This window comes from Butyrivibrio hungatei, from assembly GCF_001858005.1.
In the GTDB taxonomy this organism is placed as follows: domain Bacteria; phylum Bacillota; class Clostridia; order Lachnospirales; family Lachnospiraceae; genus Butyrivibrio; species Butyrivibrio hungatei.
Genome location: NZ_CP017831.1, coordinates 2,648,499 through 2,706,169 on the forward strand (window position 1 = coordinate 2,648,499; position 57,671 = coordinate 2,706,169).

Sequence of the window (57,671 nt, forward strand, 5' to 3'; positions counted from 1 at the left end):
CAATGTTTTGCAAGAGACTGCTTATTAGCCGAGAAGTGAAAGAACACCCTGATTTGTCTGGTTAGCCTGTGCCAGCATTGACTGTCCAGCCTGTGCAAGGATGTTGTTGTTTGAATACTTAACCATCTCGGTAGCCATATCTGTATCACGGATAAGTGATTCAGCAGCCTGAGTATTCTCTACTACGTTATCAAGGTTCTTGATTGTGTGCTCAAGTCTGTTCTGGATAGCACCGAGGTCAGATCTCTGCTTAGATACTGACTCAAGAGCTGACTTGATTGAAGAGATAGAACTCTTAGCTACGTCATGTGAGCTAACAAGAAGTGCGTTAACACCAACCTTTGTAGCGCTCATATCCTGGATGCAGATGTTGATCTGGTTCTTAGAGCCAGTCTCAGATCCAACCTGAAGATTCTTGTTAGTAAATGTACCATCAAGAAGATTCTGATTGTTGAACTGAGTTGCAGCTGATGTACGTGAAATCTCAGATGAAAGAGCATCAAGCTCTGACTTGATATATCCACGATCTGCTGATGTCAAAGTGTCGTTAGCAGCCTTTGTTGCCAGCTCATTCATTCTCTGAAGCATATCATGTACTTCGTTGAGGGCACCTTCAGCTGTCTGTACTGCAGAAATACCATCCTGAGCATTTGCAGAAGCCTGTGTGATACCTCTGATCTGACGTCTCATCTTCTCAGAAATTGAAAGACCTGCTGCATCATCTGCTGCTCTGTTAATCTTGTAACCAGATGATAACTTCTCACTTGACTTTGACTGGATACCAGTTGTGATACCAAGCTGTCTGTTTGCGTTCATCGCTGTGACGTTGTGTTGTACTACCATAATATAATTCCTCCTTGAATTTGTACGGCAGCTTCCATGCTGCTCGTTTGCTTTGTTTTGAAATGATCTTAGTGCTGGCCTAAAATCATCTCTGTTTTATTTTACACTCTTATTATCGACTATAAATATAAAAACTTTAGGGGCATTTTTAAAAAAATTATATTAATTATTTTTTTCCATCTGAAAAAGGCTCCAGCACTGGGCTGAAGCCTTGAAATTTTTTCTGAATTACTGAAGAAGTGAGAGAACACCCTGGTTTGTCTGATTTGCCTGTGCAAGCATTGACTGTCCAGCCTGTGCAAGGATGTTATTGTTAGAATATCTAACCATCTCTTCAGCCATATCTGTATCACGGATAAGTGACTCAGCTGCCTGTGTATTCTCTACTACGTTATCCAAGTTCTTAATTGTATGCTCAAGTCTGTTCTGGATAGCACCAAGATCTGATCTCTGCTTTGAAACTGACTCAAGAGCTGCCTTGATTGATCCAAGAGCTGACTTAGCAACATCATGTGTGCTAACTTCAAGTTCATTTACACCGATGTGTGTAGCTGACATTTCTTCGATGCAGATATTGATCTGGCTCATAGGGCTTGTTTCAGCACCAACCTGAAGATTCTTGTTTGTGAATGTTCCATCAAGAAGGTTCTGGTTGTTGAACTGTGTAGCTGATGCTGTTCTTGTGATCTCAGATGCAAGTGCGTTGATCTCTGATTTGATGTATCCACGATCTGATGACTGTAATGTGTCGTTTGCTGCCTTTACTGCAAGTTCGTTCATACGCTGAAGCATATCGTGTACTTCGATAAGAGCACCTTCAGCTGTCTGTACTGCAGAGATACCATCCTGTGCGTTATCAGATGCCTGTGTAAGACCTCTAACCTGTCTTCTCATCTTTTCTGAAATTGCAAGACCTGCTGCATCATCTGCTGCTCTGTTGACTCTGTAACCTGATGAAAGTTTCTCACTTGACTTTGCCTGTACGTTTGTTGTTATACCCAGCTGTCTGTTCGCATTCATCGCAGTTAAGTTGTGTTGTACTACCATATCTTATCCTCCATGAACGGGGCCCGCTTCCATGCTGCCTTTCCATCTCTGTTTTTATGTGCAGCTTACGCGGAGTCCCTTCCATGGCTGCTAAGTTTTTTGTTTTACACTAGTAATATCGACCATGAAATTTAATTCTTAACCCTTTTTGAAATATTTTTTTATTTTTTTTGCACAATTTGAATTTTTTTTGTTTTCTTATTAAGTTTTTGACACAATTTGCCGATATATAGGCCCAATGCCCATTTTATGCGCTTGTGACGATTTTGATCATATTGATCACTCGCATTAAAATTGAATGTTTATTACAAACCTCTTCATATCCATTCTGGGAAATTGTTTCTCTTTTTGAATCATTTTTAAGATAATAACTTATTTTGTCATTCATTTCTTCTATAGAAGTAAATGTTTCTAAGTGGGTACCTATTTCAAAATATTCTTCAAGCTCTGGCTGATAATTTGTCAAAACAAATCCTCTGCAGGCCATAATGTCCCAAATCCTCTGTGGAATACCCGTTTGTATGGATCTCATAGTGATATTTAGGTTGATCTTACTCTGTCTAAATACAAAAGGCATCTCTGTCAGAGTCTTTACTCCTCCATGGCAGATAATAGATTTATCAAGATCCTTTGTATTACTTCTGGTAAATAAGTGGATTCCATTTATATCTTTATTTTCTGCCAGGCTGTTTAGCATTCTGATTCTTTCCATATATGCCATATGATATGAAAGATAATTGTTGCTCACTATAAAGTTATCTAGGTCGCAGACATATTCTGTGCTTCCCATTAAACTATCGGTAGCCTTTATTTCTTTTACCGACTCCTCATCGAGATTATCCTCTATCCATTCCATGCCAAATGAAGCCTTATCTACCTGCTCATTCATAAGGCTCATTAACTTATCTTTGCTTTTTTCGGATATCTTAAGCTCTGTGAATGGATCTTTTTCACTATAAAGTGATCCGATAAAAGAAACATCATATAGATATCTGCTCTCATCTCCAAGAAGTTTACTAACTCTTTCAGTAGGAGATCCCAGAGGCAGATAAAAGATATTTTCAGGATTGTAGTCCTTTACTGACAAATACTGACCGTAATCAAAAAGAAATGTCCTATTTGTCTTATTCTTTATACTGTTGTGATATATTTCAAAGACAGGGCAATCAACAGTTTCCGACATATATAATATTCCCAGCCTGTCACATACTATAGAAAGAAACGGAAAATAATTAATAGAAAAAATAAATAGCGGAGAATATTCTGCAATAAGATCACCTAGTCTGTCGATCTTGGTAGAAATATCAAGATTCCCCTTCATTCCATCATCATCTTCAACAACATTTACTCCCATCTGTTTAAAGGCATCAATAAAATCAGGCTCACAAACACTGTTATACCTGTAAAAAATTATATTCATAGAAGGACTCCCTACTTAAGATATGCTTCTAAAATTCTGCCAACATTTTCCAGAACGCCATTCTTTTTGGCACTTACAAGAAGGCTCTCAACAGCTTTATCAAAAAGATTTCTCTCAAGAAGTATCTGCCTGTTCTTGGCAATGATATAGCATCTTGAGTCATAGTACTTACCTATATCTGAGGACATCCCTTCACTTATAAGGTCAACCTGCATAAGCGACTTAGGAACAACTCGGATCTTATATTTAGAAGCAAATCTAACCAGGAATTCCCAATCTTCAAGAGCTGTTATGTTCTCATCAAGTCCTCCAACATCCATAAAGGCATCCTTGTCCACAAAGAAAGTTGGAGATCCAATAAAGTTCCTTACTGCAAGCTCCTCAAGATAATCTTCTCTTTCATCAATGCCTACTTCCACAGCTTCATCTTCGGCAGTTAATGCTGTATACCAATGGGAATAGAGCTGAGCATCCGGGTGCTTTTCTATATAAAGGCACATTTCTTTGAGCTTATCTTTATTCCAAACATCATCGCTATCCTGAAACGCAACCCACTTCTCGCTTACAACTTCTCTCATAGCTCTGTTTCTTGCCTTTGCAGAGCCGCCATTTTTGTCCTGCCTATAATATAGCAGGTTCTCATACTTTTTCTGCAGCTCTTCTATGAGCTCTTTGGTATTATCAGTTGAACAATCATCCATTATGATGATCTGACTAATTTCAAAAAGATCCCCTTTTCCTTCCTGAAAATACACGCTTTCTATAGATTTTTCTATTTTATCTGCTCGATTGTAGGTTGGAATGATAACACTGATTTTCATGAAGAAGCCCCCTTTTCTATAATTCTACCAAAAAAGAGAGCCCTTGGGCTCTCTTTTTAATTTTTATTATCCAAAAACTGAGGTGGAATATTCTGGAAATTATTCATCGTCTTGTAATAATTAAACGCCGCAGCAGATTTCTGTTTGCCTAGATTCATCTTCTGCCTGGCCTGATTGAAGTAGTCTTCTGCAAGCTTTTTGTTTCTATGCTCAGCTGCTTCAATAGATGCGCTCTTAGCGGTAATCTCCTGAATTAGTCCTTGCATACGTTTGATCTGGTCTTTATAGAGTTCCTTATTATCTCCAACTTCTTTTTTGACCTTATCAAATAAAGTCTGGAATCCATCATCCAACTTAAGAAGTTGATCAATAAGCTCACCCTTTACATCCAAGATCTTATCAAAAGCTTCTTCATCGACATTATCAGGGTTCTTGAGGAGCTCTTTTTGCTTCTCATTCTCCTCCTGAATCTTGTCCATGACTCCAATCTTCTTGATCAGACTCTCTTCCAACATATCAAGACTTGCTGACACCATTGGGTAATCTCCTTAATTAAGTATTAAGCATCCTTTACATATACATGATTAGCCTTCATAACTTCTACCCAGTTATCTCTGATAGCATGCATATGTTTGTTGACTTCGGCAACTATTTCTCTGTCTTTTCCCATATTTGCTTCGATAAGTCTTCTAGCAATATAAGAATACATGTTTTCAAAGTCCTGTGCAACCGGATACTTCATATCAAGAGTGTTTCGAAGATAATCAATGATCTTCTCTGTCTTGATTATATTTATATGTGCTTTCTCGACATCATTTTTTTCCAATGCATAGTCTGCAACATTTAAGAACTTGATTGCTCCATCATAGAGCATAAGTGTAAGTTCTGGGCCAGAAGCTCCCATTACCTTATTATTTTTATACTGTGCATATGCATTCTGTTGAGCTGATAATATTGCCATTGGCGCTCCCTCGCAATCTTTTTTGAATTTTTAATATTTCATTAGCTACCTGATCCAAAGAAATTGGACAAGGATCCGCTTGAACTATTGACCTTAGCTAATGCTGTCTCCATCCTGGAGAACTTGGAATACAGCTTATCCTGAGCTGCTTCCAGTGCGCTCTGCGCATCAGAAATCTTAGTATTATATGCACTATATTGTGAAGCCATGAGTTTGTCTTCATAAATAGTAAATGAGCTACTATATTCTGTGCCCTTCATCAGATCTGAAAGTCTGCTGTAAAGATTCTTGGATAATTCAGAGAAGAAGTTCTGTACTGCAGTAGGATCTGAGGCAATGAATCCCTTTAAAAGATCAGCGTTGCCACTTGTTGATGAGTCATCAGGATCTCCATCGATATGAAGAACGTCTCTCTCATTTTCTTCTGTTGTGAAATAGCTTCCTGTTCCAATGCCAAAGTATCCGAGAGAAAGGCTCTTTACTGTTCCATCCTTCATGGTAATATCAAAAGAGCTGTTCATAACCTCTCTAAGCGCCTGCTTAACAGTTCCAATTGTCTCATCTTTGCTAAGAAGTCCATCTTTGATCTTCTTTTCCCACTCTTCAACTTCTGTATCAGACATTTCTTTCTTCTGATCATCAGTAAGCATCTTGTACTTAGTAGCTTTATCTGCGTTATAAAGAGTAGCAAATTCCTTCATGAGATCATTGTACTCTTTGAGCATATTCTTGATATTATCGTAGATACCGCTTGTATCCTGCTTGGTTGTAAGAGTGATACCCTTAGCTTCTTCATTAGCTGTAATAGTAAGGCCATTTATTTCAAATGTATTACTATCTGATGTATACTTCTCACCGTTTAATACGATCTCAGCACTTGAACCAGCTATATAATTGGAATTATCAGCCTTCTTTGTAAGTCCCAGTGCGTTCATTGCTTTAGTTGACTCACTATCGATCAAGAGGTCAAAGGATTTAGCCTCACCAGCTTCCTTAGATGAAACGAAAAATCTTCCGTTCTTTTCATCGTAGTTGAAGTTAAGGCCTGTTCCTGTCTCAGAAGATGTAGCATTCTTAAGTTTGCCAAGGATACTTTCTACTGTATCTCCGGCTTCAACAGTTACAGAAAGAACATCTGAAGCCTTGCCTCCGATACTGAACTTGATCTTATCACCTGCTGATAATCCTAATTCTTCTGCTGTTGTCTCTTTTGTAGCCTTTGAAGTTCCAACTGTAACTTCCTGACCAGTTAAATAAGCAGATTTAGCAAGCTTATTGATATCAAGTGTCTGTGTTGCATCCATAGCTGCTTCACCAGTAACTACAGTTGCTGCACTTTCATTTGATGATGTAGTTGTCTTCTTGGTATAAGCAGTTGAGAATCTCATGTTGCTAAGTGCACCGTTATAGAACTTGGTCACTTTCTTATTGAGTTCTTTCCACTTATCCTGTTTCCAAGTAAGTTTTTTCTGATCGCCCTTGGCTGTTTCTAATCTATCTTTCTTGGTCTGTGTGAGCGCTGTTATGATACTTTCTGTATCCAGCCCTGAATTCATTCCTGTTATTCTGATAGGCATAGGCTTTCTCCTTTCTCAATCCGTGAGTGTACTAATTTGACATCCATGTCAAACAACATATGTTACATACCGGAAATGTTAGCGTTTCTCGTCTACCATGATTCCAGCTATTTCCCAAACCTTGGCAATCATATCAAGAGTCTCATCTGGTGGAAATTCCTTGATGACTTTCTTGGTCTCTTTATCAACCATCTTGATTGTTACTCTGTTGGTCTTCTCATGAATACCAAATACTGCCTCAGCGCTTGACTTAGCATTCTGAGTCATTTCAGAGATTGCCTTCTTGACCTTTGCATTATCAGCCTGGATCTGCTCTTCAGTAGCCTCAATAAACTCCTGCTCGCTAGCATAGTTCTGAGGGCCACTCTGAGTATTAGTATTGTTTGAGCTATCAGCAGCTTCTACCTTGAATTCAACATTCTGCATGCTGCCGTCAGCTTCACGATTAACTACTTCAGAATTAGCCTGACTCTGCTCCTGTACCTGTGTTTTTACCTGTGGCTGCGCCTGCTGTATAAGTGGCGAAAAGCCGTTAATTGCTTCCATTCCCATAATCCTATACCTCCATGGTTTCGAGAACATCCTTGTTATTGACCATTTATAATCTTATAAGTTCAAATGAGATTGTTATAGCATTTCTTATCCTCTATATCGGATACAAGAATTAAAACATTAGTCTTTTGAGGAAAAAAAATCCTAAAATTAATAAAAATTTTAGGATTTCAAAATATCCTGCAGAAGTTTTGTGTAGGCGAAATTTTCAAATACCTTTTTCTGACCATTAAAAGCAATTTCTTTGCGCTCATCTTCATGCTGGAGGTAATAAGCTGTCTTTTGTATCATATCCTCAGGCGTATAAGCCATTACAAGATCAACTCCGTCTTCAAAATATTCCGCGATCTCAGCCTGATAATTTGTAATAAGGAATCCCCCTGCTGCCAGAATATCTATTACACGAAGTGATACTCCTGAAAGAATAGATCTAAGGGTTATGTTCAGATTTACCTTACTTCTATGGAAAACTCTTGGCATCTTTTCGTTGTAGCTGGCAAGCCCTAAGTCGCACACGCCTTCAATAGGCTTTGTCCCTGGAGAAGTATAAAGAACTGTATTAAATCTTTTACCCATTTCAGTCAGAATATTTCTTCTTTCATTTACAGTGACTTTTTTCCTAAGGATATCCAGCATAACGCCGTCGTAATCTATCTCATATTTGCCGGTCTGTTCGAACTGTATGTACTGTCTTAGCTCTTTTACCTTCTCATATGGGTATATCTCTTCCTCTGTAAAAAAGTCCGCCCCAAATACACGTTCCTGGGCTTTGATAACCGCATCTGTATAGCCTTTAAGTACTGGTGGCAAGAAATTAACCTGATCATAGAAGTTATATTCATTGTCATAAAGATTTCCAAGAAAACTTACGTCATGCTCATATGCAATTTCGCCGCCAGTTTCCTTGTCAAGCTTCTGACATAGTTCTCCAAGTCTCTTTTCATTAACTCCAAGTGGTGAGTAATTTATGGTCTTAACACCCTTATTAACCATATTTTGGTAAAGTACTTTATCAAAGACAAATATTCTGTTTACAGGATTATTGGTCACATGTGAGTCCAGCGTATAATGAGGGCAATCAAATACCCAGCTCACATAAGGAATATCGTATTTCTGGCAGGCTTCCGAAATATTGGGGAAGAAATCAAAGCTATACAGAAGATCATAGTATCTCTTTCCTGCTTCATCTGTTTTGGTCACCAGTTCTTTTATCTTTCCTTCTATTTCAGGTGTCAGATCAAAGCCATTCATATTGAGCTTAAAAACATCGACCTGATGTCCCAGCCTTTTCATGGCATCTCTGCAATCCTCACCATTAAATTCATCCCAGTCGTAATAAAGTATGCGCATATTTATCCTCTAGCAAAAAATAGGCCGCTGCCCCTATGGACAGCAGCCTTAATCTCAAATGATATGAACTGATCAAAGAAGCTTTTTGAGTTCTTCGATTCCGGAAACATCAGTAGCTTCCTTATTCTCGTTCTGAATCTGGATATAAACTTCTTTTCTATAGATCGGAACATCCTTTGGCGCAGAAATACCGAGCTTGATCTGATCACCCCTGATGTCCAAAACTGTTACTTCTATATTGTTATTAATAACGATAGACTCGTTCTTTTTTCTTGATAATGCTAACATATGGTTCTCCCTCCGCGGCTAATGTTTTTGCTGGTTACTCAGATCATCCCTTTGCTTCTTTATTCTTCTGAAGGATGTCATAAATAGGGAACTTCACCGGATATTCATCATTATCAATAATTGTCTGGGAAGCCTTCATATCTTTGGTGTTGATGATAAATGGTCCCTTAAGATTAACTGTCATGAGTTTTAAGTCATGAGGTACTGTGACTGTTACAAGAACAAGCATTTCTTCCTCACTAAGATTTCCAATATACTCAACTTCAGCTTTATCAACAACAGGTTTATAATCTGGGCAAACTACTAATGGATCCATTACTGGCATAGCAAAATTAGGCTCATCAATAGACTGAAGCCACTTAATTGTGTTAGACCCCTGGTCCTCATCATGCATAAGTGTAAATCTTGTCATATCAGGGAATCCAATTATTCCATTTGGAAAAGTAATGATCTTACTCTCCTCAATTTCTACTTCGCCAAATACTCTAGTTGTAAGTTTCATGCTGTAACCTCCATTGTCTTTGGGACATCGCTACATTCTAATTATAAACGTTATTTCGTAACTATGCCACATTTTATTTTATCTGATGACAAGTCATCAAATATAATTCATTAAACTGGACTGGCTGATCTTACCAGTTGCCATAAGACTTGCTTCATAAGTGGTCTGAGCTGATGTGAGCTGAGTTATAGTCTCAGCAAGGTCAATATCCTCATTTTCAGACTGAAGAGTCTTGAATGTTGTAGTCTGGCTCATAAGTCTTGTGTTGATAAGATCAAGTCTCTTGGACTTAGTACCATTCTCGGTAACTGCAAGGTTTGCAGTATCAAGAGCCTTCTGCATAGATGTAATCTTGTGCTCAAACTCTTTCTGAATCTGCTCTCTCTGGAAATCATATGATTTCTGGGCTGCTTCAATCTCGATTGAGAGCTTATTTTTCTCTGTATCCGATTTAGCTGCGTCCAACTTATCATTAAGGATCTTAAGTGTACTCTTCATCTGAGTAAGCTGGTTGAGCTTATCCTTCAGATCATCCACATCTCTTTTAACACTTGTTGTGAATACTGCGTCAGCTGTAGTGTTAACAACTACTGACTGTGCAAAACCTACATCATAAGCGATGTCGTGAGCTGCTGAACCTCTGTTATATAGTACTGTACCATTTTCATCGGTGAATTGGCAATTAAATAAATTCTCAGGTCTGATGTCGCCTGTATTCCATTCCTTTTTGTCATAAATTACATCGATGGTATTGGCATTTATAAGATCTGGAAGTGTTGAAAGCTTGTTTGTAAGCTCCTTGTTCAGAAGGATTTCACCTGTAGCTGCGTTAAATACTGCAATGGATCCCTCTTTTCTTGCAACTAGGTCATTATAAAACTCGTCAATATCATCATCTGATGTTGTTGAATAAATGATCTTGTCCTTGGTGATATTTAAAGTAGTCTCTTTGTATGAAGAATGGATACTGCCGTTTCCTGTTACATTTACTACGTTCTGAGTAGAAGTTCCATCAGCATTGTCAGTTACATTCTTGTCTCTGATGGTATATGTTCCATCACTGTTAACTACGCAAGTTGCTGCATTGCCGTTGTACTCCATCTCCATTGAGTAGGTCTGTCCAATAGCCTGAAGGAGAGGAAGTCCAAAATGGATCTGCTCGCCGTCATCGTTAGTATATGTGATAGTTGCCTTCTGAACAGAATCAAGGTTTGTCTGACCTGAAGCAATATTGCTGCTCTGCTTTGCAGGATCATAGATTCCATTAGAGTCGATTCCAAATGTATATGTCTGAGTATCGCTGTTAGCAGTGATATCATAAGTTCCATCGTAATGAGAAACTACTGTATAAGTAATTCCTTCGTTGGTAACTGTATAGCTTTCTCTTGATCCGCCAGGCTCAATTGCAGGAAGCATAGCATAATAGCTCTCACCTTCATTATTAGTAAAGTTGAGCTTAATGACATCCATCTTTTCCTCAACTGTACTTGTAGCTGGCTGCATCAGTTGCTCTCTCCACTTTAGAGATGGAGTATTGAAGCTGTCTGTAGTGTAGCTTAATATATCATAAGAAAGTCTGAGTCTTCCGACTGTCTGCTCCACGATGTCGCTCTCATATACAGCATCAGAAGAAGAATCAAGGATCTTTTCAGAATCAAGCTTGCTAAGGCCTGTTACTCTGCTGGATGTACTGATATCAGCAGCTTTGAATTCATCATTGATATCCTCGTAATCTGCTGTTGTTGTCTTATCAAATGTAAGGGATGTATCTGTTCTGTAACCTGTAAATACGTATCTTCCGGCGTAGTCTACATTACCTGTAGAATAATACTCTTTTGAAAGAGCCTCCATCTGAGTAATGATCGTTCCAAGGTCGTCGATAGTGAGGTCTTTATTGGCACCCTTAGTAGCCTGCTTAACACAGTCAGTAAGAACAGACGTAACTGTAGAAAGAGCGTCGGCTGTTACATCAAGCCAGCTCTCTGCATCCTTAGCATTCTTTTCATAATACTGGGAAATCTGAGTGACGTTGCTTCTAAGACGAAGTGCTCTTATGGCTATAACAGGATCATCGGAAGGACGTGTGATCTTTTTGCCTGTAGACATCATAGTGTTGAGCTGGTCCTCGCTGATCTTGTTATTGTTAATATTATAAAGGGAATTGTTCTGCATTATTTTGTTAGTGATACGCATAGTACAACCTCCAGATAAACTTCCATGTCAAAAAATGCGCATCCATGCAGTCATTTTTGTCATCTACAATACATATCGGCAGATTATACTCCTGTCTGAAGTATCAATCTGTCATAAATTTCAGTCAGAGTCTGGATCATCTTGGATGAAAGTGTGTATGCGTTCTGATACTTAACAAGGTTTGAAGCTTCTTCATCTTCATCTACACCTGCATCTGACAGGCGCTGATTCTTGATAGTTACTTCAAGAGCCTCATAGGTCTTTTCCAATGTTCCAGCATTACTTGAATTAAGGGCCACGTCTGCAAGAACCTTTGTAAGGTATTCTCCAGAAGTTGCTCCTCTGAATATCTTTTTGGTCTCAAACATCTCTTTTAATCTTGAAAGGTTACCATACTCTGATTCACCTTCTGTTACGTCAGCCTTTGTAGCAAATCTCTCTGCGTTCTCGACTATTACGCTGTTAACCTCGAAGTTGCCGCCTCTAAGCTTGTAGTATCCCTTATTCTGAGAAAGAGAAGTGAGCTGCTCGTAGCTATACTGCGCTACAGAGTTGGTATCCATTGCTCCTGTCAAAAGAGCTACACCTTCCAGTGAGTCTGATGTATAACCTGTTACCATGATCTCATTTACTGCAGATGAGAACTGTCTTACCCACTCGTTCATCTGCTCGAGATAATATGGAATTCCCTGATAATCATTACCGTAACCGATAGTAACTAATCTGTTAGTATCAGGTGTACTTGAAAGTGTTGAATTGTCTATAGTAAATGTAAAAGTCTTGTCTCCGTCATAAGCCCATGAATCATACTTATAGGTCTTGTCGCCGATGTGTATAGTTCCATCCTCAGGAAGAGTACACTTATTCATATCCTTAAGATATGCGGCATCAACTTCAACCTGCACCGTAACTGGTCTTGCAAGGGGATCAATTATCGTGCTCTTTCCATTAAAGTACTGATTGTTATTACCATCACGCATAGCAAGAAGTCCCTGGAGCTCGCCGCCGATGAGCTTTGACTCAATAGAGAAATCTGCAAGCTCTTTGATGTCATCGCCATCCTTGTAGCTGGCTGTTCCCCACTTGATATCATAAAGCCCTGATACATCGTTCTGATTAACAGATCCATCTTCATCTCTTGCTACACAGATCATCTTTCTGTATTCGTAGGTATCAACAAGCTCGTATCCACCTGCAACCCAGATCTGAAATCTTGTTGCGCCTGTTACTCTGTCTGGATTATTCTCGTCTACTACAGGAGTTTCCTTGGTTTCAACTGAAACCATCTTAGAAAGCTCATCGACGAGTACATCTCTTTTATCTCTAAGTTCATTGGCTGTTGTGCCAGTCATTTCAATAATGTTGATCTGCTTGTTTATCGAAGCAACTTCCTGAGAGATTGAGCTGATTCTGTCAGCACAGAGCTTGATCTCTGAGTTGATGTCGCTCTGAAGTCCCTGAAGCTGGTTATAAACGTTGTTAAAGTATTCTGTAATACTTCTTACTGATGATACGTATGTAGTCTTGGCTTCCGTTGTACCTGCTGCGGTCTTGACTGACTGAAGTGCAGCTTCCATCTTTGTGAAAAGAGATGAGAAGCCGGTTGTTCCGTCATCATCAAGATACTGTTCAACAAGCTTTGTATAGTAGTTCTTCTGTTCTACATTTCCAAGGAGCTGCTCATTATTTCTGTACTTGACATCATAAAAGCTATCGCGGACTCTCTCAATCGCGATAGTCTCAACGCCTGCACCGGCGCATCCATATTTTGCAAATACTCTTAGGGCATCTGCAGCTTCCTGATTGACCTTCTGCCTGCTGTAGCCCTTAGTCTCTACGTTGGATATGTTGTTTGCTGTCGTGTTAAGGGCTGCATTAGCAGCGCGAAGACCTGATGCAGCGATGTTAAGTCCAAAAAATTGTGATACCATAGCATTCTCCTTACATTAACTACCAAGTGTAGTAACCAAATGTTCCAGCATCTCACTTACTACGTTTATGTATCTACTTGATGCGTTGTATGCATTCTGGAACTGGATCATATACTCAAGCTCTTCATCACTTGATACGCCAACGATCTGTTCTCTGCCGTAATCAACTGCTGTAACTGTCTGTTCCTGGGCAGCTGCGATGCTGTTATATACATCTCCTGAGTTAGCTACCTGTGAAACTAGTGCGTTGTAATAAGAAATAAAGTTATTCCTACTTGCAACGTTAGGATTTAATGTGTACTGCTCTTTATTAAATGCTTCCTTAAGAGCTGTCATTGTTGCAGTGTCTTCACTTCCGTCTACATTTCTGAAGGTGAAGGTTGTTGGGTCTTTTAACAAAATAGGATTGACCTGGGAATTCATGATAGTAAATCCAGTATCGATAGTTCCTGCAGGGTGCTCCTCATCAATATCATAAGTGAGCTTGTCACTGTCATTTGCTACAACAAAGAGCACGTAATCTGACTTTAGTCCTATTGTGTTATCAAGAGTAGCTGGATTACTCTCAGCGTCCTCCATTACCTTGTTGATGGCTGTCATGATGTTGTGGATCATCTGATCAAACTCAGCTTCAACGTTCATGATGACTGATTGTGCGATGTTTGTATTGTAGTAATCTTCACTCTCAGTAATGTCGTGGTATGTTGCGTTGTGATCACCTCTTGCCAAAAGAACTGATTTAAGCTTTCCAATATCGGTATCTGTAGTTGAGGATACTGTCTGCTCTAAGTTGTAAACATGTCCTCCATCGATCGATGCAATGTACTCTATACCATATTCGTCGTATTCTCTTCTTGCTGCGTACTCCCAGTATGGTGTTGCATAACCAACTGAACTTACTAAGGTCCTGTCGATTCCGATATGATTTACATGATCGGTAGTTACAAATGAAGATCCTTCAAAAAGAACTGTTACATTTCCAAGGGTATCTTCGTAGTAATCTATTTTTCCAAGCTCACCAAGTTTATCAAGGAGCTTATTTCTTTCATCTCTAAGATCGTTTGCTTTTTCTTCTTTACCAGACTCGATATTTACGATATCTTCGTTGAGCTGTCTGATCCTGTCACCGTAGTCATTTATATTATCTACAATGCCCTCGATTGTTGCATCAAGGTTATCCTGATATGAAACAAGACCGTCATATACGCTCTTTGCTCTTGTAAGGAACTCATTTGCTCTTGTTACGAGAGCACTCTGTGCTACTGCTGAGCAAGGATCCTTAGCAAGTTCTTGAACTGCTGTCCAGAGGTTATTGATAGAAGTTGCAAACTCTGATCCGTTCATTTCCTGAAGCTGATCTTCTACTTCTTCTAGACACTTCCTGGAAACATCATAAAAAGCGTATCTTCCTGATTCTTTCCTATAAGAGCTATCAAGAAATTCGCTTCTGACCTGCTTACAATTATTATATTGAACGCCTGTACCAATCTGTTTCCAGGCAATGCATTCATTCTTCTTTTCAAGAGTCTGATATGCTCTTGTGCCCTGAGACACCTGCTGTCTTGTATAGCCTTCGGTATCTATATTGGCCATGTTATGTGCAGTTGTATTTAATGCATTCTGTGATGTCTGTAATCCCGACTGACCCACATATAGATTTGCCATTAGAGACATATCTGTTTCCTCCTGTTATTGATATTTGTCTTTTTTGCGGCCTATTTTAGGGCGCAAAAAAGACACTACTGAAATATTCAGTGTTCCCTTGGGCTATCCAATGCGCTGTACCACCCCTTTATTATGAGTGGTACTTACTGCTTTGCATCGAACCCGCCCGAAGTGTAACCTAAACATTCGCCTGTAGTGTCTAAAGCTCTGGAATAATTCGCCGTCTGTGGAGCGCTTTTTGACGCTTGGATGATGTTCATTTCGAATTGTACCATTTCCAAAGAACTTAAAAGTAGCTCCTGGTTCTGGCCGTTTACACGTCTAACATTGTCTGCTACAGATACTAATCTGTCTCGCTGCAATGCAAGATTTTTCTGATCTTCTGGTCTCTTCTCGAGAACAGTTATCAGGTCGGTCAGTTTCAATGAATCAACATCCTTGTTGAGTACATTGGCAATATCCTTCATAGCTGTCATTCTTTTTTTCTCGAGGGACTGGATATTACCTATTATGCACTGCTCCTCATCCGTGATTTCCGCAAGTTTCAGAAGATCACCTGAAACGATAATTGTGGTCTTCTTACTAGATAACCCCAGCAATTTCTCGTACATTCCGCATTCCTGATCAAGCACGTCGACCAGGTTTTCCATTAGACTTGCCACTGGAATCATCCTCCTGATTATTATTATTTATTCAATTAAGAAAGCTCACTTGCTTCTTCGTATTTAGCCAGTAATTTGTCGGCAAAAGCCTCTCCACTTACGTTATAAGTACCGTTTTTGATAGCAGCCTTGAGCGAAGCCACAACGTCTTCTCTAACGTCTGGCGTAGCGCTAACAGCCTGTTTAGCAACCTGGATATCTTTTCCAATTGAAGAAAATGATACAGTATCTCTAATATCATTAGTCTTCTTGGCCGCCTGGGTCTTATTAACTTTGTTGTTAGAGTAAATCTGCTGAACCTGACTGTATGCTTCTATTCGCATATCTCATCCTCCTTCCCTGGAGTATTTTTTTACTTCTACAACATTTATCGGTAGAAGTCGCCATTACTTTAGCTTTTTAAAAAAAATATTTTCATGGCGTAAACACCCAAGGTTTACTCACTCTTTCCGCTTTTCAATACTATTATCGTCCAATTCGAAAAAAACTTTAGATTAATTTTATAATTAATTACAAATTTTGTAAAAAAGTTTCGCGTAATACCTCGTCAAGTGCTCTACACTACCTGCTTCACTAGGCTCGAAATAACCTCGCCAAGTGAACATGTATAGTTCGCACTAGACTCGACAAAACCTCGTCAAGTGCTCTACACAAAGAAAAACAGGTGCATTGGCAAGATGCACCTGTTCAGGTAGGAGATTTCTTATGACTATTGTATGTCACGTGTAAATAACGCCTTGGCATTGACGTTTTTACTTGTTAGCTTCTGCTAACAAAATGTATATTAGCATATGCTAACAAGAAATGCAAGTGTTTATCAGAAGTTTTTTTACTTTTTATCCAAGTTCTTTTGTTTTTAAGCCTTTCGGCTAAACTTTTTTGTCCCTGTTTCAAACTAATTCTAGCTCTCCTTAGCCTATTATCTTCTTTTCCAACCAATTAGGCTAAAAAATAATTGCTGCTTTCGAAGTCAAAATTCAAAAACTTGCAAAAAAATTAGCCGAAATGATCATTTCTATGATCATTCGGCTAATATCACTATTCCAACGCCATATTATTCTTATTTTTTCTTTAGCCTAAAATCTTGTATTATTACATATCAGGCTAAATATCGCTAAATTCAGCCATTCTATAGCTGACCAATATTATTTTTCCTTGTAAGCTTGATCACAAAGGTATGTAATCCAAGCAAATATACCAATGTAACTAGTGATACAAGCTCCGCAAGTCTCCAGAACCATGGTTCTCTGAAATAGATCTTAAACAAGCCACTGTAACCGGCAGGGATCTCAACTGCAAGCTTCTTATCTTCAGCCATGTAACACGCTATCTTGGTTCCCTTGGCTTTAGCTGCATAGTGTCTGTAACCCCAAAGAGGTGCTTCTGCTATCACCACCTCTCCTGTAGGATTATCAGCCTGCACATAAAGCGTTGTGCCATTCTTTTTAGTAACAACAGCTGTAGCTTCTGTCCCTTCAGGAAGAACCATGTCCTGATACATGGAAGTAAGGCCTGTGTTGATATCCTTAATACTAAACTCCACATAGAATGGCTCTCTAAGATAATTGCTGTCAAAGGATGTTATTGGGTTACCTTCCTTTATAACATCTCCCAAAAGTTCCTCACTCTGTACAACACACAGCAGTACAAGTGAAGCCATTGCAATATAGCCCTTTATGCTCTTATCTTCATATCTAAGAAGTTCACCCATTGTAACAGCAAACCAGAAAACTACCATTCCACAAGACACATCAAGGAAGTGCCATGGGAACTGCATATTTCCAAGGAGTTTGTACATAAGTGGCATCTTGTCACTAAGGAAGAAATAAAAAGTAGAATTCAAGCTAAGTGCTATAAGCAAGATGCTAAGCGCAAATAATCTTAAATAAACTCCTGTCTTTTCCTTAAATCTTCCTGTAAGCACAAATCCTGCGGCAAGCGCAAGTACTGCGATAGATACTACTCCAAGTCCTACAAATCCTCCAGTATCGAGGAATGCTGCCTTTTGAAGATTAAAGAGATGAACAAGCTCCTGACCTCTATTCCACAAAATGTCATTTACAGTATTTCCTCTCATATTCTGGAATAACATGTAATCCGCAAGAGGTACTATAAAGTGAAGATTTAATAGAACTATAGCAAGTAATGCCTTAAGTAGTGGCAACAGTACCTCTTTTTGCAAAGTCTTCTCGATCATAAGGATGCAGAAAAGAGGAATAACCAGTGCCAGAATAAATGTTGAAAGCACATGGCATGAAAGAGTAAGTGTTACTCCAAGAGCCAGAGTAATATATGCTTTCTTTGACTTCTTTGAATATATTTCCCAAAGTCCAAGGATTACCAGTGGAAGAAACGTAAATGCTCCAAACTCACCAACTGTAGCTCCTGAATAGATACTGTGTAGTCTAAACCCGATCAGTGTAAACAAAACTGACGAAAAAAGGCCAACTCTCTCATTACCAGATATCTTTTTAAATGCAAAATATGAAATAAACACAGACAGCACATTTGTAAGGAAAATGTAGAACTTATATGCCATCTGAAGTGTAAATCCAAGGATAATAAGTATTGCTGAAGGGTAAATTAGCAGATCTCCATAGCCTACACCAGCAGCATAGCCATAACCGTTGTCCCATCCAGGAAGGATGTGCACCGGAAACTGACCGCTTCTAAGCCCCTCCGCCGTAAATGCTATTCTTCTCAAATGATAGTAAATGTCATCGCCAAAATATAATTTCCTATAAAAGAGAGGATAGCTTGAGAAAAACAGAGTAAATAACATCACTCCAATAGTCAGCTCTTTTCCCTTAAGGAAACTAACTGTTTCTTTTCTCTTAAGCAGGAAAAGAAATACCAAAACATCGATCAAAGCAAAAAATAAAAACAGTTTGGTTGTCTCATTGGCTATGGTCTTGCCCTTCATGTATGTGATATTCACACTATTTACAAGAACATATATATTGTCACCTGAAGCATCTGTTTCAGGTCCCATGCGGACTTCAAACTCTGTCCCATATTTAACCCAAGAAAGAGCTGAAACACTGGTGAACTTACCTGGCATTGCAGTATGGTCGCTGCAAACTAGATCTGCAGTCTTGCCTTCAGAAGTATCTCCCACTGCATCAAGCACCATATAGCAGGTGTGCCAGTTATCCTCTGCATTAGAGCTATAATCTACAGTCACGGAATAAATGCCTTTTTTGAGGAACGTAGGTTTCGTGACAACGTAAGCCCCTTCCACATTGCTGTGATCAGCATAGAATCCGCTCTCATATTCGATAGTATTAGTTTCAAGATTTTTATGCGCAAGGAGCAGATCATCTGATGAATAGCTTATGTTCTCTTCTCTATTGAATCTAAGAGCATTTACTATCAAAAGAACTACTTCAACCGCCACCAGAACTAATATAAGGAGTTTTTTATTTTCCCAAAACTTCTTCATTCGAAAATATCCTCACCAAATCTTACTTTGAGCTGGGCCTTGATAGCTTCAACGCACTTATCAAAGCCAAGCTTACTGCTATCGATACACAGGTCATAGTTCATGGCATCAGTCCAGAGATTTCCTGTGTGATGCATATAGTATTCAGCGCGGTATTTATCCTCTCTTGCGCAGAACTTCTCAAGTTCTTTTCCCCTAAGAGGCTGCACCTTGGCAGCTTCCTGCATAAGGAAGTCATGAGGTGCGTGAACAAATACACTAAGAACGTTGTCATAATCCTTAAGAACAAAATTTGCAGCACGACCTATGATAACGCAGCTTGTGGTGTCAGCAAGCTTTTTGATGACCTTTGCCTGATAGTTAAAAAGATTATCAGTAGAAGTAAAGTCCTTGCTGTCAGGACCGATAAGCTCTCCGTTATAGACATTTATTGGTGCCTTGAAAAAGCCATTATTTCTAAGCTTCTCATCAGCCTCCAAGAATAAAGACTCATTTATTCCGCTTTCTTCGGAAGCGAGCTTAATGAGTTCCTTGTTGTAATAGTGGATTCCAAGCTCATTTGCAAGTTTTTCGCCTACAGTTCTGCCGCCACTTCCATACTGTCTTGCGATTGTAATGACAATGTTTCTTTTCATACCATTTCCCCCGCTATTATTCGCCAAGATATGCTTTCTTTATTGTTTCATCATCCAAAAGCTCGCTGGCAATACCCTCTTTTACGATCTTACCCGTCTCAAGAACATAAGCCCTGTTAGCTATTGAGAGCGCCTTCTTGGCATTCTGCTCAACCAAAAGAACTGTAACTCCGTCCTTGTTGATCTTCTCGATAATATCAAAGATCTCATTTACAAAGATTGGTGAAAGACCCATGGATGGCTCATCGAGAAGGATGATCTCAGGATGAGACATAAGGGCTCTACCCATAGCAAGCATCTGCTGCTCACCACCGCTAAGTGTCCCAGCTAGCTGGCTCTTTCTCTCTTCAAGTCTTGGAAAGCGCTGATAGATAGTCTTAAGTGTCTCGTCCATCTCAGCCTTATCTTTTCTGGTATATGCGCCCATCTTGAGGTTCTGTAAAACGGTCATTTCAGCAAATACACGCCTTCCCTCTGGAACCTGCGCCATTCCAAGATTTACGATCTTGTGACCTGGAACTGTTGTGATATTCTGATCTTTGTAGATGATCTCTCCTTTATCAGCCTGAATGAGACCTGATAAAGTATGAAGTGTTGTGGTCTTACCTGCTCCGTTAGCACCTATGAGGGCTACGATCTCTCCTTTGTCCACATGAAAAGAGACACCTTTAAGAGCCTGGATAACACCATAATATACGCTTAAATCTTTTACACTTAAAAATTCGCTCATAATATATTCTCCAAGTAATTTAGTCCTCTCAGCCTAAGTAAGCCTTGATTACTTCTGGATTGGCCAAAACCTCTTTAGTCTCGCCCTGACAGAGAACTCTTCCAAAGTTAAGCACTGTAAGCTTCTCACAGATTCCGGATACAAGCTTCATATCATGCTCGATCAAAAGAATCGTCATTCCAAACTCTTTACGAACTAATGAAATGGTATCCATCAGCTCTTTTGTCTCATTTGGATTCATGCCTGCTGCCGGCTCATCAAGTAAAAGAAGTTTAGGATCTGTAGCCATAGCTCTAGCTATCTCAAGCTTTCTCTGTTTACCATAAGGAAGATTAGAAGCCAATGTGTCTTTTTCACCATCAAGGTCAAAGACCTTAAGAAGCTTCATAGCCTCTTCGTTCATTTCCTTCTCAACTTTTCTATATTTACCAACATGAAGGATTCCCTCAATAGCACTGTATTTAAAGCGCTCAGAAAGTCCAACCTTAACATTATCAATAACAGACATCTGCTTGAACAATCTGATATTCTGGAAAGTTCTTGCGATACCTGCCTGATTGATCTGAACAGTATTCTTTCTGGTGATATCCTCGCCATCAAGTTTGATGATACCTTCGTTTGGCTTGTACACACCTGTAAGAAGGTTAAATACAGTTGTTTTACCAGCTCCATTTGGTCCGATGAGTCCGTAGAGCTCGCCTTTTTCAATCTGAAGGTTAAAGTCATCAACAGCTCTAAGACCGCCAAAGGATATACTAAGCTTATTTACATCTAAAAGTGTCATGCCTTTGCCCCCTTTCTAACTGTGAAGTGGCCAAAGGTCTTCTTTCTCCAGTCGATTACCTTAGGTGACCAGTTAACGATCATCATTACTATAAGAATAATTGAATAGATCAGCATACGATATGTGTTGAGTCCTCTAAGAAGCTCAGGTAGTACATACAAAATGCAGGCAGCAATGACGCTTCCTCTGATGTTTCCGATTCCGCCAAGTACCACATACACAAGTATCATAATGGATGCGTTAAATCCAAAGTACTGAGATGAAGCTGTAAGTGATGTGATATTGTGTGAATAAAGAACTCCTGCTGCTCCAGCAATGGCTGCAGAAATAACAAATGCAAGCATCTTGTACTTGGTAATATTGATTCCTGTTGCCTCAGCTGCGATTGCATTGTCTCTGATAGCCATGATCGCACGGCCATCTCTTGAATTAATAAGGTTTTGAACCACGAAAAGAGCTAAGAGAAGCACCACAATACTGATAGTAAAATTAGCATCGTGTGGAGTTCCTGTAATACCCATAGCTCCGTTAACAATAACTTCTCCATCAGGCTCCATGCCAAGCTCCATAGCATTCTTTAATGAAAAATGAAGTCCATGCTTATCGATTCCAATATAGAATGCGTTGATTACAGTTTTGATGATCTCTCCAAAGGCCAGTGTGACGATGGCAAGATAATCGCCCTTAAGTCTAAGTACTGGAATTCCAATAAGAAATCCGAATAAGGCTGCAAAAGCTATTCCCACAACAAATGCCAGGATAAATCTTGGCGCAGTTGGAAGAACGTTCTGGGTAACCTTTGAAAAGAATGCGCTGGTAAAAGCTCCTACGCACATAAATCCGCAATGTCCAATACTAAGCTCTCCTAAAATACCTACACAGAGGTTAAGAGCGACAGCTATTACTGCGTAATATGTCATTGGGACCAAAAGCCCTCTCATATGACTTGAAAGATGTCCGGTAGCTGCAAGTACCTGGAAGATTATAAATGCTAAGATCACAATTCCATAGGTGATCAAGTTATCTCTTTTTTTCATTTTTAGCCTCCATTTTCAATGTAGTTCTGCTCATACCTTTTCCTGGATTTTCTTACCAAGAATGCCGGTAGGTTTGACTAGCAATACGATTACAAGGATACCGAACACAATGGCATCTGAAAGCTGTGATGAAATGTAGGTTTTACTAAGGATCTCTACTATTCCAAGTACAAGTCCACCGATCATAGCTCCTGGAATTGATCCGATTCCGCCAAGGACCGCTGCTACGAAAGCCTTGATACCAGGCATTGCTCCTGTATATGGAGAAAGAGATGGATATGCTGAACAAAGAAGTGCACCAGCAATAGCTGCAAGAGCTGAACCGATAGCAAATGTCAGCATGATGGTCTTGTTAACATCTATACCCATAAGAGTTGCTGCTCCCTTATCCTCGGCAACTGCAAGCATTGCCTGACCTTGCTTGGTCTTTTTGATAAAGAGCTGTAAAACCACAAGTACCAATACGCTGATGAGAATGGTGACTATTGTTACACCCTGAATTCGAAGCTGACCATCAGCAAAAGACAAGCCTTCCCAGCTGATAACTGATGAAAAAGACTTGATGTCTGCGCCAAATATAAGAAGGGCCACGTTCTCAAGGAAGTAGCTGACACCTATAGCTGTAATAAGTACAGCCAAAGGAGATGCTGCTCCACGAAGTGGTCTATAAGCCACAAATTCTGTTGTAATTCCAAGGATTGTACAGAGGACGACTGCCACTAAAATTCCTAAAAGTGGATTACCTCCGAGAGATGCTGTCACTGAAAAGATTATATAACAGCCTACCATGATAAAATCACCGTGGGCGAAATTAAGCATCTTAGCAATACCGTAAACCATCGTATAGCCTAAAGCGATGATAGCATATATGCTTCCTAAGCTAAGCCCACTAATAAGATATGTTAAAAAACTCATATCTACCTCCAACTCTTGATACTTTTTATCCTTTTTTCACATAAATATATGATAGCACAACAACTAGAAAATTAATTACAAATATAACAAACGAGGGCACTAATTTTTCAGCGCCCTCGCTAAAGAATAGTCGATTAAATTATTTTTTTAAAGAGACGATCACTGAGCTGATACGTAAGCTCCGTCTTTGATAACTACAGCCTTAGGTTCCTTATTTGGCTCGCCGCTTGCATCCCAAGTCATCTTAGCAGATGTAAGACCAGAAGCCTCGATCTCAACCATAGCAGCCTTAAGCTTGTCACCGATCTCAGAAACGCTCATATCAGGAGTTACGCCTGCCTTTTCGATAGCTTCCTTGATGATGTAAACAGCATCATAAGCATCTGCTGCAAACTGGTTAGGAACTTCACCGTATTTTTCCTTGTACTTAGTTACAAAGTTAACTGTAAGATCATCTGTAGCATCAGCTGCGAAAGGTGTAAGAAGCATTACGCCCTCAGCAAGTGATGTATCAAAGTTATCAACTGTAAGAAGTCCATCAAGACCATCTACGCCAAAGAAGATTGGTGAATATCCCATTGTGTTAGCCTGTGTAAGGATAAGTGATGCATCCTTGTAGTAGATAGGAAGGAATACAAGATCTGCTCCTGCATCCTTAGCCTTCTGAAGCTGAACTGAGAAATCAGTGTTGTTATCCTGAGTAAATGCCTCAGCTGAAACAATCTCAAAGTTCTTGCCCTCAGCCTCTTCTACAAACTTCTGATAGATTCCATTTGAATAAACGTCTGAGCTGTCGTAGATGATGCCGACCTTTTTAGCAAGGTTATTGTCAGAAATGTACTGAGCAGAAGCAATACCCTGGTTAGGATCTGAGAAGCATACACGGAAAGCATTGTCATACTTTACGCAATCAACTGCTGATCCTGATGGTGTAAGCTGGAACATATTGTCTGCCTTTGTATACTCTGAAACTGCGATTGAGCATGCACTTGTAGTGGATCCAACAAGAACCTGCATTCCCCAATCCTTAAGTGTATTATATGCATTTACAGATTTCTCAGCGTTGAGCTCATCATCCTCTTTGCTGTACTCAACTTTAAATCCGTTGATTCCGCCTGCTGCATTGATCTCCTCAACTGCAAGCTCTGCTGCGTTACAAACTGCATTACCATATGCTGCAGCTCCACCTGTAAGTGGTCCAATAGCACCAATCTTGAATGTGGCCTCTCCACTAGCTGAACCTTCTGCTGGAGCAGAACCTTCAGTAGCATCAGCACAACCAACGATCATAGATGCAGCCATTGCTGTAGCCACCATTGCGCTCAATACCTTTTTAAATCTCTTCATAATAATATCCTCCTAATCAAGTGCTCCAAGTTGTATATTTGTATACAATTTCTTGTTACTTTTAAAGATTAAAGCATTGTAGTGTAAAAGTCAATTGCAAAATTGCTTTTTTCTTTTATGATTGTTACAATTAAAAAAAGGGGGATGAATCCTATGCTTAAATTATGTAATTTGGGGATAGCTTTCGCTTTCGTCTTCTATTTCGTTTTTGGAATAGCGGTCCGGCTTATGGCACTTACCGAAGCCAAGCGAAACTCTGCTCGACTGGCAATAGTAATTTCTTCCGTTTCAATCGTAATGATCTCCAGTTTTTTTGCTGGAATACTTAATCTCAGGGTTGGTATCTGTCTTACTGGTATACTAAGTCTTATCCTTTCTGCGGTCGCTTTTTTCGTACTGACATCCATTGTTATTGAACTTTACAATATACATATCCGCATCAAAATGAGAAGATTCATGGTTCTTTTTGATATTGTGGACAAGCTCATAAATGAAGGCAAGACTACTGAAGAAATCTTGAATTATCTGACAGGGATTCAAAAGCTTACCAAAAAAGAAGCTTCCGATTTTCTTGATTTTATAACTGATCCAGATAATCATCAGTTCCTGGCAGAAGTAAATGAAAAGATACAGGAAGCCAAATTACTTGGTCATCTTCCTAATAATATTTGATAAAAGCCCAAACAAAGACGGCGCCTACATTAAATGTAGACACCGTCTTTTTATATTTCCATCCTACCTGAAATATCATCATGCAAAAAGATCTACTGAATTACCTTCCATTCCGTATGATAATCCAACGGAATCACTTCCATATCCTACTGTCATGCCCTGAAACTTCTCTGCCACCTCGTTGTACATCTTGTTTGCCTTCTGAGCATTTGGATAAATTACTGGAGGAACATTCTCAATTTCTCCCTTTAATCCTGTCTCCTTAAAGGCATCTGAAACATCCGAGTTATTCTTTATAGAATAATTAAGAGGCTGAACGAAGCTCATTCCATATGTAGTTCCAATTCCACCTACAGACAATCCCATATGCACATATCCTCTCATAAACGCACATTACTCATCATGGATATATTATTCTTTTTGCCCCAAATATGCAATTACGCCCTTTGAAATTTTATATAAATAAAAAGTAGTAATTTATGAAATTTTGTTAAAAACTATGTTATTATTATGAAGTAGGGTAAAACAGAAGAGAAAGGAGCACTGTTATGAGTAACAACCAGCTGCGATATTCTCCGTTCAAACCTAATCTGAAGACAGCCGAAGTATTTGCTTGGGGCGATCCGGAGTATAATCTATTTGATCAGCTAAACGACAAGTACGCGCAAAGTCATCCAGAGTATTCTTCACTATCATCTTATGAAAAAATGGTCATCCGTGAGCAGATTCATCATGAAGCCATTGGCCTGACTCCATTAAATCTTATTTCTGACTTCATAGAAGATCCACAGTTCGATGAATTCCGTTTCCTTTAACTTGCTATGGTTATTTTGTATCCCTGTTCACATATTTGTTGTGGAACTTGGAATATACGATCTTTTGACTGCTATACAAACTTGAATAGCCTGAGAAAGTGTAGCTTAGAGCTACTGCCAAAAGATAATAGGGCATTCCTTTAAAGCCAAATAGCTCAAAGCATATGAAAAGAGATGAGATAGGGCAATTGGTGACGCCGCAGAACAAGGCACCCATACCTATTGCCGCACAAAGAGCTGGATCAAATCCCAATAGCTGTGAATACAAACAGCCAAAGGTAGCACCGATATAAAGGGCCGGTACAATCTCACCGCCCTTATATCCTGCACCTAAAGTAAGAGCTGTAAATACCATCTTTAAAAGGAACGCTATATAAGGCGCATCTCCTTTAACAGCCATTTCTATCACATTTATTCCTGCACCATTATAAAGCCTTGTCCCAGAAGCAAAAGTCAGGGCTGAAACTATGCATCCACCTACAAATATCCTAAGGTATGCATTTTTGATCAATTTCTTGTAGATACGTCCTGATAATTTCAGTACATTGCAAAAAAGCACGCTAACTATCGCGCACAATATCGCAAGTATCCCTGTAAATACCGCATTATACAGAGAAAACTCAGGTACAACGGTTACGGCAAAAGTCTCTTCCACTACACCAAAATATTTAGATACACCAGAAGCAACCAGTGCTGATATAACGCAAGGCACAAGAGCGGAGTAGTACATTATTCCGACATTTTCAATTTCCATGGCCATAAAGGCCGCTGTCATAGGAGTTCCAAAAAGAGCTGAGAATGCAGCACTCATGCCGCACATGGTAATGATCTTAACATTGCCTTCCTTGAGTCTGAATAATTTGCCAAGGTTATAGCCAATGCTACCGCCCATCTGAAGAGCAGCGCTTTCTCGACCGGTAGATCCACCGAAAAGATGCGTAAGTATTGTAGAAATAAAAATCAGGGGAGCCTTGGTGATAGGAAGGTTCTCCCCTGCTTGAATCGATTTGATGACAAGGTTAGTCCCCTTGTCTTCATAGTCCTTGCATAATCTGTATAAGAAAACAATCAATAGGCCGGCAAATGGCAAGCCTAGTATGATGTAGTCATGCTCTGTTCTAAAATCTGTAGCCCATATTATCCCGTGATAGAACATTGCGCCTATTACACCAACTACTACGCCGGTAATGGATCCCAAAAGCACCCATCTGAGTAATACCCTTAGCTGTCCTAAAAGGTTAGCTTCCTGAATCTGTTCCATAATCTGCTTTACAGTACTCGACTCAGAATTGTTTTCTTTCATTTTTCTTTTTATTGATCACCTATAGTTGCTAACATTGCTAGCATCAACTGGTTCAAAAGGAACAAAGATATACTTGCAGTCCTCTGTCGCATATTCGATGTTCTTGATAGATCCGCCCTTACTTAAGGTGATTGCCGCATCTACTGCTGCAGCGCCCTGTCCCTTGGCATTTTGAAGAACCGAAAAAGAGATCTCACCCTTTTGAATAGAAGCGCATCCATTAGATGTAGCATCTACACCGCATACAGGAATATCCTTGTAGTTATAGCCGTTCTTTTTCATAGCTTCGATAACACCAAGTGCCATGGTATCATTGTTACAGAATACTGCATCAACATCCTGCCCTGTAAGAGTAAATATGTTAAAGAGGTCCTCTGCCTTTGAATCTGACCAGTTAGCATAGTCAACAAACACATAATTGGCATTGCAGCCATTATCTTTAAGTGTTTTTTTAACTGCGCTTGTTCTTCCGATCGTTCCGGAATGGCCAGGTTCTCCTTCAATTATTATAACATTCATTGATGACGGATTGCCAAGTTTATTTAAAACATACTCAGCCTGAAGCTGTCCAGCCTCTTCCTCATTAGAAGCTACGTAAATATATTTATCAGCCTCCAAATGCTCATCCTTTGGCTTATTGTTAACATATACGATAGGAAGTCCATTAGAAGCGACATCCATCTGAAGAGCCGTGCTTGCATCAGCAAGTTTTAAGATGATTGCTGAATAGCCCTGTGATTTGGCACTCTCCACAAGAGAATACTGTGCTTCTACACTTTTTCCTGACTGAACCAGATCTACTGTAATACCTTTAGCCTCACATTCACTCATAATGGCATTGGACAAAGAGATCCTAAATACATCATTTAGATCTGGCATAATGAAAAGGATCTTAGTGTCTCCGCTATGTTCTGCAGCAGAAACAGTACTAGCCTGTCCGCAACCCACAAGAGCTGTCACCATCAGTATCCCCGCCAATAGACATGTTATAATTTTTTTCATCTACGCTGCCTCCTTAAATTTTAAACCTCTGCACATAGGAAGTAAGTGTCTGTGAAGTACCTGCAAGTTCTTCTGAATTGTCAGCCACATCCTGGCTGCTCTTTGTAATGTCGTTCGCCATCTGAACCATATTTTCTGAAGTTGTGAGAATCTCATCCGCACTGGCCGCCTGTTCCTCAGAAATAGCAGCAACAGTAGTTGCAACTTCATCAACCTTGGACACGTTCTCGATCATAGCTTCCATAAGTTCATTTGACTGCTGAATGTTTGTATAGATCTTATCAAAAGTTCCAACTGCAACATCGATAAGTTCACTGTTCTCTCTGATGCTCTCAGCAGATGCATTAGCTTGTCCAACAGCTTTTTCTATAAGTCCACGGACCTCTTCGATAAGTTTTGAAATATTCTGTGCACTCTCAGCAGATGTCTGCGCAAGTTTGCCTATCTGAGTGGCAACTACAGCGAATCCTCTACCGGATTCTCCGGCTCTTGCAGCCTCAATGCTGGCATTAAGTGAAAGAAGATTTGTCTCTTCTGCGATCGCACTGATCATTCCAACAATATTTGTGATCTCTTCTGACGCAGCACCAACCTGGTTGATGGATTCAACAAGTTCATTGTTGGCTCCCTCGATTCCAGTCATAGCCTCGCTGAGCTTCTCCATGTCACTACGGCCCTTCTGAGACATCTCGACTGTTTCCTTCATGCTGATACTTGCTTTATCACTGTTATCTCTTGTATCAGACACTACAGTTGCAAGTGTTGTAGCATTCTGTGCGATATCATTAACTGCCTGGGCAAGCTGATCAACGGTCTCGTTGAGCTGTTCCATAGCAGCTGCCTGTGACTGCGATGCTGAAAACATTGTCTTAGAAACCTTGTCACTGCTGTCAGATTCATTTCTTAACTTCTCTGATTCATTGCTGATGCTAGCCAGCATGTTTCTCATAGAATCAACGAACTCAGTAACCTGTCTTCCCATGACACCGATCTCATCATTACTGTTAACATCAACATTGATAGTGAAATCGCCCTCTGTCATAGCCGTGATATTGCTGGTAATAACTGTAAGTGGAGCAATAACCTTTCTAACAACAAGAAGTATAGCCACAATGATAAGAAAAACTGCAATAACTCCAATGATCACCAGATACCATGACATCTGATAGATTGGACCAAGGATCTCGCTCTTTGGAATATAAGAAACAAGGATCCAGTCTGTTCCTTCAACCTGCTTGAATGCTGCAACATATGAGCCGATCTCACATGTGTCATAGTCTGCTGCAGCTATCTTCTTAGCTGCCCCCTTCAAAAGTGCATCACTGCTTGTATCTGAAAGAGTTGTAGATACAAGGCTTGCATCTCTATGTGCAAGGATAGTTCCATCTGTTGTATCTACCAGGAATGAGCTTGCGCCCTTCATCTTAACTCCGGAATTAACGATTACAGTGATAGAATCAAGTGGTACGTCCGCACCGATAACCTTCAGATCAACGCGGTCCATATCAAGAATACCTGTAGCACTTATTACCATATCGCCGTTGTAATTCTGGTGTGCTGAGCCATAGGCCATTCCCACTCTGGTAATGCCCTGCTTGAACCAGATACTCTCTGTTACATTCTGTTCAGTAAAAGCTGACTCTCTTGCTGTATAGAGCTTGCCAGATGATGTTCCGATGTACATGCCATCAGGATTACTCTTGTTGTAACCATAGAATGCATCAAGAATCTTAACAAGTTCAAAATCTGCAGGATGTTCAGTTTCAATTACAAGTTTAACTGTACTGAAAAATTCAAGATTGTTATCAAGCCATGATTCAATATTGTCGGCCTGATTTGAAATTGATGATTCCAGTGTCTCATTTGCCATTTCCTTCATTCTTGCTTTGGAAAGTTCCCCCGCAACGGCCACTAAAACCACGACAGTGAAAGTTACAAGTGGTACGATGTACCACAGAAGTTTGGTACTGATCTTTCTGACCCTTCTTTTTTTTGCTGCCTTTGCTGCCTTTGTCTTTGATGTCTGTTCTCCCATATACTTTTTGTTCCTCGCTGCCTTTAAATTTTAGCCATAAAAAAGCGCTATGCTTGAGTTGATTATAGCATTAGCGCCCCTGAAAATATATGAATTTTTAAAAATTTTATAAACTATTCAATAGTCCATTTATGCCCTGTTTTTTGTAAATTTCTTTGTAATATAATACTTCATCCTTAATAATTGCATCGATCTGTTTCATTCCCAATAATTCAACAGGCGCCTTGTCATCTGTCATGATATGATTGCCTGCATCGTAGGCCAGTGCTGAGCTGTACGCACCCTTCATCATATCACTTAAGTCGGTCTCGTCTTCTTTACTAGCTCCATCCTTTAACTTCTCAAGAAAATTATCGGAATCACATGCAAAGAGTTCTTTGTTTGTCGAACCCGCCACATCAATTGTTACAACATTATTAAACACTGAAGAAATGGTATCTGCCAGATAAGTATTAATTGTGGCATCATTTTTGGCTCCGATGACATTGTCGCTGTACATATTCATGTTTACAACCATTACTCCACCATCATTCAGATGCTCTTTTACCATAGTAAAGAACTCTACTGATGACATCTGAAAAGGAATAGTAATGTCCTGATAGGCATCAACCATGATCACATCATACTTCTTGTCAACTGCAGCAAGATAAGCTCTGCCATCGTAGGTTGTCACCTTTGTAGTTTCAGGAAGTTCAAAGTACTTGTGGGCAAGATCAGTTATCTTTTCGTCGATCTCTACACCCTCGATATTGATGTTATCAAAGTGTCTTGTAAGCTGAGTTGCGTAGGTTCCAGAACCCATTCCAAGGATCAGGACATCAAGATCTTCGCCCTTTTCTTCCTTATCCTTGATGCCAGCCATGTAAGGCGCTGCCATTGCCACGTCATAATACATGCCTGTAAGTGCTCCGTCTTTAACAAGAACTGACTGAACACCAAATAAAACGTTAGTTGAAAGGATTACCGTGTTTGGAGTTTCTTTTACCTGAAGATAGTTATAAACTGACTCTCCCTCATAGGTTAAGTTATTCTCCCAAAAGGCAAAGCTTGTGTTGTAGCAAAGGCCACAGGATATAACAAATATGAGGATTCCGGAAACGATCCTTGCTACATTACTGTTTTTTTTTGAGCCTTTTGTATCTTGGTCAGTACCTTCAGATGGGCTTACAAAGTAAGCAATAGAAAGAACTATGAGGATTCCTGCAAAGATAAGGAATGTGATGGCTGTTCCTACAGCAGGTATCGTAACAAAGGTTGGTACGAAGGTACCGATGATACTGCCTACTGTATTGAACGCTCCAAGAGTTCCAATGATCTTGCCGTTATCTTCAAGAGAATCCGTTGTATACTTGGCAAGACTTGGAGTTACCGTTCCTAGAAGGAATAATGGAAATACAAAAACCACCATGCACGCCGCAAAGGCAGCGATCACAAGGAAGTTACTGTTAACTGTAAAGATGAGAAGTGCAGAAATACCAAGAATCACATATTTACCAATGGCTGGAATAAGTGCTATCCAGATAGCTGACACAAGGATCCTGCCGTAGAGCTTACCTGGGTCCTTGTCCTTGTCTGCCTTGCGTCCGCCATAGATATTACCAAGAGCCATGGCGATCATGATAGTTCCGATGATGATAGTCCACACAATCTGTGATGAACTGAAATATGGTGCAAGAAGTCTGCTGGCACCGAGCTCTACCGCCATTACTGACATTCCCGCAAAGAATTCTGTAAGATACAGAAATAGTTTATTCTTTAAGATCTTTTTATTCATACCGTTCCTCTTTGATAGTAATAATGCCTAATTTCACTTATACCACATATATCCTGATAACTTCAATGATTGAATAAACGATAACTGGGAAAAGTGCCGTAATGTACATCAACCTGCAAGCTCTGACTATATCATCAGCCTCGATTTTTCTTTTTTCATCCCCGATATATGGTTTAGAATGCATTTCACCAAAGTAAACCGCTGGCCCTGCAAGGCGAAGGCCAAGTGCTCCTGCACATACGCTCTCACACTGTGCAGAATTTGGGCTTGCATGATTGAATCTGTCTCTTTTAAAGATTCTGACTGAATCCTTGAAGCTATAATGAGCTTTATCAGTTAGTTCTAGTAAAAAAGCTGCTGCCATCATAAGTACTGCGCTGATCCTGGCTGGAACAAAAGCAAAGATATCATCAAGCTTGGCTGCGCTTCTTCCAAAGAACATATACTTGTCATTCTTGTAGCCGATCATGGAATCCATGGTACTGACAGCCTTGTAGATAAAGGCAAGGACAGGACCGCCAATAGCCAGATAAAACATAGGGCAGATAACGCCGTCATTGGTATTCTCTGCTACTGTCTCAACTGCTGCCCTTGTAATGCCGTCTTTATCAAGAAGAGCGGTATCTCTTCCAACTATCATGCTAACTGCAGTTCTAGCTCCTTCAATATTCCCATCCTTTAGAGGCTCGTGCACATCCATTGCCGCCTGGCATAGACTCTTTGCAGCAATACTCTGCCAGCTCATTACGGTCATCACTATAAGTCCGACCTCTTTATCCACTAGGAAAGCGCAGTATAGTATAAATATCCCCCAAAAAGCTGTGGATAAAACCACAAGAAATGTCAGTAACATGCCTTTTTTATATTTCTTGTCATCACTATCTTCTTTAACTAATAATCTCTTTTCCAAAAAAGTTATGAGACGCCCTATTAGCTGAACAGGATGTGGGATATTCCTTGGATCTCCCACAACGGCATCCACGATAAAGCCCAAAATAAATGTAATTGGAATGTATTTAAAATATTGGATCATGTCACTCCCTTAGAGCCAGCGATAAAAATATGCCATAGCGCCGATAACAAGCACCATGCAGGTCTCACATATGCACACAAACCAGCCTGCTACATCACCAGTTATGCCGCCAAACTCATTTTCTGACCTTACATGGTAATACAGGAACGTGAAAAGAGCTGCCAAAACAGCCGCTGCACCTGTAAAACGTCCGATGACTATCATGGCGATCATGACAACACCAGCTTCTTTTATCAAAATGCTAAGACACCTCTTTTTGTCTGAACCTTCTGCAAAAGTATAGAGCGTACCTTCATTCTTGGCACATTTAAACGAAACAACCGAGATACCACTTAGGCACCTTGAAAGGCAAAGGCCAAGTCCAAGGACAACTATTTCTGAAATCCCAGAGCCAGCGTAATACATGATAAGTTCAAGTCCTGCAAAGAAAAGCGCAGCAAGAACCATAACTCTTATAACAGCAAAGGCTCCAATATGAGGGTCTTTTAGGATCTCAAGTTTCTTTTCTCTTGTCTGATAGGATGAAAGCGCATCACTTACATCCATGAAGCCGTCAAGATGTATGCCACCTGTAAGTATTATAGGGATCACTACTAGTATCAGTGGAATCACAGTCTCTGCCGGAAGTTCAATATAATGCATCACAAAATAAAAAACGCTCATGATAGCGCCAATCAAAAGACCTATCAAAGGAAAGAAGCAAATGCTGTACTTCATATCCTCACTTTCCCACTTAAACTGTGGCATCGGTATCTTGGAATACATTGAAAAAGCTATTGCAAAGGACTTAAGTAACCTCATTTTATCTTCACCCCTTCCCCACAAAATACTCTGTAGATACTGCGATCTTTTCCTAACATTTGCATGAGACGCCCTGTTTCTTCACGGGCCTTTCTGTCTGTAGCATCCATAGGAACTATGCCGCAGGTAATATCGTCAACTATGACTATCTCAGCTTCTTTTAATAAGTTAAAAGACTCTTCTGCAGAGAGAATGTTACGTACAAGTCTCTCTGCGTGCTCATAAGCTCTGTAGCCTGCTGGCACCTCAGTGTCATCAGCTGTAAAAGAATAGATTTCTTTATCTTCTATATTAAATTCACTTTTGGCAAAGGCTCTTTTGCCCTGAAAGGCTCCACCAAATATAAGTATCTTGTTCACTGCTTGTCCCCCATCTACTAAAGGCTCTGTGTTTCCTTTAACTCCAGCAGTCATCTCCATAACTTCATCAGCTCTTTTTGAAATCAGCTGTTCTAGCTTCGCAAGTCCACGCTGATACTCAATTGTCTCCTCCCCATAGATGATCGAATCGCTGTAGATTCCGTCACTTACAAATACAATGCTGGCACCAGACTTATTACATTCATCGATCAAAGAAGTCAGGCCTTCCCGGACTCTTATGGCTGCTTCATGCTCCACATAAAAATTTCCACTTTCATCCACCTTAAACATTTCGTTAGCAAGAAGGGCTGTGAGACTATCCACCAAAAATGCAGGCGGATTCTCATCTTTCCTGATAACATCCACAAGGTCTTCTATCCTATACTTAAGCTCAATAGTATCAAAGCCAAGATCTTTTCTGCTATCCACATGTTTTCTGATGCGCTCATCATCTTCAGCCCCTGTAGATATCATGGTCGCTACGTAGTATAGCTTGCCCTTTTGCTTCTGAGAAAAGCTTACTGCCAGATCCTGTGCCCTATTCGATTTTCCATTCTTACAACCACCAGTTATCAGAACTATCATATTACCTTATTCCCTCAAGGTATGAATCGTCTATTCCGCCGCCTTCAAAGGTTGCCATATCTCGCATCATGACGCAGGCATCCTCTATTATCTGAAATGCCATAGGACATCCGCTTCCTTCACCAAGTCCCATGTTAAGCATTAGATATGGCTTGAGCTCAAGCTCTTTTATAGCAAGATCATAGGCAGGCTCCTTGGACACATGGGATGTGAAAAGATATCCCTTAACAAGTGGACAGAGTCTTACTGCACACAGGGCTGCCACTGCAGAAATAATACCATCTATAACAACAGCCTTCTTGCATATCGCAGCTCCAATAAATGCTCCGCACATAGCAGCAATATCAAGGCCTCCAACCTTGGACATAGCTGATATTATCTGCTCAGCATCATTCTCATTCCCTTCCCACTTCTTATTTAGAAGTCCATGGAACTCAAGGGCTTTTCTTATAACTTCCTTCTTTTTGACGAGTGCTTCATCAGTAAGTCCTGCGCCTCGCCCTGTGATGTCTTCTGGAGATACGCCAGTAAGCGCAGATAAAAGAGCTGTGGATGTGGTAGTGTTACCAACTCCCATCTCTCCTACGCCTATAAGATCTACTGTTCCAGTGGATGATTTATCCACATTTTTATTTTCAGAAGGCTCTTTTCCCACATTGGCTACTAGATTTATCCCCGTAGTAATGGCTCTAAGACACTCATCTTCCGTCATAGCCGGCTCTTTAACTATATTACCTGTGCCTCGCCTAATGCTGTGGTCAATGACCTTACTTGCATCCGGGTCAGCAGAATAATCCGTAGCAATTCCCATATCAGTTACCACGAGCTCAGTATCCTGTGTGCCTTGCAAGGACTGCAACGCCAGTAAGCCCTCTTGTCATATTCAGCGCCTGCATAGCAGTGACCGAAACAGGCGAGGACGCCACACCTTCCTCCACAACACCATTATCTGCACAGAATACATAAATAGTCTTTTTACCTACTTTGTTTTTGGCATGACCTGTTATACCAGCGAGCTTTATTGCAATGTTTTCAAGTTCGCCCATGCTGCGAGGCGGCTTGACCAGTGAATCGTTGTAATCTGAAGCCGCCTTAACAGCAGCATCATCAACTTTTTCCACTTTGCCTATGCAATTTTCAAGAGTTTTCAACATTTCTTTGTTCATAAAAATAATTCTACACCATTTTATCTATGGTGTAATTACTGATATACTTAGGAATTGTAAGATAAAAATGTTTTATATGGAAAAATTATGAATCAACCTACATCCTTCGTCCACGGCGGCGAATACTCTGATTACAATCAAATAAAACTGGATTTTAGCGTAAACACTAATCCTCTGGGTATACCAGGAAACTTAAGCTATGCCCTAACTACAAATGTGGACGTGCTCGAGAAATACCCTGACAGAAGGTCCAGAGAGCTTTGCCTGGCAATTTCAGAAAAAAGAGGTGTTCCATCAGATAATATCTTTGTAGGAAACGGTGCTTCTGAGGTTATCAGTATGCTTACCAAAGTCATTGCACCCAGGGAAGCCCTTATTATAGAGCCAACATTTTCAGGCTATGAGAGAGCTCTTTTGTCTAATAGCTCTAACATCAGCTATTATGCGCTTTCCAGGGATAATGGCTATACTCTTACGCCTGATTTCATCAGCTTTCTAGACAGGTCAAAATGTGAGATCCTCTTTGCCTGCAGCCCCAATAATCCTACAGGCCGCATTATCGATCTGGCCCTTGTAAAAGAGATTGCAGAAGTATGTGAAAAAAAGAAGATCTTCTTTATACTGGATGAATGTTTTATGGGCTTTGTGGAAAACTCTGACAGCCGCAGTTGTCAAGAGCTCCTTGCTGATCATCCTCATCTGATTCTTTTAGATGCCTTTACCAAGCTCTATTGTATACCCGGAATAAGGCTTGGTTACTGCATTAGTAGTAATAATGAACTCATAAAAGCTCTTTACGATGCACAGCCAGAATGGAGCGTGTCCACCTATGCCCAGCTTGCGGGAAAAGAAGCCCTTATGGAAGATAAATATGTAAAAAGAACCACTGAACTTGTATCTACTGAAAGAGTTTTTCTGATAAAAGAGCTACGTCTTTTGGGATTTGAGGTATATGATAGCATGGCCAACTTCATCATGTTTAATGTACCTGCGAGATTAGGGCAAAGCCGTGACCTGCAGGAGTTCCTGGCAAAGAAGTATCATATCCTCATCAGATCCTGCAGTAATTTCAAGGGACTGGCTCAGAATGATTACCGCATAGCAGTAAAGCTTCACGATGAAAATGAGCTGCTCATTGATGCGATTAAGGACTACTTATCGCCGTGACAACTTTTGTTTATCACCAGCGAAAAGTTATTATTAGTTCACATTTTTCATTTAAATAATTATAATCATGTTCATAAATTAAATGAGAATTCGAGGAGGAAAACAATATGAAAAAGAATATTATCGCAAGTTTAGTTTTATCCACAACTTTAGTACTCGGCTTATTGACTGGATGTGGAGATAAAGCAGGCACAGAAGCAGCTTCACAGGATGCTCAGGCCACAGAAACTGCAGACGTAGCGCAGGACACAGCTTCAGCTGATGCAGATAAGACTATCAGAGTTGGTGCTACACCAGTTCCACATGCTGAAATTCTTGATAACGTAGTAAAGGATGTTCTTGCTAAGGATGGTTGGACACTTGAGACTGTAGTATTCCAGGATTACGTTCTTCCTAATACTTCACTTGAAGCTGGTGAGATCGATGCCAACTACTTCCAGACACTTGGTTACATGAACCAGCAGAATCAGGACGCAGGCCTTCACCTTGTAGCAGTTGCAGGCGTTCACATTGAGCCAATGGGCATCTACTCAGAGAAGTACACAGCGGTTGCTGATCTTCCAGACGGTGCTTCAATCGGTATTCCTAACGATCCAGACAACGCTTCAAGAGCACTTGATCTTCTTGTTCAGAAGGGTCTTTTAACATCAAAGGGTGAATATGGTACAAGCGACAGCTACACAGAGGATTCTCTTACAAAGGATACTGATGCCAACCCACACGGCTATGTGATCACACCACTTGAGGCAGCAAGCCTTCCACTTTCACTTCCTGATCTTGATGCTGCAGTTATCAACGGTAACTACGCACTTGAGGCTGAACTTCCAGCTAAACACCCAGCACTTGAGATTGAGGAATTCGACGAGGAAACAACAACAAAGAGAACTAACTTCCTTGTAGTTAAGGATGGCACACAGGATTCTGAAAAGATTCAGGCACTTGTAGCAGCACTTAACTCAGAAGAAGTACAGAAATACATCGACGCCACTTACAAGGGAGCAGTTATCGCATCATTTGTTAGTGCAGAGTAATTCAGGTATTGAGAGTATGACAGTGTGAAATATCATTGTTCGCTCCGGTATTTTTTACAGGATACATAAGACATTCAAAAACCTCGGTGAGATTTACTTCCCGAGGTTTTTGAATGCCATGTATATGCAGGTCTTTTGTGGATAACTAACATTTATGCTATTATTAGTTATTGACTATTGTTTTTGGAGAAAAAGAAATGATACAACTGCAGAACGTATACAAAAGATTTAATGATACGGAAGTTCTAAAAGGTATCACCATGGATATTCAGGATGGTGAGATCTTTGGAATTATTGGACAGAGTGGAGCGGGTAAGTCTACTCTTCTTAGATGCATTAATGGTCTGGAATCCTATGACAGTGGCCAGATCATTGTTAATGGACAAGTAGTTAATATCCGTGACAAATTCTTGCTCAGACAGCTTCAAAAGAGAATGGGAATGATCTTCCAGGGTTTCAATCTTTTGGAGAGACTTGATGTATATCAGAACGTTGCTCTTCCAATGAAGTTTTGGGGAATTGACACACATTCTCCTGCTGCAAAAGAAAAGATTGAATACTTGATACGTATGGTAGGCCTTGAAGACAAGATGCATGCCAAGCCTCGTCAGCTCTCAGGTGGTCAGAAGCAGAGAGTTGCTATTGCCAGAGCCTTAGTTCTTGATCCTGAATTTCTTCTTTGCGATGAAGCGACCAGCGCTCTTGATCCAGAGATTACCAAGGAAATCTTAGCTCTTTTGCAAAAGATCAATCGTGAGATGGGCATTACTATCATCGTAGTTACGCACCAGATGGAAGTAGTCAAGCAGATCTGCCAGAAGGTTGCTTTCCTTAGTAATGGTAAGATGCTTGCTGTTGGTAAACCTGAGCAGCTCTTTGTATGGCCAAAGGAAATGGAGATCCGTGATTTCCTTAGAGAAGAGAGCAACAAGCTTCCAACTACTGGAATCAATCTTAAGCTCTTTTTCTTTGGAGAAGGCAATCAGCGTCCTATCGTAACCCAGATGGCTCAGGAGCTTCACACAGATTTCAATATCTGCTGGGCTAAGCTTGAGGACTTCAGAGAGGATGTTTACGGAAGCCTTGTTCTTAACATGGATGAAAAAGATCTGACAAGAGCTTGCGAATTCCTTGATAGTAAGAATGTAACCTGGGAGGTAATCAAATAATGTCTGGAATTTTATCTACAACCGGCATGAGCTCCGTTATTATGACTGCTTTTAAGCAGACTCTTTATATGGTATTTTGGTCAACACTTTTTTCAGTTATCCTTGGCTTCATACCTGCGATCATACTGACACTTACAGCTCCTGACGGACTTAAACCAAATAAATTTGTTTATGAGATACTTAGCTTTATCATCAACGTTTTTAGAAGCTTCCCATTCATCATTCTTTTGGTAATCCTTATTCCATTTACTAGAATGGTTGTTGGAAAATCAATCGGAACAACAGCTTCTATCGTTCCCCTTACAGTATCTGCTATTCCTTTTATTGCAAGAGTATTTGAGACCAGCCTTCGCGAGACCAATCCCGGAGTTATTGAGGCCGCTAGATCTTTTGGTGCTTCAAACTTCCAGATTCTCATGAGAGTTTACGTTAAGGAATCTATTCCAAGAATGTTAAATGGCGTTGTTCTCCTTATCATCTCTCTTATTGGTTATTCAGCTATGGCAGGAACAGTTGGCGGCGGCGGTATCGGTGATATTGCTATCCGTTACGGATATCAGCAGTACAAGACAGAATATCTTGTTGTATGTTCATTGGTACTTATCGCTTTTGTTCAGCTTATACAGACTATCGGAAATATTATGTACAAGAAAATGTCTTGATCAGAACAAAGATTTACAAAAAAAGAAATGGGACCTTACGGTCCCATTTTTATTGGCAAATAAACATTCCATATTCCTTAGGAAGATCAACTGCTTCATCTTCAATATGTTCCGTAAGTATTTTACGGATCTTATCCACAGGCAGATCAAGAATTGCCTTGAAAGAAGCAAGACTTCGAAGGTACTCTACCAAATCTTCTACATCTGTAACATGAAGTGAGTCCTCATAAAATACAGTCTTAACATCTGCAAAGGATTTACCCAGTACAGCCCCTCCGTTTTGCATAGTAAAGTTATGATTTGGCTTGAACTCTTCGCCTCCAAGCTCGAACCACTCAGCAAGTAGTTCCGGGAAGTTGTTCTCACCAAGTGTAGCACAGTAGAACACTCCACCTGGCTTTAACACTCTTCTAACCTCTCTTATGCCTCTATCAATATCTGGAACGTGGTAGAGCATTGAATTTGCGATCACCACGTCAAAGCTATTTTCTTCAAAAGGAAGATACTGAATATCTGCCTGAATATATTCGATATTATCTCTTTCTCCAAGGTTATTCCTAGCTGTCTCAAGCATTCCCTCAGAAAAATCTGTAAGTACAAGCTTGCCACATCTTGAAACCATATCCTCATGATTTTCCCAAAGTCCGCCTGTACCGCAACCAAGCTCAAGTACTTTCATACCTCTTTTGATATTGTAGTTAGAAATTATCCAGTTACTATAACCCTGCTTGTTTGTTGAATATTTATTATGAAATCCAATACGGATATCAAGTCCCTTTGATGTGGCGTACTGCTTTTTTACTGCCTCTGTATCATTTGAACTTCCAAAATGCATTATAATGTTTCCCCTATCGTAGTCGTTTTTTTATTCTTCCTGTAAATAACTTTTTACTTCAAAAAGGTCTGTGCAGATCTCTTCAGACAGATTCTTCATTTCCTCATTTTCAGGAAGTAGATCAGGCACCATTATTGGCTTAAGGCCTCCTCTACTTGCTGCCCTGATTCCATTATATGAATCTTCTATAGCATAGGCTCTTGCTGGCGATACGCCTGTTTTAACACAAGCCAGTAAAAAAATATCTGGTTCCGGTTTACTTTTTATGACCATATCACCAGTAATGATCTCGTCAAAAAATGAAAGTATCTCTGCGTCACGAAGCTGATTTACAACGGTCTGTCTCCTTGTAGAAGATGCAAGTGCTATCTTCTTGCCATTCATCTTTAAAAAGACAAGTAGCTGTAAAACTCCCGCTTTAACAGGAAGCTTTCCGCCATCGTATCTTTCATGATACATCTGTGATGCTTCCCCAGCGTATTTATCATACGGAAAATCTTCACCGTAGGCTTCTAGCATTATCTCTTTGGTCTTGGCTGCATTGGTTCCGCAACAGGCAAGATACGGCTCTTCTATGTTCTTTATGCCATACTTCTGCGCAAGTTCCAGCCAGCAGTCCATGGTTGCTTTTTCTGAGTCAAAGATAACGCCATCCATGTCAAAAACAACTGCATCAAAATCTTTCATAACATCTCCCCATAAAGTTTGTGCCTTATCTTGCTGTCATAACAAATTCTTCAATCTTGATATTCCCCAATCAAATTCCTCCGCAAAAATCTATAATTTCCTGCTTTCTTGGTTCTACATTTTCTTTGTATTCAACCTGACAAAGCCCCATATGGCCTGCTGCCTCGATTTCAAGATGTCCATAGAAATGCTCGATACTCTGAATGATCCTCTCACACTCTGGCATGCTTGTGCATTCTAACACGTTAGCAGAATGAAGAGTGTAAAGCAAGGTGTATTTTAGCATTTTTGTTGAAAAAATAGACCTATATCATTAGATACAGGTCTATTTAGTAATTTCATTTATATTAGTCAACAAACTTTTTGAGCTCTGAATGTGCAAGTGGAATTGCCAATGCAAAAGCGCACACATCTGCGCAAGACTGAGCCATCTCAACTCCTGTAAGTCCCAGGATCATTGGCAGGATCAAGATCATAGGAATGAAGAATATTCCATTTCTGGATGAAGCCATGATCGAAGCCTTAATCCCCTTACCAATTGATTGAAGCATCATGTTACTGATAACGATAACTCCTGAAAGCGGCAATGTAACAGATTGGAATCTAAGGGCTGCCACGCCTACCTTTATGGCATCAGGATTTTTTGAAAATACTGATATGATGTCAGGCGCAAAAGAAAAACATGTAATGCCGATAAGTATCAGGAATACGGTTGAATATTTAACACAGAAAATAAATCCCTCTTTTACCCTCTTAGTAAGACCTGCTCCGTAGTTGAAAGAGCAAACTGGCTGATAGCCCTGACCAAAGCCGATAAGAGCTGAAGCCATCATGATCATAACTCTGGACGCTACTGACATTCCTGCAATTGCTGCATCTGCGCCAAGTGCTCCTGCTGTTCTATTGAGGATCAGTGTGGATATTGCAGCCATTCCCTGTCTGAAAAGAGATGGTGCTCCGCCGTTTACGATTTCTAAGAGATAGTGCCCATTGAGATGGACATTATTGATGCTAAGCTTAATGTTCTCGCCTTTGCTGGTTCCGATCAAAAGGACTATGAAACTTGTGCACTGTCCCATTACCGTAGCAATAGCGGCACCCCTGACCTCCATGTGGAATCCAAGGATAAGAAGTGGATCTAAAACCATGTTCATAACTGCGCCGCACATAAGACCTACCATAGCATATACGGCGCTTCCCTGGAACCTGAGCTGATTGTTGATAACAAACTGAGCCATCATAAATGGTGCGCCAAACAGAATAATCCTCATGTAGTCCTGAGTAAACTTCATAGTAGAGTCGGTTGCACCAAGGAAACGTGCTATAGGTTCAACATAGATATTTCCTACGATTGCAAAGATAACTCCAAGGATCAATGCAAGAGCAAAGCCTGTTGAAGCCATTTCATTTGCTTCTTTGTGGTTGCCTGCTCCAAGCATTCTTGATAAGTAGTTGCCAGATCCATGTCCGCAAAAAAAGCCTGTAGCCTGAATGAGCGCCATAACAGTAAACACAAGTCCAACTGAAGCAGTTGCTGCAGTGTTAATAGCTGAGTCGCTTGAAACCCTTGCCACAAAGAAAGTATCTGCTGTGTTATAGATTGCCGTTACCATCATGCTTATGATAGTTGGCACTGAAAGCGACAAAATAAGCTTGGGTATTGGTGTCGTTGTTAAATATTCTCGTCTGTTTTGTACTGCCATTACATTGTCCTAACCTTTTTATTTCTCACAAGTTATGAATTATACACTTATGAGTTAAGCTCTTCAAATTTGGCTTTCATAGTAGGATTGTTCTTGGTAAGTTTCTTGACACTTACATCCTCTACCTTGCTATTAGCGATTCTGAGCTGATTGTCGCTTCCAAGGAGCTCTTTTTTAACCTTTTCAAGGTGCTGGATTGTTTTGTCTATCTCATCGATGGCATTGTCAAAATGTTTGTGAGCAATGTCATAGTTACGGCTAAAGTCATCCTTAAACTTCATAAGGCTGTCTTCAAAGTTTGAGATGTCGATATCCTGATTCTTGACCGTAGCAAGCTCCTGCTTGTACATAAGAGCATTCATTGCTGCATTTCTAAGAAGTGTGATCATCGGAATAAAGCACTGTGGCCTTACAACGTACATCTTGTCATACTTGTAGGAAACATCTACAATTCCTGCATTGTAAAGTTCACTGTCGCTCTCAAGCATAGAAACCAAAACTGCGTATTCACAGTTCTTTTCCTTTCTGTCCTTATCAAGCTCCTTGAAGAAGTCCTCGTTTTTATGCTTTGTGGCCGTCTCGTCCATCTCGTTCTTCATCTCAAACATTATTGAAATGATCTCAACGCCATTCTCATCGCACTCTCTATAGATGTAATCGCCCTTACTGCCTGTTCTTGCGTCATTATCCTTCTCAAAATAAGCGTTTTTAAAAGCTGTGGCTCTGAGCTGATTGAACTGTATCTCGCAGTGCTGCTCCAGGGTCTCGCCAACCATCTTAGTAGACATCTTAGTCTTAAGGTCCTTGTAGAACTCAACCTCCTTTTCCTTCTGCTCTAAGAGAACCTTGCCCTTTTCTTTTTCCTGTAAAAGAGCTGACTCAAGCTCTCTGTTCTTTTCATTAAAGGAGTTTTCGAGGGCATGCTTTTCATCTTCTACTTTCTTGACCGCTTCAAGGACAGCAAGTTTTTGCTTGTCATCAAAAGCGCTTAGCTCGTGCTGAAGCTTGTTTTTTTCTTCTTCACTCTTCCTTAGCTTGTCCTTTATTTCTTCCAACTGTTCAGCATGCTCATGGCTTAGGTTTTCTATCTTTTCAAACTGGGAAGTCTTTATCTTCTCAATTTCCTTTGTCAGCTCTTCTTTTTCTTTTTCATACTGCTGCCTGGTTTTAAGCGTAATCTTATCTTCCTGTGCAGCAAGCTCTATTTCGTGCTCTTTTTGAAGGTGTTTCTCAAGCTCACTAGTACGCTCTCTTAAGTCTTTTTCGAATTCTTTATCCCTGATCTGCTTAACTATTGAGCTAAGCTCTGTATCATCAACTGTAAACGCCTGTCCACAGTGTGGACATTTGAGTTCTGCCATAGCCTCTACCTCTCTGTAATCTTTCACGGTTATTGTAAACTACACAAGCAAGTTAATTATACCATGTGGGCGTCGCCATGCGCTCCTTTTGTTCTGTGTAGATAATGTTACGTTTTGGCCATTTTTTTAGCCTGTTTTCATGACCTGTACATTTTAGGCTAATATTTTTACTTTTGCCAAATGTCACCACATGTCTTTGTTTAGCCTGCTTGCACCAATTCTTACCAATCAGGCTAAGCTTCTCCTCCATCTTGCATTCTTGCTTAGCACTTTCTTTAGCCTATTTAATTACAAATTATCAACTAGGCTAATAGTTCTCATATGAAGCTCATCTTGTATCAATTTTTCTTTAGCCTATCTCATTACAAATTATTAACTAGGCTAATAATTCTCATGTGAAACTCGTCTTGTATCAATTTTTCTTTAGCCTATCTCATTACAAATTATTAACTAGGCTAATAATTTTCATATGAAACTCGTCTTGTATCAATTTTTCTTTAGCCTATCTCATTACAAATTATCAACTAGGCTAATAATTCTCATATGAAACTCGTCTTGTATCAATTTTTCTTTAGCCTATTTAATTACAAATTATCAACTAGGCTAATAGATCTCATATGAAACTCATCTTGTTTCCTAGCTAAGCATAATCAGATACAACAACTGGATTCATGTAAAAAAATAACTTTCATTTGACACCATGTCATTAGCCTAATATAATGACTTCTGTTCATGCTCTAATTTTGCAAAAGTGTGTTCCACTTCTAGGAATTCAACACACACTATTTCACATTATTGAATGAGAGGAAATATGATAATAGATGAATTAAAGGCTGAGTATGCCTATTTAAAAGAATTAAGTAAAAAAATGGAGAATGATATTAATACTGCTCCTCCTGGAAAATTACGTATTACACGAACAACTTCTTCACCAGTATACTATCATAGAAAAACAAGCTCTGACGCATCTGGTGATTATATCAAATCCGCGGATAGAGACATTGCAAGGCAACTTGCCCAAAAGGATTATGCTAAAAAGTCTAAACTACTCGTCGAAAGAAGATTAAAATATCTTCAAGAATTGATAGGTGATTATGAGAACCATGACATGACGAGTATATTGACTAACTGTAACCCCGCAAGGCAAAGGCTCATATCTCCATACATAATCAGTAATGAAGAATATGCTAAGCAATGGCTAGAAGAACCATTCATTCCTAACTCTAGTTACCCAGAACATCTTATTTTCGAAACAGCTAATGGTGAACTAGTCCGATCAAAATCTGAAGTAATAATTGCTGATACATTATTACGTCTTGGAATTCCGTATAAATACGAAGCTCCGTTCCACTATTCCAAACACAACACTATTTATCCAGATTTCACTGCACTCAACGTCATAACTAGAAAAGTCGTATACATTGAGCACTTTGGACTCATGCACTCTGAAGGCTATAGAGATAGTTTCTTTGATAAATTGAGAAAATACTATAGAGCTGGACTAGTCCAAGGAAGAGATCTTATATTCACATATGAGGATGATAGAAACCCTTTTGATATTTCAATTTATAAAAAGAACTTTGAAGAGCTTCTACTAAGAGGATAAATCAATGAGATGGAAATAGTTAGCCCACTTTCACTTAAAAAGCTTGTCTAGGCTAAGTATTCTCGTGTTCAACAATTTTCAAACTTGTTTTATTTTAGCCTAGTTCCTATCAAACAGTTGATTTCGGCGTATAGTCCCAAGGCTTTTCTTTACCTTGATTGAACAAAATTACACCGAAATATTTATATTGAATTGATTCAGGCTAAAAACCGACATTCTGGTTCTTAATATGATTAAAAAAACTTTAGCCGAAACCAGATACACTCCTATATTTAGACTAAACTCCACGAGCACATCTCATAAACTAGCAGGCCTCCGGCAGGCAAAACTTTAGCCGAAACTTAACAAAAAAGTTAAATTTCGGCTAAATCATCCTCACCTTTTTGCGTATTCAAGCTTTTTTCAACTAAAGCATCCTCAAATCATATTATCTTCAGAAGCATTATCACTGCTTAAACATTGGCATAAGCTGAAGCTTGTGAAGATTGATCTTGTGGAGTCTGTCGATCTTCTGCTTGATCTCTTCGTCTTCACAGACACCAGTGAAGATATATTTATCAAGCATATCGTAAGTAAAGCCAAGCTTGTCTTCATCTGACATTCCGCTAAGGCCATCAGATGGAGTCTTGTGGATGAGCTCATTTGGAAGGCCAAGAGCGTCACCTATCATGCGCATCTCAGTTACGGTAAAGTCTGAGCAAGGGCTAAAATCTCCTGCTGCATCGCCGTACTTGGTTGAATAACCAACGTAGTCCTCTGACTTGTTGCAAGTATTGGCTACGCGGCCGCCATTTGGAAGTGACTGGGCTACGCCGTAAAGTGTAGCCATTCTCATTCTAGGTGGTGTGTTGATGATTGCATCCTTGCCAAGCTCTACACCTGCTGCCTTCATCATCTCACGATAGCCATCCATAGCTGGCTTGATATTTACAACATGATGCTTAATTCCAAGAAGCTCTGCTACTTTCTTTGAATCATCGATATCCTTCTGTTCTCCATCCGGCATCAAAACTCCCACAACTCTATCTTTTCCAAGTGCTTTTGCAAGAAGCGCTGCTACGATAGTAGAATCCTTACCACCAGAAAGACCTATAACTGCGCTGGCTGTAGGACCATTGTTGTCAAACCACTCCTTTATCCAAGTTGTGATATCTTCAATCTTTTTTTCTGCATTAAAATCCTTTAGTTGTTCTATCATGATCATTTCTCCCTTCCAGCCTATGATCTTTGTAGCATCATTTGTTGTCGTGTTCCATTCTCCAGTTGATACATCTCTGAAGATACTCTACATAATCAGGGTTCTTGCACATTCCCTTGCCCTTAACATCAGAGATCTTAGCAACATCCTGACCGTTACATCTTGTAGTCTTCATTACAATGTTAAGTGCTGGTGCATCTGTGTCATTAGAAATATAAGTTCCTATTCCAAAGCCGACCTTCGCTCTGCCATTAAAGTGTCTAAAGAGCTTGTCTGCCCTTTCAAAATCAAGGCTATCACTAAAGAGAAGCGTCTTAGTCTTTGGATCGATTCCAAGCTTCTCATAGTGTGCGATCATCTTCTCGCCCCATTCGATTGGGTCTCCAGAGTCATGACGAACACCGCTAAAGAGTGTTGCATATGTAAGCTGGAAGTCCTTAAGGAAGCAATCTGTTGTAATTGTGTCTGTAAGAGCAGTTCCATTGAGGACACCATACTCTTTTACCCAGGCATCAAGAGCGTACCAGTTTGAATATGCTGGATTGTGTTTGTGGTTACCCTGACCTGTGCACATGATCCACTCGTGAGCCATGGTTCCAACTGGAGTTACATTGTATTTCTTAGCAAGGAATACGTTTGATGTTCCAAGGAATGTAGAAGAAGTAAGCTTTGCCTCTGCAAGAGTCTTAACTGCAAGCTCCTGAGCCTCTGCTGATAACCTTCTTCTAAGACCAAATTCACTAAAGATAGAAAGGTAAATGCTGCCATTTTCAACCTTCTCAACCTTTTCAGCTAGTCTCTTCTTGAAGCTCTCAAAGAGTTCGTCGTAGTTGTACTGCATTCTAAAATATACTTCATTTACGATTGCAAGGGTTGGGATCTCATACATTGAAGTATTGAGCCATGTTCCCTTTGTCTCAATGCTAAGTCCGCACTCAGCGTCTGTCCCAATGTAGAAATCCTCATATCTTGGCTGCCAAAGCCTAAGAAAATCTACATATGAGCCCTTGATCCATATTACATTTTCAAGATATTCAAGCTCTTCCTCTGTAAATCTAAGATTACAGAATGCCTTGATCTGATTCTTGATCTCTTCTACCATTTCCTCAGTAAAGTGCACGTCAGTGTTTCTGCACTTAAAAGACCAGGTTGTCTTGTAATCACTGAACTGATGGTAGATTGCCTGTCCCATCGAAAATTTGTAAGCATCCTGTTCAAGTAATGATGTAATTATCTGATTCATACCTCTTCTCCTTTTAATAGCTCTTTTTGTAATATTCTCTAAAGCTTGGTGCCATCTGATCCATGTACTCTTCCCCATTTTCACGGATCATAGTGCCGCTTATTGGCCTAACCCTCTCACACTTTCTAACCTTTATATTCTGTGGAGTGCTTGTTAAAAGATCTGTGTAATCCCCTTCAGATGTATAAAAAACAATTTCATCTTTGGCTGATATCAGCTCTTTTTGAAAAAGCATTAGTAACATTCTATCTACCCAGTAATTCCAGATCTGCTGCTGATCCCAATGCTCTTTGATCTTCGGATCTGTATCTGGAAGAATTGCTGTAAAAACCTTTTCTTCATCAGCAAATTGCTTTTGGGCTAATTCAAGTCTCTTTTCAAGAGGATACATTGGATAACCTCTGTCACCCTCATGTCCGCAGCAGACAACTACTACCTTGTCCATCTCGGTCTTGGCGATATCAACAACATCCATATGACCCAAATGCATTGGGGCAAAGGTTCCAAAAACAATTCCAACTTTCATGTGTTCACCTTCTCTTAGGCTACCTGTACCTGGCAGCTCTTCATTGTAGCAAGTGCAGCGTTGTGTGCGTCTACAGTAACTCCTGCGCAGCAACTAGAATCAACTGATACAGGAACTTCTCCGCAAAATGCCTTGATGAGAAGTGCGTTACTTACTACGCAGATATCTGTGCAAACTCCGATGAGCTCTACGCTGATGTCGCCGCCTGCTTTATTTGCAAGCTCTTTTACATACTCAGCAAGCTCAACGCTTCCGAATGTTGGCTTATCAAATATCTTGCCTGTTGCAAACTCCTGAAGTTCAGGAATGATCTGCCATCCATCAGTTCCTTTGATGCAATGTACAACTGGAAGGTTGCGACCTTCCTGAGTGTCCATGTAGTTTTCCCCATGTGTGTCTCTTGTGAAAAGAACTGTGCCATCAAATTCTTTTACCTTTTTAACTACATTTGGCACGATTGCCTGTGCTTCCTTGCTTCCAAGTGCCCCTGTAACGAAGTCTTTCTGCATGTCTACCACTATTAAGATCTTATCCATAACTTCTCTCCTCCTATATATGCATATGTATCTGCAGGTCGTCCCCTTCCTACAGAAGTAGAACCAATTTTATTTATCAGGCCGTTCTCAATATATGTATTCATCTGATACTTGGTAAAGTTGCCTCTGTTGACTTCCTTTCCTATGATTGCCTGATATATTTCCCTTAGGATAGCTGCTGTAAAGCACTTCTGGTCCTTTAAGAATTTAAAAAGAATGTCTGTGTACTGAGTCTTGCCTCTAAGTCTGTCGATTGCTATATGAAGCATCTCATCATGATCAAAGCCTAAGCTGTTACTGATAAAGCTTGCATTTGAACCATCCCCCACCTTGAGGAGCTTTTCATAGCCCACATTTGAGCTTGCTATTGTGAACCACTCCATCCATGGCACCTTTACCATATTCATATCTGGAATTATGCCTATATATGCAATGGATATAACCCTCTCCCTGGGATCTCTTGTAATATCTGTGAAAGTCTGAAGCTGCTCAGTGTAGATATTTCCTTCAAGTCCAAGTCTGTCGGCAAGGAGTCTCTCTACTGCCCCTTCTGCCGATTCATCCTCATGAATGAAGGTACCAGGCATTGCGTACATATCCTTGAAAGGCTCTTCGTCCCTCTTAGTAAGACAAATAGCAAGCTTTCCATCTATTATTGAAAATAACAGCAGATCCACTGTCACATATGGGTGTTTGTAATCTGCAAGTGCCATGTTTGCTCCTTTCTAGATAGTATTCATATATTAGTAGTTTATCCTATCTTTGGTTTTTCTTGTTTCTTATCTCTTTAATTTGTTTCCATTTTATATTTATTATTATAACCATAGCATTTCATATGTCAATATATTTTGTTTCATTTTTTGACTTATTATTTTTCATCCCATTAGCCTATTACGTATTTTATTTACAAGCTGTTATTATCAAAGATAGACAGCGCCTATGTATGATAAACAAGTAATATAACAAATTATCAACATGTCAGTTCCCTAGTTTAACAAGAAGAGAGCCTAAATTATATGCAATCACAAGTTTAGGCTAAAGATTATCGTTCCCTGTTTGCCATGATAATTTCCAACTTTAGCCGAAGGCCCGGAAATCTATCATTTTCGGTTAAACTTTTCTTATACTATCTTTCCTTGACGCCACTGTCATATTTGTAATCTATAGCCTAATTTTCATACATTGCATGCTTTCGGCTAAATATTTTATCTTTCTCACTTATTAATACCGGCAAAACTTTAGCCTAATCAGACGAATTTGCTATGTTTCGGCAAATCAAAAAGATAATTAGAAAAGGAAACAAAAATAGCCAGAATAAATTAAATAATAGCAAGAATGAATTAAACAATAGCAAGAAAAAAGTCAGATACAGTTTATGTTCCTAGCAACATAAATCGTATCTGACTTCAAATTTCTCAATTAAAATCTTCAAAAATATCGGAGCGAAAAATAGAAGTTATATCATCTAACTATCTCAACATCCAACTATTGCTTTCTTTGGGCACTTCTCTACGCAGGTGCCGCAGTGTGTGCACTTGGACTGATCAATTGATGCAACGTTGTTTTCAACTGTGATCGCACCAACCGGGCAGTTCTTTTCACAGATGTGACATGCTATGCAGCCAACCTTACAGTACTGGTTAACAAGCTTACCCATATCCTGTGACTTGCAGGCAACTGACTCTTCTGCAGTATAAGGAATAAGGTCGATCAAATGTCTAGGACAGATGTCGATACACTTACCGCAGGCCTTACAATTGTCTTTGTCTACTACTGCTACGCCATTTACAATGTGAATAGCGTCAAACTGACAAACTGATACGCAGGAGCCACCGCCAAGACATCCATAGGAGCAAGTCTTTGAACCGCCGCCAGGAGCCTGTGTCTGGAGTCTACAATCAGATACACCAGTGTACTCGTACTGCTGAGTAGCGTTCTCACAATCACCATGGCAATGTACAAATGCCACCTGGCGAACTGCTTCGCCAGCTTCTACTCCCATAATTGCAGAGATTGTTGCTGCTACAGGAGCTCCGCCAACAGGGCACTGATTAACGGATGCCTCTCCTTTTGCGATCGCTGCTGCACAACCAGAACATCCAGGATATCCACAGCCACCGCAGTTATTGCCAGGAAGAGCCTCTAAAATAGCTGCTTCTTTTTCATCGACATCAACATGTAGCTTCATGTCTGCCAGTCCCAGGATCAAGCCAATTACAATTCCCACTCCGGCGACAACTACTGTTGCAATGATAATTCCATAGATCATAGTCATCTATCTCCTTTTTGTGCTTTATTTCAAAGCTGAGAATCCGGTAAAGGCAATAGCCATAAGACCTGATGTCAAAAGAACCAGTGGCATTCCCTTAAATGGTGCAGGGATGTCATTGTATTCCATCTTCTCACGAAGGCCTGCCAAAATTACAATAGCTATTGTAAATCCTACTGCAGTAGCAAAACCGCAGATCGTACTCTCAAGAATTGAGTATCCATCAGTTACGTTGTTAAGCGCTACACCAAGAACTGCGCAGTTTGTTGTGATAAGTGGAAGATATACACCAAGAGCTCTGTAAAGAGATACGATATATTTCTTCAAGATCATCTCTACGAACTGTACCAGCATAGCGATTACCAGGATGAATACAATTGTCTGAAGATATGAAAGATCAAGTGGATTCAATATAAATTTATAAATGATGCTACATACAAGTGAAGCAAGTGTGATAACGAATACGCAGGCTCCACCCATTCCAATGGCTGTGTCTGTCTTCTTGGATACACCAAGGAAAGGACAAAGGCCAAGGAACTGACTAAGTACTACGTTATTTACAAGTGAGGCCGAAATCATAAGTCCCACCAGATTAAGTATTGTTGCTCCCATGGTTACTCAGCCTCCTTTTCTTCTTTTTCTGCAATGATCTTATCAGCTGCTTTCTCCTCTTCTGATGAACAGCAGCCCTGCTGGAACTTTGATGTATCCTTACCCTTCTTTTCAAGGTTTGACTTAACCTTGTTCATGATGGCAATAAGGAATGCCAATACAAAGAAAGCACCAGCCTGCTGAACAAAGATGCTGATTGGATGATAGCCTGCAAGGAATGCTCCTACAGGTCCAGGAACCACTGTTCCCTCACCAAGGATCTGAACATCAAAGGCTGTGCCAGCACCAATAAACTCACGGATAAGACCGATTATTGTAATAGCACAGGTGAATCCGATACCCATACCGATTCCATCAAAGAAAGAAGGCACGATTCCATGCTTGCTGGCATAAGCTTCTGCTCTACCAAAGATGATACAGTTAACAACGATAAGAGGAATATAAACTCCAAGGGCGCTGTTAAGAGCTGGCACGTAAGCCTGCATCAGAAGCTGAACCAATGTAACGAATGAAGCAATAACAACGATAAATGAAGGAATTCTGACTGTGCCAGGAATAACCTTTCTAAGAGCTGCTATAACTGCATTACTAAGTGATAATACGAATGTTGTTGCAAGGCCCATTCCAAGACCATTTATTGCTGATGATGTAACCGCAAGTGTTGGGCACATACCGATCATCAGTACTAATGTAGGGTTCTCAGCAATGAGACCGTTAAAAAATCTTTCGGCAGGAGTATCTTTTTTGAACCCCAAAGCGCCAGTTTTTACATCTGCACTCATCACTGTCCTCCTTTCAATACGTCATCGAAATATTTAACTGCTGAATTTACACCGTTTGTAACTGCTCTTGATGTAATAGTTGCACCAGAGATAGCTTCAATCTGAGAATTAGCATCTGAAAGCTGTCCATTTTTTACAACAGTGTACTGCTGAGCAGTCTTGTCTGCGAACTGAGGAACGATGATCTTTTCAGCATTCATTCCAAGTCCAGGAGTCTCAGCGATGGAAATGATCGAAATACCATTGATATTTCCCTCATTTGTGATACCAACTGTATAGACTATGAAATCTCCATAGCCTTTTGATTTAACCTGAATAACGTATCCAAGCTTGTTACCGCTGGCATCCACAGCCTCTTTTACGCTCTCAATAGATACTCCAGAAACCTCTGAAGTAGCACCTGCTGCACCATTTTCATCAATTGCCACATCATTAAATGTAGAAGCTGCTGCAAATACTGACTGATTAGCCTTGTCCTGTGCAAGCTTTTCCTGATAAGCTATAGGCTCTTTTGTTACCTGATATACAAGTCCAAGGAGCACACCAGCCACAAGAGTGATAGCAAAGAGGATAATGGCGTTTTTAATCATGCTTTTTGTATCGTTCATAATCACTTCGCCTCCTTCTTTGCAATTTTTCTGATGCCAAAGGCTCTAGGAATTGTAACTTTCTCAATAAGTGGAACAAGGAGGTTGCCAATTACGATTGCAAACGAAACGCCCTCTGCATTTGCTCCAAATATACGGAATATTCCAGTTAAAAGACCTAAGATAAAGCCGTAGATAACTCTTCCCTTAGGAGTGATAGGACATGTAACGTAGTCTGTTGCCATAAAGAAGGCACCAAGCATAAGTCCGCCACCTGCAAGATGTGCAGAAATGTAAGACCAGTTAAATCCGTATCCGCCAAAAAGTCCCACGAAAACAGCAAATGTGATGATGTATGTGAATGGAATCACATAATCGATAATACCGATTGCAAAAAGGATCATTGCTCCGATAGCGATGCAGAGCATTGATGTCTCACCGATAGTACCGCCTGTTCTACCAATGAGCATATCCATTACGTTTACTTCCACGCCATTTTTGAGGTTGGCAAGAGGAGTTGCTCCTGTGTAAGTATCTGTAACAAAGTTAGTCATAAGGGCTGGGAAAGAAATAACAAGGAAGCATCTTCCACCAAGGGCTGGGTTCATGAAATTCTGTCCAAGTCCACCAAATAACTGTTTTACAAGGATGATTGAGAAGATTCCGCCAAGTATTGGAATCCAAAATGGTACTGTTGATGGAAGATTCATTCCCAGTAAAAGACCTGTAACTACTGCGGAAAGATCTCCAGTCGTAATTGGCTTGTGCATCAATTTCTCATAGATAAACTCAGAGAGAACGCAGGAAGCCACTGATAACAAAAGAATAATCAAGGCATCCAGTCCAAAATTATAGATACCATAGCCTGCTGCAGGGAGCAGTGCAATGACAACCCACATCATGATGTTTGAAGTTGTTGTCTTGGCTCTAACATGAGGATTGGATGATACGCTTCTTAAATCACTCATCTAGAAATGTCCCCCTTACTTTTTCCTTTTTCCAAGCTGTATCTTACGCATACCCTTGATCAGCTGAGTAAGCTGTCTCTTTGCAGGGCAAATGTAACTACAGCATCCACATTCACAACATTCCATTCCGTACATATCAAGGAATGCCTGTTCATTGTTATGTTCAACAGCATCTGCCAGGTTCTTAGGAATAAGTCTCTCAGGGCAGACCTCAACGCACCTTGCACAATTTATGCAGGCAGTTGGTTCAAACTCAGCAACTTCATCCTCAGTAAGGCATGTAAGAGCTGATGCTGTCTTAGTAGTAGGAACATCAAGATCAAAAATAGCAAATCCCATCATAGGGCCACCTGAAATGATCTTGGCTGGTTCTGTTCTGAATCCACCTGCATCATCAAGAAGTTCTCTATAATTGGTTCCTATTCTTACTTTATAGTTTCTGGGATCTGTGATGGCATCACCAGTAATAGTAACGATTCTCTCCATGAGAGGACGGCCCTCTTTTACGGCTCTGCACACAGCACAAAGAGTATCAACGTTGTCTACGATACAGCCTGCGTCAGCAGGAAGCATAGACGAATTGATCTCTCTTCCAGTAACTGCATAGATAAGCATACGCTCAGCACCCTCAGGATACTTGGTCTTGACAGGCTTAACGCTTATCTTTTCTTCGTCTTTAGTTAATTCTTTGAATTTTGCGATCGCATCAGGCTTATTGTCCTCAATTGCCAGGATACCTCTGGCATTAGGGAATATGCTGACTGCAATCTTTAGACCTTCTAAAAGAAGCTCTGGTTCTTCGATCATACGTCTATAGTCTGAAGTCAGATAAGGCTCACACTCAGAGCAATTCGCAATGACGTAATCAATCTTGTCTGGCTCTTTTGGAGAGAATTTAACAGCGGTTGGGAAACCTGCACCGCCCATACCAACTACTCCTGCCTCACGAACTGCTGCGATCTTGTCTTCCGCAGTCATCTCTTCGTATGGCTTTGCTGGCTTGAATTCTACTTCCTCATACTTACCATCGTTCTCAACTATGATACTCTCGCACATAGCACCAGTTGCCAGTCTTCTAGGTTCGATTGACTTAACTGTTCCGGAAACAGTTGCATAGATTGGTGCAGAAACAAAGCCACCTGCTTCTGCAATTTTTTGTCCTGTAAGTACATGATCCCCCACAGCAACAATAGGCTTTGCCGGTGCCCCGATGTGTTGAGAAATGGGATACACCAGATCGCCCTTTGGTAGCACTGATTTTATGGGCTTATCCTTAGAAAGCTCTTTGCCTTCGTAGGGATGTATGCCGCCCTCAAAAGTACCTCTTGCCATATCCTACCCTTCTTTCATTTTTAGAATTTTGCCCTGAGGACAGAATCTCCCCAGAATGAATTTTCCATAGAATAATTATATATGATTTTCATCAAAAATGATGATTAAACTTAATTTTTCTGACAATAATACACGCTTAAGATGACCAGTCAGGTATTTCTGAAAATAGAATTATGCTATACTGATAAATGTAGGAGATTTCGGAAAGTGAGAAGATTTTTATGATCAAAACTAGCGAAGGTTTGGTTTTTCCTGACGAGCATATTATAAATACTTTGCCAAAGCTTTTAGACTGCGCACCAGAGGATATATTCTTTGTTGACATCGAGACTACAGGTCTTTCACCCAAAAACTCTGATATCTACCTCATTGGCGTCGCATACTATGACAGACACAATTGGCATATCTGCCAGTTTTTTGCTGAGAATTCTTCTCAGGAAGAAGAAGTTTTAAAAGCTTTCTGTGCTTTTGTTAAGTCTTTTAAGATAGCAATTCACTTTAACGGAGATAGATTCGACATTCCGTTCATCCAGAATAAATTAGAAAAATACGGCCTTGATGACCCCTTTGAGAAAATGAGTTCCCTTGATATCTACAAGGAGATCAAGGACTACAAAAGGCAACTGGGTCTCATGGATTGCAAGCAAAAGACAATTGAACTCTACCTCGGGATCATGCGTGAGGATAAATACGATGGTGGCAAGCTGATTCCTATCTATAAAAAATACACGGAGTCAAAGGATTCTGATCTTTTAAAACTCCTTATGCTCCACAATTTTGAGGATGTTAAGGGAATGTTTGAGCTCCTTCCCATGCTCCGCTACAAAGCATTCTTTTTGTCATTTTCAAATATGCCGGATGTTTCCATCAGAACTGACGCGGAGATTCCTTCTTCTGAAGAGGTTTTGGATCTTTTGCCTCTTCGGGCCAGAAAGGTTCAGGCCAATTACTACGATGATATAGATGGTCAGCAAAAGACTGAAGTATACATGAAGCTGTCCCTTAGATTCAAGCTCCCTTCATCCCTCTCAGGGAACCTTGATGGTTGCTATTTTAAGATAGAAGGCGATGAAGCTGTTCTTAGAGTTCCTCTGTATGAAACAGAGCTTAAGTATTTTTATTCAAATTACAAAGACTATTACTATCTTCC

Annotated in this window: 57 protein-coding genes (1 of these 57 only partly in view); 8 read left to right on the top strand and 49 right to left on the bottom strand. The window is 40.1% G+C overall.

Annotated elements, in window-relative coordinates; genetic code table 11:
• Positions 1-24 precede the first annotated feature (24 nt).
• The 23 genes from bhn_RS12270 to bhn_RS12380 all read right to left on the bottom strand — a co-directional run bounded on the left by bhn_RS12270 (position 25) and on the right by bhn_RS12380 (position 24,702).
• On the bottom strand, positions 25-843 hold the full coding sequence (locus bhn_RS12270) for a flagellin N-terminal helical domain-containing protein (RefSeq protein WP_071176965.1): 819 nt from the start codon (positions 841-843) through the stop codon (positions 25-27).
• Positions 844-1,071: 228 nt separating this feature from the next.
• Complete coding sequence (locus bhn_RS12275) at positions 1,072-1,890, bottom strand: flagellin N-terminal helical domain-containing protein (RefSeq protein WP_071176966.1); 819 nt, start codon at positions 1,888-1,890, stop codon at positions 1,072-1,074.
• A gap of 247 nt (positions 1,891-2,137) precedes the next feature.
• A complete protein-coding gene (locus tag bhn_RS12280; RefSeq protein WP_071176967.1) occupies positions 2,138-3,310 on the bottom strand; it encodes a glycosyltransferase family protein in 1,173 nt (390 codons plus the stop codon).
• Between the two features lie 11 nt (positions 3,311-3,321).
• On the bottom strand, positions 3,322-4,131 hold the full coding sequence (locus tag bhn_RS12285; protein ID WP_071176968.1) for a glycosyltransferase family 2 protein: 810 nt from the start codon (positions 4,129-4,131) through the stop codon (positions 3,322-3,324).
• 56 nt (positions 4,132-4,187) lie between these two features.
• Positions 4,188-4,667 (bottom strand): hypothetical protein, encoded by a 480-nt coding sequence (locus tag bhn_RS12290; protein ID WP_071176969.1) that lies wholly within the window; start codon positions 4,665-4,667, stop codon positions 4,188-4,190.
• 23 nt (positions 4,668-4,690) lie between these two features.
• On the bottom strand, positions 4,691-5,092 hold the full coding sequence (gene fliS, locus bhn_RS12295) for a flagellar export chaperone FliS (RefSeq protein ID WP_071176970.1): 402 nt from the start codon (positions 5,090-5,092) through the stop codon (positions 4,691-4,693).
• A gap of 41 nt (positions 5,093-5,133) precedes the next feature.
• Entirely contained in the window at positions 5,134-6,669 is a 1,536-nt protein-coding gene (gene fliD / locus bhn_RS12300) for a flagellar filament capping protein FliD (protein ID WP_071176971.1), read from the bottom strand.
• 78 nt (positions 6,670-6,747) lie between these two features.
• Positions 6,748-7,221, bottom strand: coding sequence for a flagellar protein FlaG (locus bhn_RS12305; protein WP_071176972.1), 474 nt, complete (start codon positions 7,219-7,221; stop codon positions 6,748-6,750).
• A 162-nt stretch (positions 7,222-7,383) separates the two neighbouring features.
• Positions 7,384-8,571, bottom strand: a complete 1,188-nt coding sequence (locus tag bhn_RS12310) for a glycosyltransferase family protein (RefSeq protein WP_071176973.1) — start codon at positions 8,569-8,571, stop codon at positions 7,384-7,386.
• Between the two features lie 72 nt (positions 8,572-8,643).
• Positions 8,644-8,859: a carbon storage regulator CsrA gene (gene csrA, locus bhn_RS12315; RefSeq protein ID WP_071176974.1), complete on the bottom strand. Its 216-nt coding sequence runs from the start codon at positions 8,857-8,859 to the stop codon at positions 8,644-8,646.
• A gap of 43 nt (positions 8,860-8,902) precedes the next feature.
• Positions 8,903-9,361 carry a flagellar assembly protein FliW gene (gene fliW / locus bhn_RS12320; protein WP_071176975.1) on the bottom strand — a complete coding sequence of 153 codons (459 nt, stop codon included), beginning with the start codon at positions 9,359-9,361 and terminating at the stop codon, positions 8,903-8,905.
• A gap of 96 nt (positions 9,362-9,457) precedes the next feature.
• A complete protein-coding gene (locus bhn_RS12325; protein WP_071176976.1) occupies positions 9,458-11,554 on the bottom strand; it encodes a flagellin N-terminal helical domain-containing protein in 2,097 nt (698 codons plus the stop codon).
• Positions 11,555-11,637: 83 nt separating this feature from the next.
• A complete protein-coding gene (gene flgK, locus bhn_RS12330; RefSeq protein ID WP_071176977.1) occupies positions 11,638-13,485 on the bottom strand; it encodes a flagellar hook-associated protein FlgK in 1,848 nt (615 codons plus the stop codon).
• A 15-nt stretch (positions 13,486-13,500) separates the two neighbouring features.
• A complete protein-coding gene (gene flgK / locus bhn_RS12335) occupies positions 13,501-15,159 on the bottom strand; it encodes a flagellar hook-associated protein FlgK (protein ID WP_071176978.1) in 1,659 nt (552 codons plus the stop codon).
• A 134-nt stretch (positions 15,160-15,293) separates the two neighbouring features.
• The gene (locus tag bhn_RS12340) at positions 15,294-15,812 is read right to left on the bottom strand and encodes a flagellar protein FlgN (protein WP_236845921.1); all 519 of its coding nucleotides are present in this window, start codon (positions 15,810-15,812) and stop codon (positions 15,294-15,296) included.
• A gap of 35 nt (positions 15,813-15,847) precedes the next feature.
• Positions 15,848-16,135 carry a flagellar biosynthesis anti-sigma factor FlgM gene (gene flgM / locus bhn_RS12345; RefSeq protein ID WP_071176979.1) on the bottom strand — a complete coding sequence of 96 codons (288 nt, stop codon included), beginning with the start codon at positions 16,133-16,135 and terminating at the stop codon, positions 15,848-15,850.
• Positions 16,136-16,941: 806 nt separating this feature from the next.
• A complete protein-coding gene (locus tag bhn_RS12350; RefSeq protein WP_071176980.1) occupies positions 16,942-19,254 on the bottom strand; it encodes a hypothetical protein in 2,313 nt (770 codons plus the stop codon).
• Entirely contained in the window at positions 19,251-19,889 is a 639-nt protein-coding gene (locus bhn_RS12355; RefSeq protein ID WP_071176981.1) for a cytidylate kinase-like family protein, read from the bottom strand. Before bhn_RS12355 ends, bhn_RS12350 begins: the two co-directional genes overlap by 4 nt.
• 16 nt (positions 19,890-19,905) lie before the next feature.
• The gene (locus bhn_RS12360; RefSeq protein WP_071176982.1) at positions 19,906-20,619 is read right to left on the bottom strand and encodes an ABC transporter ATP-binding protein; all 714 of its coding nucleotides are present in this window, start codon (positions 20,617-20,619) and stop codon (positions 19,906-19,908) included.
• A gap of 28 nt (positions 20,620-20,647) precedes the next feature.
• The gene (locus tag bhn_RS12365; RefSeq protein ID WP_071176983.1) at positions 20,648-21,403 is read right to left on the bottom strand and encodes an ABC transporter ATP-binding protein; all 756 of its coding nucleotides are present in this window, start codon (positions 21,401-21,403) and stop codon (positions 20,648-20,650) included.
• The gene (locus tag bhn_RS12370; protein ID WP_071176984.1) at positions 21,400-22,440 is read right to left on the bottom strand and encodes a branched-chain amino acid ABC transporter permease; all 1,041 of its coding nucleotides are present in this window, start codon (positions 22,438-22,440) and stop codon (positions 21,400-21,402) included. Before bhn_RS12370 ends, bhn_RS12365 begins: the two co-directional genes overlap by 4 nt.
• A gap of 30 nt (positions 22,441-22,470) precedes the next feature.
• Positions 22,471-23,355, bottom strand: coding sequence for a branched-chain amino acid ABC transporter permease (locus bhn_RS12375; RefSeq protein ID WP_071176985.1), 885 nt, complete (start codon positions 23,353-23,355; stop codon positions 22,471-22,473).
• Between the two features lie 159 nt (positions 23,356-23,514).
• Positions 23,515-24,702: an ABC transporter substrate-binding protein gene (locus bhn_RS12380; RefSeq protein WP_071176986.1), complete on the bottom strand. Its 1,188-nt coding sequence runs from the start codon at positions 24,700-24,702 to the stop codon at positions 23,515-23,517.
• 228 nt (positions 24,703-24,930) lie between these two features.
• Here bhn_RS12380 and bhn_RS12385 point away from each other — a divergent pair, with 228 nt between their 5' ends.
• A complete protein-coding gene (locus tag bhn_RS12385; protein ID WP_148661954.1) occupies positions 24,931-25,374 on the top strand; it encodes a hypothetical protein in 444 nt (147 codons plus the stop codon).
• 78 nt (positions 25,375-25,452) lie between these two features.
• Here the strand turns inward: bhn_RS12385 and bhn_RS12390 are convergent, their stop codons facing one another.
• Entirely contained in the window at positions 25,453-25,740 is a 288-nt protein-coding gene (locus tag bhn_RS12390; protein WP_071176988.1) for a hypothetical protein, read from the bottom strand.
• Between the two features lie 182 nt (positions 25,741-25,922).
• On the opposite strand from bhn_RS12390, the gene bhn_RS12395 reads away from it, so the two are divergent.
• Positions 25,923-26,189 (top strand): hypothetical protein, encoded by a 267-nt coding sequence (locus bhn_RS12395; protein WP_071176989.1) that lies wholly within the window; start codon positions 25,923-25,925, stop codon positions 26,187-26,189.
• A 10-nt stretch (positions 26,190-26,199) separates the two neighbouring features.
• On the opposite strand, the gene bhn_RS12400 is transcribed toward bhn_RS12395, so the two are convergent.
• The 9 genes from bhn_RS12400 to bhn_RS15960 all read right to left on the bottom strand — a co-directional run bounded on the left by bhn_RS12400 (position 26,200) and on the right by bhn_RS15960 (position 36,247).
• On the bottom strand, positions 26,200-27,492 hold the full coding sequence (locus bhn_RS12400) for a chloride channel protein (RefSeq protein ID WP_071176990.1): 1,293 nt from the start codon (positions 27,490-27,492) through the stop codon (positions 26,200-26,202).
• 15 nt (positions 27,493-27,507) lie between these two features.
• Positions 27,508-28,494 (bottom strand): substrate-binding domain-containing protein, encoded by a 987-nt coding sequence (locus tag bhn_RS12405; RefSeq protein WP_071176991.1) that lies wholly within the window; start codon positions 28,492-28,494, stop codon positions 27,508-27,510.
• A 13-nt stretch (positions 28,495-28,507) separates the two neighbouring features.
• On the bottom strand, positions 28,508-30,529 hold the full coding sequence (locus bhn_RS12410) for a methyl-accepting chemotaxis protein (protein ID WP_071176992.1): 2,022 nt from the start codon (positions 30,527-30,529) through the stop codon (positions 28,508-28,510).
• A gap of 106 nt (positions 30,530-30,635) precedes the next feature.
• The gene (locus tag bhn_RS12415) at positions 30,636-32,303 is read right to left on the bottom strand and encodes a spermidine synthase (RefSeq protein WP_071176993.1); all 1,668 of its coding nucleotides are present in this window, start codon (positions 32,301-32,303) and stop codon (positions 30,636-30,638) included.
• Positions 32,304-32,340: 37 nt separating this feature from the next.
• Entirely contained in the window at positions 32,341-33,336 is a 996-nt protein-coding gene (gene cbiB, locus bhn_RS12420; protein ID WP_071176994.1) for an adenosylcobinamide-phosphate synthase CbiB, read from the bottom strand.
• A 9-nt stretch (positions 33,337-33,345) separates the two neighbouring features.
• Positions 33,346-34,137 carry an adenosylcobinamide-GDP ribazoletransferase gene (locus tag bhn_RS12425; RefSeq protein ID WP_071176995.1) on the bottom strand — a complete coding sequence of 264 codons (792 nt, stop codon included), beginning with the start codon at positions 34,135-34,137 and terminating at the stop codon, positions 33,346-33,348.
• Entirely contained in the window at positions 34,134-35,081 is a 948-nt protein-coding gene (locus bhn_RS12430; protein ID WP_071176996.1) for a bifunctional adenosylcobinamide kinase/adenosylcobinamide-phosphate guanylyltransferase, read from the bottom strand. The genes bhn_RS12425 and bhn_RS12430 overlap by 4 nt, the downstream gene beginning before the upstream one ends.
• 1 nt (position 35,082) lies before the next feature.
• Positions 35,083-35,940: a nicotinate-nucleotide--dimethylbenzimidazole phosphoribosyltransferase gene (locus bhn_RS12435; RefSeq protein WP_236845922.1), complete on the bottom strand. Its 858-nt coding sequence runs from the start codon at positions 35,938-35,940 to the stop codon at positions 35,083-35,085.
• Positions 35,909-36,247 carry a nicotinate-nucleotide--dimethylbenzimidazole phosphoribosyltransferase gene (locus bhn_RS15960; protein ID WP_236845923.1) on the bottom strand — a complete coding sequence of 113 codons (339 nt, stop codon included), beginning with the start codon at positions 36,245-36,247 and terminating at the stop codon, positions 35,909-35,911. Before bhn_RS15960 ends, bhn_RS12435 begins: the two co-directional genes overlap by 32 nt.
• Positions 36,248-36,334: 87 nt before the next feature.
• Here bhn_RS15960 and bhn_RS12440 point away from each other — a divergent pair, with 87 nt between their 5' ends.
• The 4 genes from bhn_RS12440 to bhn_RS12455 all read left to right on the top strand — a co-directional run bounded on the left by bhn_RS12440 (position 36,335) and on the right by bhn_RS12455 (position 40,276).
• Positions 36,335-37,414, top strand: coding sequence for a pyridoxal phosphate-dependent aminotransferase (locus tag bhn_RS12440; RefSeq protein ID WP_071176997.1), 1,080 nt, complete (start codon positions 36,335-36,337; stop codon positions 37,412-37,414).
• A gap of 107 nt (positions 37,415-37,521) precedes the next feature.
• Positions 37,522-38,445 (top strand): MetQ/NlpA family ABC transporter substrate-binding protein, encoded by a 924-nt coding sequence (locus bhn_RS12445; protein WP_071176998.1) that lies wholly within the window; start codon positions 37,522-37,524, stop codon positions 38,443-38,445.
• 197 nt (positions 38,446-38,642) lie between these two features.
• The gene (locus bhn_RS12450) at positions 38,643-39,614 is read left to right on the top strand and encodes a methionine ABC transporter ATP-binding protein (protein WP_071176999.1); all 972 of its coding nucleotides are present in this window, start codon (positions 38,643-38,645) and stop codon (positions 39,612-39,614) included.
• Positions 39,614-40,276 (top strand): methionine ABC transporter permease, encoded by a 663-nt coding sequence (locus tag bhn_RS12455; RefSeq protein WP_330393216.1) that lies wholly within the window; start codon positions 39,614-39,616, stop codon positions 40,274-40,276. The genes bhn_RS12450 and bhn_RS12455 overlap by 1 nt, the downstream gene beginning before the upstream one ends.
• Before the next feature lie 49 nt (positions 40,277-40,325).
• Here the strand turns inward: bhn_RS12455 and bhn_RS12460 are convergent, their stop codons facing one another.
• From bhn_RS12460 to bhn_RS12475, 5 genes are all read right to left on the bottom strand, one after another.
• On the bottom strand, positions 40,326-41,111 hold the full coding sequence (locus bhn_RS12460; RefSeq protein ID WP_071177000.1) for a class I SAM-dependent methyltransferase: 786 nt from the start codon (positions 41,109-41,111) through the stop codon (positions 40,326-40,328).
• 30 nt (positions 41,112-41,141) lie between these two features.
• Positions 41,142-41,798 carry an HAD family hydrolase gene (locus tag bhn_RS12465; protein ID WP_071177001.1) on the bottom strand — a complete coding sequence of 219 codons (657 nt, stop codon included), beginning with the start codon at positions 41,796-41,798 and terminating at the stop codon, positions 41,142-41,144.
• 70 nt (positions 41,799-41,868) lie between these two features.
• Entirely contained in the window at positions 41,869-42,042 is a 174-nt protein-coding gene (locus tag bhn_RS15475) for a hypothetical protein (protein ID WP_236845924.1), read from the bottom strand.
• A 103-nt stretch (positions 42,043-42,145) separates the two neighbouring features.
• Positions 42,146-43,501 (bottom strand): MATE family efflux transporter, encoded by a 1,356-nt coding sequence (locus bhn_RS12470; protein WP_071177002.1) that lies wholly within the window; start codon positions 43,499-43,501, stop codon positions 42,146-42,148.
• Positions 43,502-43,548: 47 nt separating this feature from the next.
• Entirely contained in the window at positions 43,549-44,862 is a 1,314-nt protein-coding gene (locus bhn_RS12475; protein WP_071177003.1) for a DUF2130 domain-containing protein, read from the bottom strand.
• Positions 44,863-45,673: 811 nt separating this feature from the next.
• On the opposite strand from bhn_RS12475, the gene bhn_RS12485 reads away from it, so the two are divergent.
• Positions 45,674-46,468 (top strand): PDDEXK family nuclease, encoded by a 795-nt coding sequence (locus tag bhn_RS12485; RefSeq protein ID WP_071177005.1) that lies wholly within the window; start codon positions 45,674-45,676, stop codon positions 46,466-46,468.
• Between the two features lie 445 nt (positions 46,469-46,913).
• On the opposite strand, the gene nadE is transcribed toward bhn_RS12485, so the two are convergent.
• The 11 genes from nadE to rsxC form a co-directional block, all read right to left on the bottom strand.
• Positions 46,914-47,666, bottom strand: a complete 753-nt coding sequence (gene nadE, locus bhn_RS12490) for an NAD(+) synthase (protein ID WP_193399757.1) — start codon at positions 47,664-47,666, stop codon at positions 46,914-46,916.
• A 37-nt stretch (positions 47,667-47,703) separates the two neighbouring features.
• Complete coding sequence (gene pncB / locus bhn_RS12495; RefSeq protein WP_071177007.1) at positions 47,704-48,909, bottom strand: nicotinate phosphoribosyltransferase; 1,206 nt, start codon at positions 48,907-48,909, stop codon at positions 47,704-47,706.
• Positions 48,910-48,922: 13 nt separating this feature from the next.
• Positions 48,923-49,435 carry an adenylyltransferase/cytidyltransferase family protein gene (locus tag bhn_RS12500; RefSeq protein ID WP_071177008.1) on the bottom strand — a complete coding sequence of 171 codons (513 nt, stop codon included), beginning with the start codon at positions 49,433-49,435 and terminating at the stop codon, positions 48,923-48,925.
• 14 nt (positions 49,436-49,449) lie between these two features.
• The gene (locus bhn_RS12505; protein ID WP_071177009.1) at positions 49,450-49,971 is read right to left on the bottom strand and encodes a cysteine hydrolase family protein; all 522 of its coding nucleotides are present in this window, start codon (positions 49,969-49,971) and stop codon (positions 49,450-49,452) included.
• A complete protein-coding gene (locus bhn_RS12510) occupies positions 49,956-50,684 on the bottom strand; it encodes an NUDIX hydrolase (protein WP_071177010.1) in 729 nt (242 codons plus the stop codon). The genes bhn_RS12505 and bhn_RS12510 overlap by 16 nt, the downstream gene beginning before the upstream one ends.
• Positions 50,685-51,445: 761 nt before the next feature.
• Positions 51,446-52,240: an RnfABCDGE type electron transport complex subunit B gene (locus tag bhn_RS12515; RefSeq protein WP_071177529.1), complete on the bottom strand. Its 795-nt coding sequence runs from the start codon at positions 52,238-52,240 to the stop codon at positions 51,446-51,448.
• A gap of 24 nt (positions 52,241-52,264) precedes the next feature.
• Positions 52,265-52,852 (bottom strand): electron transport complex subunit RsxA, encoded by a 588-nt coding sequence (gene rsxA / locus bhn_RS12520; RefSeq protein ID WP_071177011.1) that lies wholly within the window; start codon positions 52,850-52,852, stop codon positions 52,265-52,267.
• A gap of 2 nt (positions 52,853-52,854) precedes the next feature.
• Positions 52,855-53,634 (bottom strand): electron transport complex subunit RsxE, encoded by a 780-nt coding sequence (gene rsxE / locus bhn_RS12525; RefSeq protein ID WP_071177012.1) that lies wholly within the window; start codon positions 53,632-53,634, stop codon positions 52,855-52,857.
• Positions 53,634-54,242 (bottom strand): RnfABCDGE type electron transport complex subunit G, encoded by a 609-nt coding sequence (locus bhn_RS12530; RefSeq protein WP_071177013.1) that lies wholly within the window; start codon positions 54,240-54,242, stop codon positions 53,634-53,636. Before bhn_RS12530 ends, rsxE begins: the two co-directional genes overlap by 1 nt.
• 2 nt (positions 54,243-54,244) lie before the next feature.
• The gene (locus bhn_RS12535; protein WP_071177014.1) at positions 54,245-55,189 is read right to left on the bottom strand and encodes an RnfABCDGE type electron transport complex subunit D; all 945 of its coding nucleotides are present in this window, start codon (positions 55,187-55,189) and stop codon (positions 54,245-54,247) included.
• 15 nt (positions 55,190-55,204) lie between these two features.
• Positions 55,205-56,521 carry an electron transport complex subunit RsxC gene (gene rsxC, locus bhn_RS12540; RefSeq protein ID WP_071177015.1) on the bottom strand — a complete coding sequence of 439 codons (1,317 nt, stop codon included), beginning with the start codon at positions 56,519-56,521 and terminating at the stop codon, positions 55,205-55,207.
• Between the two features lie 221 nt (positions 56,522-56,742).
• On the opposite strand from rsxC, the gene bhn_RS12545 reads away from it, so the two are divergent.
• On the top strand, positions 56,743-57,671 hold the 5' portion of the coding sequence (locus tag bhn_RS12545) for a ribonuclease H-like domain-containing protein (protein ID WP_071177016.1). 259 nt of this gene lie beyond the right edge of the window; 929 of the gene's 1,188 nt are visible here — the first part of the coding sequence; it begins with the start codon at positions 56,743-56,745; its stop codon lies off the right edge, out of view.

What these genes read in the sequence shown, in the direction of transcription:
- pncB (WP_071177007.1), bottom strand. Translation starts at nt 48,909, where the DNA reads ATGAATCAGATAATTACATCATTACTTGAACAGGATGCTTACAAATTT.
- bhn_RS12500 (WP_071177008.1), bottom strand. Translation starts at nt 49,435, where the DNA reads ATGAAAGTTGGAATTGTTTTTGGAACCTTTGCCCCAATGCATTTGGGT.
- bhn_RS12505 (WP_071177009.1), bottom strand. Translation starts at nt 49,971, where the DNA reads ATGGATAAGATCTTAATAGTGGTAGACATGCAGAAAGACTTCGTTACA.
- bhn_RS12270 (WP_071176965.1), bottom strand. Translation starts at nt 843, where the DNA reads ATGGTAGTACAACACAACGTCACAGCGATGAACGCAAACAGACAGCTT.
- fliW (WP_071176975.1), bottom strand. Translation starts at nt 9,361, where the DNA reads ATGAAACTTACAACTAGAGTATTTGGCGAAGTAGAAATTGAGGAGAGT.
- nadE (WP_193399757.1), bottom strand. Translation starts at nt 47,666, where the DNA reads ATGATAGAACAACTAAAGGATTTTAATGCAGAAAAAAAGATTGAAGAT.
- bhn_RS12440 (WP_071176997.1), top strand. Translation starts at nt 36,335, where the DNA reads ATGAATCAACCTACATCCTTCGTCCACGGCGGCGAATACTCTGATTAC.
- bhn_RS12310 (WP_071176973.1), bottom strand. Translation starts at nt 8,571, where the DNA reads ATGCGCATACTTTATTACGACTGGGATGAATTTAATGGTGAGGATTGC.
- bhn_RS12275 (WP_071176966.1), bottom strand. Translation starts at nt 1,890, where the DNA reads ATGGTAGTACAACACAACTTAACTGCGATGAATGCGAACAGACAGCTG.
- bhn_RS12350 (WP_071176980.1), bottom strand. Translation starts at nt 19,254, where the DNA reads ATGAAGAAGTTTTGGGAAAATAAAAAACTCCTTATATTAGTTCTGGTG.
- bhn_RS12515 (WP_071177529.1), bottom strand. Translation starts at nt 52,240, where the DNA reads ATGATCTATGGAATTATCATTGCAACAGTAGTTGTCGCCGGAGTGGGA.
- bhn_RS12510 (WP_071177010.1), bottom strand. Translation starts at nt 50,684, where the DNA reads ATGGCACTTGCAGATTACAAACACCCATATGTGACAGTGGATCTGCTG.
- bhn_RS12455 (WP_330393216.1), top strand. Translation starts at nt 39,614, where the DNA reads ATGTCTGGAATTTTATCTACAACCGGCATGAGCTCCGTTATTATGACT.
- bhn_RS12355 (WP_071176981.1), bottom strand. Translation starts at nt 19,889, where the DNA reads ATGAAAAGAAACATTGTCATTACAATCGCAAGACAGTATGGAAGTGGC.
- bhn_RS12535 (WP_071177014.1), bottom strand. Translation starts at nt 55,189, where the DNA reads ATGAGTGATTTAAGAAGCGTATCATCCAATCCTCATGTTAGAGCCAAG.
- bhn_RS12385 (WP_148661954.1), top strand. Translation starts at nt 24,931, where the DNA reads ATGGCACTTACCGAAGCCAAGCGAAACTCTGCTCGACTGGCAATAGTA.
- bhn_RS12400 (WP_071176990.1), bottom strand. Translation starts at nt 27,492, where the DNA reads ATGAAAGAAAACAATTCTGAGTCGAGTACTGTAAAGCAGATTATGGAA.
- bhn_RS12325 (WP_071176976.1), bottom strand. Translation starts at nt 11,554, where the DNA reads ATGCGTATCACTAACAAAATAATGCAGAACAATTCCCTTTATAATATT.
- bhn_RS12290 (WP_071176969.1), bottom strand. Translation starts at nt 4,667, where the DNA reads ATGGTGTCAGCAAGTCTTGATATGTTGGAAGAGAGTCTGATCAAGAAG.
- bhn_RS12380 (WP_071176986.1), bottom strand. Translation starts at nt 24,702, where the DNA reads ATGAAGAGATTTAAAAAGGTATTGAGCGCAATGGTGGCTACAGCAATG.
- cbiB (WP_071176994.1), bottom strand. Translation starts at nt 33,336, where the DNA reads ATGATCCAATATTTTAAATACATTCCAATTACATTTATTTTGGGCTTT.
- bhn_RS12390 (WP_071176988.1), bottom strand. Translation starts at nt 25,740, where the DNA reads ATGGGATTGTCTGTAGGTGGAATTGGAACTACATATGGAATGAGCTTC.
- bhn_RS15960 (WP_236845923.1), bottom strand. Translation starts at nt 36,247, where the DNA reads ATGAACAAAGAAATGTTGAAAACTCTTGAAAATTGCATAGGCAAAGTG.
- bhn_RS12465 (WP_071177001.1), bottom strand. Translation starts at nt 41,798, where the DNA reads ATGAAAGATTTTGATGCAGTTGTTTTTGACATGGATGGCGTTATCTTT.
- bhn_RS12280 (WP_071176967.1), bottom strand. Translation starts at nt 3,310, where the DNA reads ATGAATATAATTTTTTACAGGTATAACAGTGTTTGTGAGCCTGATTTT.
- bhn_RS12445 (WP_071176998.1), top strand. Translation starts at nt 37,522, where the DNA reads ATGAAAAAGAATATTATCGCAAGTTTAGTTTTATCCACAACTTTAGTA.
- bhn_RS12425 (WP_071176995.1), bottom strand. Translation starts at nt 34,137, where the DNA reads ATGAGGTTACTTAAGTCCTTTGCAATAGCTTTTTCAATGTATTCCAAG.
- flgK (WP_071176977.1), bottom strand. Translation starts at nt 13,485, where the DNA reads ATGGTATCACAATTTTTTGGACTTAACATCGCTGCATCAGGTCTTCGC.
- bhn_RS12430 (WP_071176996.1), bottom strand. Translation starts at nt 35,081, where the DNA reads ATGATAGTTCTGATAACTGGTGGTTGTAAGAATGGAAAATCGAATAGG.
- rsxC (WP_071177015.1), bottom strand. Translation starts at nt 56,521, where the DNA reads ATGGCAAGAGGTACTTTTGAGGGCGGCATACATCCCTACGAAGGCAAA.
- flgM (WP_071176979.1), bottom strand. Translation starts at nt 16,135, where the DNA reads ATGCGAATAGAAGCATACAGTCAGGTTCAGCAGATTTACTCTAACAAC.
- bhn_RS12485 (WP_071177005.1), top strand. Translation starts at nt 45,674, where the DNA reads ATGATAATAGATGAATTAAAGGCTGAGTATGCCTATTTAAAAGAATTA.
- bhn_RS12360 (WP_071176982.1), bottom strand. Translation starts at nt 20,619, where the DNA reads ATGAGCGAATTTTTAAGTGTAAAAGATTTAAGCGTATATTATGGTGTT.
- bhn_RS12365 (WP_071176983.1), bottom strand. Translation starts at nt 21,403, where the DNA reads ATGACACTTTTAGATGTAAATAAGCTTAGTATATCCTTTGGCGGTCTT.
- bhn_RS12415 (WP_071176993.1), bottom strand. Translation starts at nt 32,303, where the DNA reads ATGAATAAAAAGATCTTAAAGAATAAACTATTTCTGTATCTTACAGAA.
- flgK (WP_071176978.1), bottom strand. Translation starts at nt 15,159, where the DNA reads ATGTCTCTAATGGCAAATCTATATGTGGGTCAGTCGGGATTACAGACA.
- rsxE (WP_071177012.1), bottom strand. Translation starts at nt 53,634, where the DNA reads ATGAGTGCAGATGTAAAAACTGGCGCTTTGGGGTTCAAAAAAGATACT.
- bhn_RS12285 (WP_071176968.1), bottom strand. Translation starts at nt 4,131, where the DNA reads ATGAAAATCAGTGTTATCATTCCAACCTACAATCGAGCAGATAAAATA.
- fliS (WP_071176970.1), bottom strand. Translation starts at nt 5,092, where the DNA reads ATGGCAATATTATCAGCTCAACAGAATGCATATGCACAGTATAAAAAT.
- bhn_RS12450 (WP_071176999.1), top strand. Translation starts at nt 38,643, where the DNA reads ATGATACAACTGCAGAACGTATACAAAAGATTTAATGATACGGAAGTT.
- bhn_RS12370 (WP_071176984.1), bottom strand. Translation starts at nt 22,440, where the DNA reads ATGAAAAAAAGAGATAACTTGATCACCTATGGAATTGTGATCTTAGCA.
- bhn_RS12410 (WP_071176992.1), bottom strand. Translation starts at nt 30,529, where the DNA reads ATGGGAGAACAGACATCAAAGACAAAGGCAGCAAAGGCAGCAAAAAAA.
- bhn_RS12375 (WP_071176985.1), bottom strand. Translation starts at nt 23,355, where the DNA reads ATGAGTTTTTTAACATATCTTATTAGTGGGCTTAGCTTAGGAAGCATA.
- bhn_RS12395 (WP_071176989.1), top strand. Translation starts at nt 25,923, where the DNA reads ATGAGTAACAACCAGCTGCGATATTCTCCGTTCAAACCTAATCTGAAG.
- bhn_RS12530 (WP_071177013.1), bottom strand. Translation starts at nt 54,242, where the DNA reads ATGAACGATACAAAAAGCATGATTAAAAACGCCATTATCCTCTTTGCT.
- bhn_RS12305 (WP_071176972.1), bottom strand. Translation starts at nt 7,221, where the DNA reads ATGGGAATGGAAGCAATTAACGGCTTTTCGCCACTTATACAGCAGGCG.
- bhn_RS12475 (WP_071177003.1), bottom strand. Translation starts at nt 44,862, where the DNA reads ATGGCAGAACTCAAATGTCCACACTGTGGACAGGCGTTTACAGTTGAT.
- fliD (WP_071176971.1), bottom strand. Translation starts at nt 6,669, where the DNA reads ATGCCTATCAGAATAACAGGAATGAATTCAGGGCTGGATACAGAAAGT.
- bhn_RS12405 (WP_071176991.1), bottom strand. Translation starts at nt 28,494, where the DNA reads ATGAAAAAAATTATAACATGTCTATTGGCGGGGATACTGATGGTGACA.
- csrA (WP_071176974.1), bottom strand. Translation starts at nt 8,859, where the DNA reads ATGTTAGCATTATCAAGAAAAAAGAACGAGTCTATCGTTATTAATAAC.
- rsxA (WP_071177011.1), bottom strand. Translation starts at nt 52,852, where the DNA reads ATGGGAGCAACAATACTTAATCTGGTGGGACTTATGATTTCGGCCTCA.
- bhn_RS12470 (WP_071177002.1), bottom strand. Translation starts at nt 43,501, where the DNA reads ATGGCAGTACAAAACAGACGAGAATATTTAACAACGACACCAATACCC.
- bhn_RS12460 (WP_071177000.1), bottom strand. Translation starts at nt 41,111, where the DNA reads ATGCATTTTGGAAGTTCAAATGATACAGAGGCAGTAAAAAAGCAGTAC.